The 43,195-nt window shown below is 74.8% G+C and carries 38 protein-coding genes and 1 pseudogene; 23 read left to right on the top strand and 16 right to left on the bottom strand.

Annotation, left to right across the window (positions count from 1 at the left end; genetic code table 11):
• Positions 1-135: 135 nt before the first annotated feature.
• Positions 136-855, bottom strand: coding sequence for a hypothetical protein (locus ACIRS1_RS22285; protein ID WP_402842519.1), 720 nt, complete (start codon positions 853-855; stop codon positions 136-138).
• Positions 852-2,045, bottom strand: coding sequence for a tryptophan 7-halogenase (locus ACIRS1_RS22290; protein ID WP_402842522.1), 1,194 nt, complete (start codon positions 2,043-2,045; stop codon positions 852-854). Before ACIRS1_RS22290 ends, ACIRS1_RS22285 begins: the two co-directional genes overlap by 4 nt.
• A 379-nt stretch (positions 2,046-2,424) precedes the next feature.
• Between ACIRS1_RS22290 and ACIRS1_RS22295 the strand changes: the two genes are divergently transcribed.
• Together ACIRS1_RS22295 and cydB are read left to right on the top strand one after the other, a co-directional pair.
• Positions 2,425-3,807 (top strand): cytochrome ubiquinol oxidase subunit I, encoded by a 1,383-nt coding sequence (locus ACIRS1_RS22295; RefSeq protein ID WP_402842524.1) that lies wholly within the window; start codon positions 2,425-2,427, stop codon positions 3,805-3,807.
• 8 nt (positions 3,808-3,815) lie between these two features.
• The gene (cydB, locus tag ACIRS1_RS22300) at positions 3,816-4,829 is read left to right on the top strand and encodes a cytochrome d ubiquinol oxidase subunit II (protein ID WP_402842527.1); all 1,014 of its coding nucleotides are present in this window, start codon (positions 3,816-3,818) and stop codon (positions 4,827-4,829) included.
• 140 nt (positions 4,830-4,969) lie between these two features.
• Here cydB and ACIRS1_RS22305 read toward each other — a convergent pair whose 3' ends face one another.
• Positions 4,970-5,563: a hypothetical protein gene (locus ACIRS1_RS22305; protein ID WP_402842529.1), complete on the bottom strand. Its 594-nt coding sequence runs from the start codon at positions 5,561-5,563 to the stop codon at positions 4,970-4,972.
• 436 nt (positions 5,564-5,999) lie between these two features.
• Between ACIRS1_RS22305 and ACIRS1_RS22310 the strand changes: the two genes are divergently transcribed.
• The gene (locus ACIRS1_RS22310) at positions 6,000-7,265 is read left to right on the top strand and encodes a threonine/serine exporter family protein (protein WP_402842532.1); all 1,266 of its coding nucleotides are present in this window, start codon (positions 6,000-6,002) and stop codon (positions 7,263-7,265) included.
• A gap of 89 nt (positions 7,266-7,354) precedes the next feature.
• Here ACIRS1_RS22310 and ACIRS1_RS22315 read toward each other — a convergent pair whose 3' ends face one another.
• On the bottom strand, positions 7,355-8,398 hold the full coding sequence (locus ACIRS1_RS22315) for an Lrp/AsnC family transcriptional regulator (protein WP_402842534.1): 1,044 nt from the start codon (positions 8,396-8,398) through the stop codon (positions 7,355-7,357).
• A gap of 293 nt (positions 8,399-8,691) precedes the next feature.
• Between ACIRS1_RS22315 and ACIRS1_RS22320 the strand changes: the two genes are divergently transcribed.
• The 4 genes from ACIRS1_RS22320 (at position 8,692) to ACIRS1_RS22335 (ending at position 12,273) form a co-directional block, all read left to right on the top strand.
• Positions 8,692-9,534 carry an NAD(P)H-binding protein gene (locus tag ACIRS1_RS22320; RefSeq protein WP_402842537.1) on the top strand — a complete coding sequence of 281 codons (843 nt, stop codon included), beginning with the start codon at positions 8,692-8,694 and terminating at the stop codon, positions 9,532-9,534.
• 7 nt (positions 9,535-9,541) lie between these two features.
• A complete protein-coding gene (locus ACIRS1_RS22325; protein WP_360218020.1) occupies positions 9,542-10,459 on the top strand; it encodes an alpha/beta hydrolase in 918 nt (305 codons plus the stop codon).
• A 148-nt stretch (positions 10,460-10,607) separates the two neighbouring features.
• Complete coding sequence (locus ACIRS1_RS22330) at positions 10,608-11,822, top strand: saccharopine dehydrogenase family protein (RefSeq protein WP_402842541.1); 1,215 nt, start codon at positions 10,608-10,610, stop codon at positions 11,820-11,822.
• Between the two features lie 157 nt (positions 11,823-11,979).
• Positions 11,980-12,273, top strand: coding sequence for a hypothetical protein (locus tag ACIRS1_RS22335; RefSeq protein ID WP_402842544.1), 294 nt, complete (start codon positions 11,980-11,982; stop codon positions 12,271-12,273).
• A gap of 44 nt (positions 12,274-12,317) precedes the next feature.
• Here the strand turns inward: ACIRS1_RS22335 and ACIRS1_RS22340 are convergent, their stop codons facing one another.
• Both ACIRS1_RS22340 and ACIRS1_RS22345 read right to left on the bottom strand, forming a co-directional pair.
• Complete coding sequence (locus ACIRS1_RS22340; RefSeq protein WP_402842546.1) at positions 12,318-13,049, bottom strand: hypothetical protein; 732 nt, start codon at positions 13,047-13,049, stop codon at positions 12,318-12,320.
• 72 nt (positions 13,050-13,121) lie between these two features.
• Positions 13,122-13,244, bottom strand: coding sequence for a hypothetical protein (locus tag ACIRS1_RS22345; protein WP_360218012.1), 123 nt, complete (start codon positions 13,242-13,244; stop codon positions 13,122-13,124).
• A gap of 580 nt (positions 13,245-13,824) precedes the next feature.
• Here ACIRS1_RS22345 and ACIRS1_RS22350 point away from each other — a divergent pair.
• A complete protein-coding gene (locus ACIRS1_RS22350) occupies positions 13,825-14,010 on the top strand; it encodes a hypothetical protein (protein ID WP_402842549.1) in 186 nt (61 codons plus the stop codon).
• Between the two features lie 113 nt (positions 14,011-14,123).
• Here ACIRS1_RS22350 and ACIRS1_RS22355 read toward each other — a convergent pair whose 3' ends face one another.
• From ACIRS1_RS22355 to ACIRS1_RS22365, 3 genes are all read right to left on the bottom strand, one after another.
• Positions 14,124-14,675 carry a Dps family protein gene (locus ACIRS1_RS22355; RefSeq protein ID WP_402842552.1) on the bottom strand — a complete coding sequence of 184 codons (552 nt, stop codon included), beginning with the start codon at positions 14,673-14,675 and terminating at the stop codon, positions 14,124-14,126.
• 168 nt (positions 14,676-14,843) lie between these two features.
• Entirely contained in the window at positions 14,844-15,131 is a 288-nt protein-coding gene (locus ACIRS1_RS22360) for a hypothetical protein (RefSeq protein WP_402842554.1), read from the bottom strand.
• Entirely contained in the window at positions 15,128-16,216 is a 1,089-nt protein-coding gene (locus tag ACIRS1_RS22365) for a polyprenyl synthetase family protein (RefSeq protein WP_402842614.1), read from the bottom strand. The genes ACIRS1_RS22360 and ACIRS1_RS22365 overlap by 4 nt, the downstream gene beginning before the upstream one ends.
• Positions 16,217-16,491: 275 nt before the next feature.
• Here ACIRS1_RS22365 and ACIRS1_RS22370 point away from each other — a divergent pair, with 275 nt between their 5' ends.
• From ACIRS1_RS22370 to modA, 7 genes and pseudogenes are all read left to right on the top strand, one after another.
• Entirely contained in the window at positions 16,492-18,453 is a 1,962-nt protein-coding gene (locus tag ACIRS1_RS22370; RefSeq protein ID WP_402842557.1) for an alpha/beta hydrolase family protein, read from the top strand.
• Positions 18,450-18,602 carry a hypothetical protein gene (locus ACIRS1_RS22375; protein ID WP_402842560.1) on the top strand — a complete coding sequence of 51 codons (153 nt, stop codon included), beginning with the start codon at positions 18,450-18,452 and terminating at the stop codon, positions 18,600-18,602. The genes ACIRS1_RS22370 and ACIRS1_RS22375 overlap by 4 nt, the downstream gene beginning before the upstream one ends.
• Positions 18,603-18,683: 81 nt before the next feature.
• Positions 18,684-20,621, top strand: coding sequence for a RiPP maturation radical SAM C-methyltransferase (locus ACIRS1_RS22380; protein ID WP_402842563.1), 1,938 nt, complete (start codon positions 18,684-18,686; stop codon positions 20,619-20,621).
• The gene (locus tag ACIRS1_RS22385; RefSeq protein WP_402842564.1) at positions 20,602-21,276 is read left to right on the top strand and encodes a DUF5825 family protein; all 675 of its coding nucleotides are present in this window, start codon (positions 20,602-20,604) and stop codon (positions 21,274-21,276) included. The genes ACIRS1_RS22380 and ACIRS1_RS22385 overlap by 20 nt, the downstream gene beginning before the upstream one ends.
• A gap of 49 nt (positions 21,277-21,325) precedes the next feature.
• On the top strand, positions 21,326-22,525 hold the full coding sequence (locus ACIRS1_RS22390; RefSeq protein ID WP_402842567.1) for a cytochrome P450: 1,200 nt from the start codon (positions 21,326-21,328) through the stop codon (positions 22,523-22,525).
• On the top strand, positions 22,518-23,912 hold the full coding sequence (locus ACIRS1_RS22395) for an MFS transporter (RefSeq protein ID WP_402842568.1): 1,395 nt from the start codon (positions 22,518-22,520) through the stop codon (positions 23,910-23,912). Before ACIRS1_RS22390 ends, ACIRS1_RS22395 begins: the two co-directional genes overlap by 8 nt.
• A 131-nt stretch (positions 23,913-24,043) precedes the next feature.
• A pseudogene (gene modA, locus ACIRS1_RS22400) lies at positions 24,044-24,609 on the top strand (molybdate ABC transporter substrate-binding protein); the annotation flags it as partial.
• A 118-nt stretch (positions 24,610-24,727) separates the two neighbouring features.
• Here the strand turns inward: modA and ACIRS1_RS22405 are convergent.
• Positions 24,728-25,459: a YcnI family protein gene (locus tag ACIRS1_RS22405; RefSeq protein ID WP_402842570.1), complete on the bottom strand. Its 732-nt coding sequence runs from the start codon at positions 25,457-25,459 to the stop codon at positions 24,728-24,730.
• Between the two features lie 126 nt (positions 25,460-25,585).
• Complete coding sequence (locus tag ACIRS1_RS22410; protein ID WP_402842573.1) at positions 25,586-26,293, bottom strand: hypothetical protein; 708 nt, start codon at positions 26,291-26,293, stop codon at positions 25,586-25,588.
• Between the two features lie 224 nt (positions 26,294-26,517).
• Between ACIRS1_RS22410 and ACIRS1_RS22415 the strand changes: the two genes are divergently transcribed.
• Genes ACIRS1_RS22415 through ACIRS1_RS22425 form a run of 3 tightly spaced genes read left to right on the top strand, consistent with a single transcriptional unit; the run spans position 26,518 to position 29,576 of the window.
• The gene (locus ACIRS1_RS22415) at positions 26,518-27,612 is read left to right on the top strand and encodes an ABC transporter substrate-binding protein (protein WP_402842576.1); all 1,095 of its coding nucleotides are present in this window, start codon (positions 26,518-26,520) and stop codon (positions 27,610-27,612) included.
• Positions 27,613-28,677, top strand: a complete 1,065-nt coding sequence (locus ACIRS1_RS22420; RefSeq protein WP_402842578.1) for a FecCD family ABC transporter permease — start codon at positions 27,613-27,615, stop codon at positions 28,675-28,677. It abuts the gene before it with no gap.
• A complete protein-coding gene (locus ACIRS1_RS22425) occupies positions 28,674-29,576 on the top strand; it encodes an ABC transporter ATP-binding protein (protein ID WP_402842581.1) in 903 nt (300 codons plus the stop codon). Before ACIRS1_RS22420 ends, ACIRS1_RS22425 begins: the two co-directional genes overlap by 4 nt.
• 87 nt (positions 29,577-29,663) lie before the next feature.
• Here the strand turns inward: ACIRS1_RS22425 and ACIRS1_RS22430 are convergent, their stop codons facing one another.
• The 4 genes from ACIRS1_RS22430 to ACIRS1_RS22445 form a co-directional block, all read right to left on the bottom strand.
• Positions 29,664-30,605 (bottom strand): L-tyrosine/L-tryptophan isonitrile synthase family protein, encoded by a 942-nt coding sequence (locus ACIRS1_RS22430; protein WP_402842583.1) that lies wholly within the window; start codon positions 30,603-30,605, stop codon positions 29,664-29,666.
• Between the two features lie 101 nt (positions 30,606-30,706).
• Entirely contained in the window at positions 30,707-32,002 is a 1,296-nt protein-coding gene (locus tag ACIRS1_RS22435) for a cytochrome P450 (protein WP_402842586.1), read from the bottom strand.
• Between the two features lie 70 nt (positions 32,003-32,072).
• Positions 32,073-33,905 (bottom strand): asparagine synthase (glutamine-hydrolyzing), encoded by a 1,833-nt coding sequence (gene asnB, locus ACIRS1_RS22440; protein WP_402842589.1) that lies wholly within the window; start codon positions 33,903-33,905, stop codon positions 32,073-32,075.
• Positions 33,906-33,959: 54 nt separating this feature from the next.
• Complete coding sequence (locus tag ACIRS1_RS22445) at positions 33,960-35,327, bottom strand: MFS transporter (RefSeq protein ID WP_402842592.1); 1,368 nt, start codon at positions 35,325-35,327, stop codon at positions 33,960-33,962.
• A 286-nt stretch (positions 35,328-35,613) separates the two neighbouring features.
• Between ACIRS1_RS22445 and tsaD the strand changes: the two genes are divergently transcribed.
• From tsaD to ACIRS1_RS22470, 5 genes are all read left to right on the top strand, one after another.
• Complete coding sequence (gene tsaD, locus ACIRS1_RS22450; RefSeq protein ID WP_360217951.1) at positions 35,614-36,681, top strand: tRNA (adenosine(37)-N6)-threonylcarbamoyltransferase complex transferase subunit TsaD; 1,068 nt, start codon at positions 35,614-35,616, stop codon at positions 36,679-36,681.
• Between the two features lie 149 nt (positions 36,682-36,830).
• Entirely contained in the window at positions 36,831-39,101 is a 2,271-nt protein-coding gene (locus tag ACIRS1_RS22455) for a WD40 repeat domain-containing serine/threonine protein kinase (RefSeq protein ID WP_402842596.1), read from the top strand.
• A gap of 232 nt (positions 39,102-39,333) precedes the next feature.
• Entirely contained in the window at positions 39,334-40,239 is a 906-nt protein-coding gene (locus tag ACIRS1_RS22460; RefSeq protein WP_402842598.1) for an arginase family protein, read from the top strand.
• Positions 40,240-40,393: 154 nt separating this feature from the next.
• Complete coding sequence (locus ACIRS1_RS22465; protein WP_402842601.1) at positions 40,394-41,383, top strand: aldo/keto reductase; 990 nt, start codon at positions 40,394-40,396, stop codon at positions 41,381-41,383.
• Positions 41,384-41,703: 320 nt separating this feature from the next.
• Entirely contained in the window at positions 41,704-42,186 is a 483-nt protein-coding gene (locus ACIRS1_RS22470; RefSeq protein ID WP_402842603.1) for a hypothetical protein, read from the top strand.
• Between the two features lie 127 nt (positions 42,187-42,313).
• Here the strand turns inward: ACIRS1_RS22470 and ACIRS1_RS22475 are convergent, their stop codons facing one another.
• Positions 42,314-42,910 (bottom strand): RICIN domain-containing protein, encoded by a 597-nt coding sequence (locus tag ACIRS1_RS22475; protein ID WP_402842606.1) that lies wholly within the window; start codon positions 42,908-42,910, stop codon positions 42,314-42,316.
• Between the last annotated feature and the right edge of the window lie 285 nt (positions 42,911-43,195).

Consider the following 43,195-nt stretch of genomic DNA (forward strand, 5'->3'; position numbering starts at 1 on the left):
CCCCGCCTCACCGGCGTGCCGCGGGCCGGGGCGGGCCCCCCCGCCCGGGGGGGCCGGGGGCCCCCCCGCCCCACCGCGCACCCGCGCGGGCCCGGACCTCCCCCACGGCCCGGGCCCGCGCGCGCTGCGGCGACCCTAGTGGTCGTTGAGGCTGGTGTCGTTCCACCACCCCTGGCGTCCGACGGTGAACGTGACGGTCCGGGCGCCGATCTGCCCCTCGTAGCTCTGGCCCTTCGTCAGCAGGCTCCGGTCGATGACGCCCTTGGGGTCCTTGATGCCGAGGAAGGTGACGGCGCCGGCGTGGTCCAGGTTGCTCTGCTGGAAGCCGGAGGGCCGGACGGTGGTGATGACCTCGTCCCAGTTCCTGGGTGCGGCGAGCTGGTGGGCCAGGTGGACCTCGGTGCCCTGGCCGAAGGCGAGGTAGGTGAGGAAGTCGGGGTACTCGGTGGCGTCGAGCGGCCGGTAGTGGACGACGTCCTCCTTCCGGCAGGTGGCGATGGTCGGGTCGAGGATCGTGGTGAAGGTGCGCCGCCCCTCCCCGTCGACCGTCACCCGCTCCAGTTCCACCGGCAGCGAGGTGCGGGTGCCGTCGACGATCTCCGCGAGCGGCCAGTGGCCCTCGGTGAACAGGGAGTAGTAGACCTGCTCGGTCTGGTACCGGGAGAGGTCCTTGAGGTACGTCTGGCGCAGCTGCGCGTCCAGCCCGAACTTGTTGATCATCTGGAAGGCGTGGACGGGCACGAAGTAGAGCGGCAGGTGGTAGGCGAAGATCGTGCCGGTGCCGATCAGCAGGAAGCGGTGGCCGTGCCGCGGGGCGGCGGATCCGTCGGTGGAGGCGGCGTCGGGGGTGGTCATGCGGGTGCTCCTGTGGGTGCGGGGGGAACGGGTCGGGTGCTCCCCCGGCCGGCGGCGGGGCGCGCGGCCCCGGCGACGCGGCGGCGGTGCCAGAAGGGGTGCTCGGGCCACCGGCCTTCGAGGGAGTAGTAGGCGCGCCGGTTGCGCAGGTGGACGGCGCTGATCGTGTCGAGCTCGCTCGCGTACCCGGCGAGGGCCGTCCGGTCGCCACCGAGGTGGCGGTGGACGGCCTGGCCGGCCCGCAGGCCCGTGTACAGGGCGGTGAGGATGCCCTGGGAAGAGAGCGGGTCGAACGCGGCGGCGGCGTCCCCCGCCGCGGTCCAGCCGTCCCCGGTGACGACGTCCAGCCGGGCCGTGTGGGCGGGCGCGCGCCGCACCGGGGCACCGGCCGGCCACGGGTGCGCGGCCGCCCACCGGGCGGCGTGCCGGGTCGCCCCCAGGCCGGGGAGGGGTTCGGCGCCCCCGGTCCGGGCGCTCGGCAGGTCGGCGTCGGTGTAGCGGGCGAGCAGCCGGCGGCCGCCGGGCAGCAGCGCCGTGTACCACCAGCCGTCGGGCACCGCCTCCACCAGGGTCGAGGCGTCGGCCACGGGTTCGGCCGGTGCGGGCAGGGTGAGGTGGAGCGCGACGAGCCGGTCGTCGACCGTGCGGCGGGCCCCCGCGGCCGTGGCCAGGGCGGCCCGGCGGCCGGTGGCATCGACCAGCCAGCGGCAGCGCACGGCAGGGGGCGCGTGCCGGCCGCGCAGCTCGACCGTCCAGCCGCCGTCGCCGTGGCGCTCGGCCGGGCGGACCAGGGTGCGCTCGGCCACCACCGCGCCGCCGCCGCGCGCGCGGTCGCGCAGCCCCCGGTCGAAGCGGGCCCGGTCCAGGTGCCAGCCGTGGCCGTGCGGGTCGTTGATGCTGTCCTGCGCGGCGAGCTCCGCCGAGCCCCAGGCCGACAGGTTGGCGTGGCAGGGCAGGTGGTGGCGTCCGTCGAGCAGGTCCTCGGCACCGAGGTCCCGCAGCAGGACCCGGGCGACGGCCGGGAGCGCCTCGCCGACGGACGGCGCGCCGGTGGCGGCGTCGGCCAGCAGGACGCTGCGGCCGGCCCCGGCGAGCGCCAGCGCGGCCGCCGCGCCGGCCGGGCCGCCGCCCGCGACCACCACGTCGTACCTCGCGGGGTGGATCCCGGCGCGGGCGATGCCGTCGTCCATGGGGTCGCGCACTCCTTCCGAAGGGGGAGCTCGGAGGTCCGTCGGACGGTGGCCGCCGGGTGACCGTGCGCGAGACTGCGGGGACTGCGGGACCGTCGACGGACGGTTCACGGACAGGGTTCGGCCACCGGGGGAACGCCTGACGGTGCGCCCCCAGACTGACAGATCGACCACGATCCACCGGTGGGGCTGCGGGCCGGATCGCGCACTTCACCCGGACGGCTGGACGGGGCGGGCACGCCGACGGGCGCCGGGCGGCCGCCCGGGTGGTTCCGCCGATCGGCCTGCACCCGCCGGAGCGAACCGCGGCGGTGGCACCCCGCCGGCCCCGCGGCCGCGTGGTTGACTGAGGCCGAGCGTCCGGCGATGGGGAACCACATTGAGTCAACTCGACCTGGCCAGGCTGCAGTTCGCCATGACGTCGGTCTACCACTTCCTGTTCGTACCGGTCACCATCGGCCTGGGCTTCCTGACCGCCCTGCTGCAGACCGGCTGGCACCGCACCGGCCGGACCGAGCTGCTGCGGCTCACCCGGTTCTTCGGCGTCCTCCTGGTGATCAACATCGCCGTGGGCGTGGTCACCGGCCTGGTGCAGGAGTTCCAGTTCGGCATGGACTGGTCGGAGTACTCGCGCACCGTCGGCGACGTCTTCGGCGCCCCACTGGCCATGGAGGGGCTGGCCGCGTTCTTCCTGGAGTCGACCTTCCTCGGCCTGTGGCTGTTCGGCTGGGACCGCCTGCCGCCGCGGGTGCACCTGGCGACGATCTGGGCCGTGGCCGTGGGCGGCGCCCTGTCCGCCGCCTTCATCATGATGGCCAACTCCTGGATGCAGCACCCGGTCGGCTACACCGTCGACCCGTCCAGCGGCCGGCCCCGGCTCGACGACGTGTGGGCGCTGTTCACCAACCCGGTGTTCCTCCGCGGGTACCTGCACGCGATCCTCGCCTCGGTGGTCACCGGGTGCGCGGTGATGCTCGCCGTCTCCGCCTGGCAGCTGCGCAAGGGGTCCTCCCCGACCGCCTTCCACGCCACCGCCCGGCTGTCGCTGGTCGTGCTGGTCCCGGTGCTCCTGGTCGCGATGCTGGTCGGCAGCGAACTCGGCGTCACCGAGGGGAAGTACCAGCCGATGAAGATCGCCGGCGCCGAGGCCCAGTGGGACACCTGCCAGCCCTGCTCCTTCTCGCTCTTCCAGGTCGGCGGCGGCAAGAACGACATGACCCCGACCCGGATCATCTCCGTCCCGCACCTGCTCTCGCTGCTCGCCACCAACCACTGGAACGGCCAGGTGCTGGGGCTCAACGCCGTCCAGGCCCAGTACGAGCAGCAGTACGGGCCCGGCGACTACGTCCCGAACATCTTCGTCCAGTACTGGGCGATGCGGGTGATGGCGTACCTCGCCGTCGTCCTGCTGCTGGTCGGGCTGTGGGGCCTGTGGCTGCTATGGCGCAAACGGCTCGGCACCGCGCGCCGGTTCCTGCGGGTGGCGGTCTGGGCCTCGGTGCTGCCGTTCCTGATGAACACGGCGGGCTGGCTGCTCACCGAGAGCGGGCGCCAGCCGTGGATCGTCCAGGGGATCCAGCTCACCCGCAACGGCGTCTCGCCCTCGGTGGGCACCACCACCGTCGCCATCAGCATCCTGGTGTTCTTCCTGCTCTACGCCGCGCTCGCGGTGGTCGAGGTCGTCCTGATCGCCCGGTACGCCCGCAAGGAGCTGTCCCCGCCGCCCGCCGAGGACGCCCCGGTCCCGGCCCTGAGCTACTGAGGCCCCCGATGGCGCTCGCCACCTTCTGGTTCATCGTCACCGCCGTGCTGTGGACGGGCTTCTTCGTCCTGGAGGGCTTCGACCTGGGCGTCGGCATCCTGCACACCGTCGTCGCCCGCGACGAAGCCGGCCGGCGGGCGGCGATCAACACCATCGGCCCGCTCTGGGACGGCAACGAGGTCTGGCTGATCGTCGCCGCCGCGGCGATGTTCGCCGCGTTCCCCGACTGGTACGCCACCGTGTTCTCCGCGCTCTACCTCGCCCTGATCCTGCTGCTGGCCGCACTCATCGTGCGCGGCGTCTCCTTCGAGTTCCGCGGCAAGGGCGAGGGCGCCCACTGGCGCCGCACCTGGGACACCCTGCTCACCGGCGGCAGCCTGCTGGTGCCCCTGCTGATCGGGATCGCGCTCGGCGACCTGCTGCACGGCCTGCCGATCGACGGCGACCGCGAGTTCACCGGCTCCTTCGCCGACCTGTTCTCCTGGTACTCGGTGTTCGCCGGCCTCACCCTCGTCCTGCTCTGCCTGCTGCACGGCGCGACGTTCATCGCCCTCAGGACCACCGGCGCGGTGCGGGCCCGCGCCAAACTGCTGGCCCGCCGCATCGCACCGGCGGCCGTCCTCGCCGTGCTGGCCTTCCTGCCCTGGACCCACTCCACCGCGGGCAAGGGCGTGCTGCCGGACATCCTCGAACTCGTCGCCGTGCTCGCCGTCCTCGCCGCCGGCTGGCTCGTCACCGGGCGGCGCGAAGGCTGGGCGTTCGTGGCCACCGCGGTCACGATCGGGACGACCGTCCTGTCGATGTTCGTCGACCTCTACCCCCGGCTGGTCGTCTCCAGCACCGACCCCGCCTTCGACCTGACCGTCCACAACAGCGCCTCGGGCGGGTACGCGCTGAAGGTCATCAGCGTCGTCGCGGTGGTCTTCCTCCCGCTGGTGCTCGCGTACCAGGGCTGGACGTACCACGTCTTCCGCCTGCGCGTCTCCGCCGAGGACTTCGCGCCGTCCCGCACGGCGGAGTGACGGGCCGAGGGCGTCGCGGGACCGGACGACCGAGGGTCCTCGCCCGGGTGGGGCGAGGACCCTCGGAGTGCGGGGCCTGCTGAGCCGTCAGGCCATCGGGGCGGTCAGGCCCTCGGGGCGGTCGGGGCCGTGCCGGCCGGCTAGGAGGGGAAGGGCCAGACCGGGCACCACGGCCAGACGATCTGGCCGGGGATCGGCGGGCCCCACGGCGGGCAGGACGGGAGGGGCTGCGGGGCGGGCGGGGCGGAGGTCCACAGGACCTTGCCGTCCAGGGCGACCGCGATCGCGCCCTCGTTGTAGATGTCCAGCTCGGCGCCCCAGCGGCCGCCCGTCTGGCTGTTCCACAGCGGCGCGTTGGCGGCCGAGTACACGACGAGGTTGCCGTCGCCCTGCATGGCCAGCACGTTGCCGTTGGGCATGGCGCCGGGCGCCACCCAGACCGGCTTGTTGTCGCGGTAGAGCACGACGTTGCCGTCGCCCTGCATGGCGAGCATCACCCGGCCGTCCGGCGAGTACCAGGCCTGGTTGCGGGAGATCGACGTGTTGCCCGGGATGCGGGTGGGCGTGGACAGCGCCGCGAGCGCGGTCGCGGACGCCTGGACGGGTGCCTGGGCGGACGCCTTCGCGGTCGGGGGCGCCGCCGGGGCGGCGTGGGCGGATCCTGCGGTCAGGGTGGCGAACCCGACGGCGGCGACGGCCGCCAGGGCGGCGGCCCGGGTGCGGAGAGTGGTCATGGCAGGGCTACGGGTCCTTTCGAACGGGGACGGCGGTGGGGCCGCTGGGGCCCGTCCCGCCGACGGCGCGTCAGCTGGGTTCCGCGCGCCGGGCGCTCAGGCTATGGCCGTCACCCGTGGGGGCTGCGGCAGTTGGACCGGCAGCTGACCGGCACCCGCGCGGGCGCAGGCCTGCCCCAGTCGCGGGCGACGAGGTCCGCGAGACGGGTGACCGAGGTCTCGACCACCTCGGTCTGGGTGTCGAGGCGGTGCGCCTCCTGCGGGGGAGCGCGGCCGTTCCGCGGTCGATGAACTCCAGGGCCCGTTCGAAGTCCTCGGCGCAGGCCGCCGCGCAGGCCGCGTTGACCCAGCAGCCGTAGCCGAGGTCCGGGCGGCCGGCGCGGACCCGGCACCCCGTCCGAGCGGGCGATCCGGGCGCTATGGGACCATACGCGCCATGTTCAGCACGTTTCCGCCGGATCGGGGCCCCCACGCCCCGGCCGACCCCCCGACCGACCCCCGCCGCCGCCTCCTGCTCGAACTGGGCGCGGCCCTGCTGAGCGGGGGCCTGCCGGTCCACGACGTGGAGGAGGAGCTGCGCGGGCTCGGGCGGGCGCTGGGTGCGCCCGAGGTGCGGGTCGCGGCCTTCACCACCGGCCTGTTCGTCGCGCTCGGCCCGGACGACGCGACCGTCCTCGAGCCCGTCGGCCCCGCCCTGCGGTTCGAGCAGACGGCCGACCTCCTCGATCTGGTCCACCGGCTGCGCGCGGGCGCGGTCGACGGACACCGGGCGCTGAGCGATCTGGACGCGATCCGCCGGGCACCGGCCCGCTGGCCCACCTGGGTCGCCGACCTCGGGATGCTGCCGGTCGGGGTGGGGCTCTGCCTCTTCCTGCAACCGGTGGCGGTGAACGTCCTCGCCTCGGCGATCGGCTCACTGATCGTCGTGGGCCTCACCATGACGGCCCGCCGGCTGCCGCTGCTGCGGCCCCTGCTGCCCGTCACCGCCGGCTTCCTCGTCTCCGTCCTCGTGCTGGGGGCCGCCCGGGCCGCACTGCTGGACGGGCCGCTGCGCACGATCGTCGCCACCCTGGCGATCCTGCTGCCGGGCGCCCTCCTGGTCACCGGGCTGTCGGAGATCGCCGCGGGTGCGGCCAGTGCGGGGACGGCCAGACTGGTGTCCGGCTCCGTCCAGCTGGCCCTCTTCCTCGCCGGCGTGGTGGCCGCCACCGCCGCCACCGGCGTCCCCGCCTCCGCGCTGGCCGACACCAGGGTGGCGGAGCCGAGCTGGTGGGTGATCTGCCTGGGGCTGGCGCTCGCCGTGGCCGGGCTGGTCGTCAACGTCTACACCCCGCCGCCGGCCATCCCCTGGATCGTCGCGGTGATCGCGGTGACGGCCGCCGTCCAGATCCCGGTCACCTCCGCCAACGGCGCGGCGCTCGGCGGGCTGGCCGGCGCGGTCACCGCCGCCGCCGCGGCCACCGTCGCGCACTGGCTGCCGGGCGGTCCGTCCTGGCAGGTGCTCTACCTCCCCGCGTTCTGGGTCGTGGTGCCCGGCTCCTTCGGCCTGCTCAGCACCGCGCAGATCGAGGTCGGCAACGGGGCGCACGCCGTCCTCGCCGCGGTGTCGGCGCTGTTCGGGGTCAGCGTCGGCACGCTGATCGGCTCGGTCATCAGCCGGATCCCCCGGCCCGCACCCGCCCCGCTGCGGCCGGGCGCCTGAGCGGAGGCACCGCGGCCGGGCCCGCGGGTCGGGGCCGGGTAGGGCCGGGCGGGGCCGGGCGGGCCGCTCCACCTGCCCTCACCCCGCCCTCACCTCGACGGGAGCGACGGGAGCGACGGGACCGGCGGAGCCGGCGGGACCGGCAGCGGAGTGCGCTTGGCGGCGTGACCGACGATGGCCGTCTCGACGTGGGTGATGCCCAGGCCGACCAGGTCACGGGAGAGGAAGCCGTAGAGGGCCGTCAGGTCCGGGAAGTACGCGGCCGCGTGCAGGTTGGAAGGGCCCGAGGTCGCGAACGCCCCGTGCACCGAGGGGTGGTCGGCCAGCGCCTGCCCGGCCGAGGCCAGGTGGTCCGGGGCCACCTGCAGCAGGAACTTGGCCTCGATGGACAGCCCGAGGCGGCGGGGGTCGACCAGCACCTGGGTGACCAGCCGGCCCTGGGCCGCCATGTGGGCGAGGCGCCGGCGCACCGTGCTCTCCGGGTGGCCGGTGCGCGCCGCCAGGGCCACCGCACTCAGCCGTGCGTCCGGCGTGAGGGCGTCGATCAGCGAGCACTCCACGGCGTCCGTCTCGACGCCGTACGGCCCCGGGGCACCGGAGGCGGCCGCCCCGGGGGTCGGCCCGGCCGGGCGCAGGGCCTCCCGTTCGGCCGCGGTCAGCACCTGGTGGCGCCACTCGGAGGTGAGCCGGAAGACGTGCAGGATGGTGGCGCTCTCCAGGGACGTCACCGCCTGGGTCGAGGGCAGTCGGCGGAAGACCAGGTGGTCGCGCGAGCCCGGCTCGGTACGGGCGACCGCGAAGATCTCGTCGCCCGACGTGGTGACGTCGATGAACGGGATGTCCTCGCGCGCCGCGAGCGCCGCCACGATGGTGTCGAGCTTGCCCCGCAGGACCCGGATGCGCAGGAAGAGGGCCCCGGCCGAGCCCCCGTTGCGCGGCCGCGCCACCGGCGAGATCACCACCCGCACGGTGCCGTCGGCGCCGAGCGCCTGCAGACGGCGGCGGACGGCCGCGGCACCGAGCCCCAGCACCTGGGCCGCCCGCTCCGCCGTGAGGCGGCCGTCGCACTGCAACGCGGCCACCAGCCGCTGGTCCGGGAGGCTCAGGACGGAACTCGCCGATTCACGCGCCATGCGTGCGAGTTTCGCCGATTCACGCACCGTGCGTGCGAGTTTCGCCCATTCCGGGGCCTCGCGGCGCATCTTCCGGGGAGCCCGCCCCGAGGATGGAGGTCATCCGCTCCGCCCCGTCCCCGACGCAGGTCGGCGGACCTCCGAGCCCCGGAAAGGAGCGACCAGTGATCCTCGACCCGCGCATCTGGTTCCCCGGCCTCACCCACTGATCGTCGGCACCACCGGCGCCGCGCCGACGGCACGGGGGTCCGCCGGCGCGGCACCCATCGGAAATCCCGGACAGGAGAACGCACATGATCATGGTCACTGGCGCGACCGGGACGGTCGGTCGCGAAGTGGTGGAGCTGCTGGCGGCGCAGGGCCGCGAGACGGCGGCCGTCACCCGCGATCCCGCCGCCGGCGGATTCGCCGACGGCGTCCGGCCGGTCGTCGCCGATCCGTCCCGGCCGCGGTCGCTGGCACCGGCGCTGGACGGCGTGGAAGCCCTCCTGCTCAGTCCGCGCGCCGTCGACGGCGCCGCTGCCGAGCTGCTGGCGCTGGCGGCAGAGCACGGCGTGCGACGCGTCGTGGTGCTGTCGGCGGTCACCGTCGAGTACGGCGGCGGGTACCGGCGCTTCGCCGAGGAGTTCGTGCTGGTGGAGGCTGCGGCCGCGGCCTCCGGGCTCCAGTGGACCTTCCTCCGGTGCGCCGACTTCGCCGCAAACGCGCTCGCCTGGGCGCCGCAGATCCGTGCGACCGGCACCGCCCGGGGCGTGCACGGCGCTGCGGCCACCTCCCCCGTCCACCAGCGGGACGTCGCCGAGATCGCCGTACGGGCACTGCTGGACCCCGCCCACGCGGGCCGCGCCCACCCGATCACCGGGCCGGAGTCGCTCACCCAGCACGACAAGGCCCGGATCATCGGCGAGGCGATCGGCAGGGACCTCTCCTTCGAGGAAGTGCCCCCCGAGCAGCTGCGCCGGGCGATGCTCGCCCAGGGGCTGCCCGAGGACGTGCCCGACCGGCTGATCGGCTACGCGGCCGCGTGCCTGACCGACCCCGGACCGACCACGGACACCGTCGCGCGCCTCCTCGGGCGCCCCGCCCTCACCTTCGCCACCTGGGCCGCCGAACACGCGGCCGCCTTCCGGAACTGAGGCCGCCATGGACGTCACCACCGGGAACGACCGCACCGCGCCCGACCGCAGTGCCGTCATGAAGCGGATCGAGCTGTCGGCCGGGACGATCGAGTACCGGGACACCGGTGGCGACGGCCCCGTCCTGGTCCTGCTGCACGGTCTGCTGATGGACGCCACGCTGTGGGACGACACGATCGCCCGTCTGGCCGCCGACCACCGCTGCCTGGCACCGACCCTGCCGCTCGGGGCGCACCGGCTCCCGATGCGCCCCGACGCCGACCTGTCGCTGCCGGGTGCGGCGCGACTGGTCGCCGAGTTCCTCGACCGTCTCGGGCTGCACGACGCCACACTCGTCGGCAACGACACCGGCGGGGCGCTCCTCCAGCTCCTCATGAGCGACGGCGCCACCCGGATCGGGCGGGCCGTCCTCGTCTCCTGCGACGCCTTCGACAACTTCCCGCCCGGGCTGACCGGCAGGACGCTGCTGCTCACCGGACGGCTCCCGCCCCGGCTGTTCGGGCTGTTCATGCAGCAGATGCGGCTGCGCGCCGTCCGACGGCTGCCGGTCGCGTTCGGGTGGCTGACCAAGCGCGGCGACGCCGCCACCGCCCGGTGGATGACACCGGTCCTGCGGCAGTCCGGCATCCGCCGCGACACCGTACGCCTGCTCCGGGCGGCGGCGGCCGACACCCGCCTCCTGCTCGAAGCGGCCGAGGGCCTGCCGGGCTTCGACCGCCCCACCCTCGTGGTCTGGGCGGCCGAGGACCGCGTGATGCCACCCGAGCACGCCCGCCGCCTCGTCGAGCTCGTCCCCCGTGCACGGCTGGCCGTGGTGGACGACAGCTACACGCTCGTCCCGCTGGACCAGCCCGGACGACTCGCCGACCTCCTCCGCGAGTTCGCCCGTGCACCCGACCCGTCAGGTGCCGGCCGAGCCGGCTGAGCCGGGGGCCTTCGGCCGGTCGTCCGCGCCTGCGAGCGGCACCCGACGCGCCGGGCGCCGGGGGACCGGCGCGCGGGCCGGGACGTTGACAGTGCCGCGACGGGCTCCTAGCGTGGCGCAGCCGACTACCCGCGAGTAGGGACACTTGATGGCCGAGCCCCGCCCGTACGACCTCGTCCTGTTCGGTGCCACCGGGTTCACCGGCGGACTCACCGCCGAGTACCTGGCCCGCACCGTGCCCGAGGGCTGCCGCTGGGCAATCGCCGGACGCGACGAGCGCAGGCTCGCCGCCGTCCGGACCAGGCTGGCGCGGATCGACCCGCGCTGCGCCGACCTCCCCCTGCTGACCGCGGACGCCGCCGACCGCGAGGCGCTGCGCGCCGTGGCCGCCGGGGCCCGGGTGGTGGTCTCCACCGTCGGCCCGTACCTGCAGCACGGCGAACCCCTCGTGGCGGCCTGCGCGGACGCCGGCACCGACTACGTGGACCTCACCGGCGAACCCGAGTTCGTCGACCGGATGTACCTCCGGCACCACGAGCGCGCGGTGGCGACCGGCGCACGGCTGGTGCACGCCTGCGGCTTCGACTCCGTCCCGCACGACCTCGGCGTGCTGTTCACCGTCGAGGAACTGCTGCGCCGCGGCGGCCCGGCGACCGCGCTCAGGGTGGAGGGCTTCGTCCGCGCCGGCGGCACCATCTCCGGCGGCACCTTCGCCTCGGCGATGACGGCCTTCTCCCGACCGCGCGCGATGGCCCGGGCCGCCCGGGCGCGCCGCGCCGTGGAACCCCGGCCGAAGGGACGGCTGGTCCGCACCCCGACCGGCCGTCCGCACCGCTCCCGGGTGGCCCGGGCCTGGGCCGTTCCGATGCCCACGATCGACCCGCAGGTGGTGTCCCGCTCGGCGGCCGCACTGGGCGCGTACGGCCCCGACTTCGGGTACGCGCACTACGCCGCGGTGCGACGGCTGCCGATCGCCCTCGCTGGTGTCGCCGCGGTGGCCTCGATCGCCCTCGCCGCCCAACTGCCGGTACTGCGAAGGGCCCTGGGGCGGCTGCGCAAGCCCGGAGACGGCCCGGGAGAGGACCAGCGGGCCCGCTCCTGGTTCGCCGTCCGGTTCGTGGCCCGGGAGCGTGGCGGACGGACCGTCCTCACCGAGGTGTCCGGGGGCGACCCGGGCTACCAGGAGACCGCGAAGATGCTCGCCGAGGCGGCTCTCTGCCTCGCGTACGACGACCTTCCGCCCGTCGCGGGACAGCTGACCACGGCGGTGGCGATGGGCCGGCCGCTGATCGACCGGCTGATCGCGGCGGGCCTCTCCTTCCGGGTCCTGGACACGCCGCCGACCGCCGCCCCGGGCCGCTGACGGGCGGACGGGTCGGCAGCGGGCGGCCGGCGCCGCGCCGATCAGAGGACTGGTCCCGGTGGCACCCCGGCACGTCGTCGGGCCCGGTCGACGGGGGCGTCCTGCGCCTGCTGCGGAGGTGGTCCGACATCGCCGTTTCGCTGGCATGATGCACACCGTGAATACACGGGTGTGGACCGCAGGGCACACCACCGGAGGCCCGCTGGACGACGTCTTCCGACTCGTCCGTGCACGCGTGGCGGACGTGGTGATCGAGCGCAGGGTGAAGCAGGACGAAGCGGATGACGACGACCTGTTCCTCATCCGCATGGTGACCAACCCCGAGCCGCTCGAACTGGAATGCCGACCGGGCGGCCGACCGCCGTTCATCGTGTCGGACGAGTACTCGTGGATCGACGCACGGGACTCCGCCGAGGCCGCCGAGGCCGTCTACGAGCTCCTCAGCGCGTAGGGCCGGATGCCCCGTCATCGACCCCGGCCTGCGCTGGTCGAAGGTCAGACCGAGCCGGTCGCCCCCTCCACCGTCCACCAGGACCGGGGGTCGTCGCAGCCCTCGACGGCCACCCGCTCGCCGTAGCCGTGCTCGGCGAGGCAGCCGCCCCCGTTGGCGTGGAGCCTCAGCCGGGTGGCGGAGCGCCCGTCCGACGCCTCCCGGCCCGGCGGCCCCAAGGGGGCGTGGGCGTCCACGACGCCCCACCGCTGGCCGCCGTCCTGTTGCCGCTCGTCGGCCAGTTCGTACGCGAGGTAGACCGAACCGTCGGGGTCGGCGGTGAGTACGAGGGGCTGAGGCGCCTCCTCGTCCGTGCTCACCAGCAGCGACTGGAGGACCACCTCGCCGTCGGCCACGGGCCGGACGAGCCATTCCTGGTCCCCGCCCGCGCTCTCCGGCATGGCGATCACGCCGGCCCCGTCGGCCGCGCGGGAGCCGTCGACCCCGGCCGCCGCCATCCTCAGCGCCGCCGGTCGGGCCGTCAGGGTGCCGAGCCCGCCGAGCTGTCGGGGTGCGGCCACCGGCGCGTCGGCCGGCCACGGCGGCGACGTGCCCGTCCGGTCGGTCTGCTCCTGCGGGAGGAGTCCGCCCCGGGCATCCGGCTGGTCCGGTCCGATGACCGCGGCGGGCGGCGGTGCATCCGTCGTCGGCTCCGCCGGTCTCTCCTGACGGACCACCAGGACACAGGTGAGCAGGGTGAGCGCGGTGGTGGTCTGCGCGGCGACGCGCACGGCCATGTGAGGCAACTTGACTTTCCTCCCGAGCGGTTGGGGTGTCGAAGGATGCGGCGGGGGTCCCGGGCCGCCGGGTCAGGAACCGCCCGGCACGGCGGCCGGCGTGACCCGGACCGGGGCCACGACGGTGGCGGCCACTGCCGGCAGGGCGAAACGCCGCTCCTTCTTGCGCAGGTCGGCCGGGCTCTCGTTGCTCAACGAATCCCTCCTCGTGGTGGTGCGGACCCGGCCGGGGCCGGAGTGGCGCGGTGGTTCACGGTGCGGTGCCCGGCGCTTGGGTGGTCTCACGGTTCGGTGTCCGGCGCTTCGGTGGTTCACGGTGCGGTGGTCGACGGGCTTGCGCTCGACGGTTCAACGATTCACCCGGCGAGGGTTGACGGTTCGGCCGCGACGGACGGCGGGCGACCGGTGCACGCGCGCCGCCCGGTCGGCGGAGGCGCCGTCCGGTGCGCGATGCCAGGGCGGTTCACCACCGTCGGAGCGACCGCGCCCTGCCGTTCGGTACCGTGGTCCAGGGTGTCGCGCCGACCCTGCGGCGCACCGGCCCGCCCGCTGGATCGTCAGGACCGGGCAGCGCGGCCTGACCGAATCCGACCGGGCGCCGCTGCTCGGCTGGCGCGACCCGGTCGAGGGTGTCTTCGAGGTCCGGCGCAAGGACGGGGACGCCGTCATCCTGCTGAACCTGGTGGACGACCAGCGACGAGCTGCTCCTCCCCCCTGGCGAAGCGGGGGAACGCCTCGCCGCCTGGCCGTCGCCCATCCGGACACGGTCGACGCGGTGTTCCGGGGGCTGCTGCCGAAACCCGGGTTCACCTGGAGCGAGCACGGCGAGAACCTGCTGCACCGGCGCAAGCCCTGGTACTTCGAGCGGGAGCCCCACCCGGGCGTCTCCGTGGTCGGCGAGCGCCTCGGCGAACTGGCCGCCGGCACCCGACCGCGCTTCACCAGGGCGCGGCGGGCCTGACCGGGCTGCTCCCCCATGAGTGAGGGGAGGCGGCGGACCGGTTCGCCGGCGCGGCGCTGAGCCGGGCCCAGGGCGAGCCGGGCCCGGCAGGGGGCTCAGGCCCGGCGGGGGGCTCAGGCGTCCGTGTCGGGGGTGACGAGGTGCTCGGCCAGGAACCAGACCTGCGTCTCGCCGGTGCGGATGACCTGGGAGACCAGGAGGTCCTGGGTGCCGTCGTCGCCCAGGCCGGCCGTACGGGTCGCCGCGTCGCGGCTGTCGGCGAGGATGCCCTCGTGCGCGTCGAGGAGGCGCGAGAGCATCGACTGCACGTCCTCGATGCCGTCCGGCGGGCGGTGGACGCCCGTGATCAGCGCGGCGTGCCGGGGGTCGCCGACGGCGACGCCGCCGAGGCTCTGCACCCGCTCGGCGAGCGCGTCGACCAGCTCCAGCTGCTCCTGGGCGTGCTTGTCGAAGAGCAGGTGCAGTTGGTAGGCCGTCGGCCCGCGCATGCCCCAGTGGCACTTCTTGTAGAGGGAGTACAGGAACTGGGTGTCCGCGAGGACGCGGTTGAGCCGCTGGCACGAGTACTGCCGGGCGTCGTGGGAGAGGGCGATCGGCAACTGCGTGACGGTGCCGAACTCCTGGATCTCGGGGCGGTGCTGGTGGAGGCGGGGCTGGCTGGGCACGGTGGTCCTGGGCTCCTCGGTGGGGTCGGGTGAAGGGTGCGCATCGAGTCGGCGCGTCCTGCCGGCGGTGGCGCGCCGATCCGGTGGCCGGGCACGCGGCCCGCGGCGGCATCAGACTAGGAGCGCGCGGGCCGCGGACTGTTCCGACGGCGCACCGCTCACCGCCGGTCAGCGCACGGCGTCCACGGACCGGGCCCTCGGGCGGCACCCGCGGCGGGTCCGGTCGAGCATCATCTGCCGAGCGGCTTCGGCGAGCTTCTCCCAGAAGGCGGTGGACACCGGGCGGACGTCCGCGATCTCGATGAGCATGTCGAGCACCGTCTCCCACTCCTGGAGCTCGATGTCCCGGCGGACGTCCGCGATCGTCAGGCCGTTCTCGGCCGTGGCGTTCCCGGGCAGCAGGTCGACGGCCTGCCGGAGGAGGGTGAACGCGTCGTCCGTGCCGTTGATCGTCACCTGGCACCGGCCGCCCGGTCAGGCCCCGGGATCACGCTGGTCGGCGGGAGGCCTTCGAAGAAGGCGACGGCCTCCTCCCGCCAGTGCGGGCGCCAGCCCGCGGCCTCGGCGCGGGCCGCGTCGGCGCAGCGGCGCATGTCCGCGCGGAGCTTGCCGTCCACGCCCAGGTGCCGGGCCAGCCCGCGGACGTGCTCGACGGTGGCGGCCGGGCAGTGCGGGTCGCCGAGCGCGGACTCCACGACGGCCCGCTGCGACGCGTCCGCGCGGGCGAGCAGGGCGCTCACGGCGTAGCTGCGGCGCCCCGCGCGGAGGTCGGCGCCGGTGGACTTGCCGGTGGCGCCCTCGTCGCCGAAGAGGTCGAGGTAGTCGTCGCGCAGCTGGCCGCCGATGCCGACCAGGGTCGCGTACCGGCGCAGCCGTGCGTCGTGGCCGGCCAGGTCCGCGCCGGTGGCCAGCAGGCCCAGGCGCAGCGGGGCGAGCACGGAGTAGCGGGTGGACTTGTACTCGCAGACGGTGTGCAGGAACTCCTCGTCCGGGATCGGGAGGACGTCGCGTTCGAGGTCGACGATCTGGCCGGTGACCGTCTCGGCGGCCGCGTCCAGCTGCACCTCCAGCATGGCCTGGCGCAGCTCGGCGGGGACGTCGGCCTCCAGCAGGACCCGCATCGAGAGGAAGGCGGCGAGGTCCCCGGCCAGGACGGTCAGGCCGAGCGCGGTGCGGTCCGCGTCCGGGAACTCCCGGCGGTAGGCCTCGTGGGTGGAGGGCCCGCCGCGGCGGACGGGCGCATCGTCGATGAGGTCGTCGTGGACGAGCCCGTGCGTCTGGAGCAGTTCGATGCTCAGCGCGGCCTCGGCCAGGCCGGGCACCGGCTCGGTGGTCACCAGCCGGGCGGCCTCGTACAGCAGGGCGACCCGCAGCCGCTTGCCGCCGCGCAGTGAGAGGTCCCGCAGCAGCTCCAGGCAGCGCGGGGTGAAGCGGCTGAGCGGCGGTGTGTCGAGGCGCTCCGGCAGGGCCGCGAAGTAGGCCTCGAAGCGGAGGTCGAACCGGCGGCGGTGTTCGGCGGCTCGTGCGCGGGCGGCTGCCATGATCGTCTCGTTCACGGGGCCCACCCTCGCATCCGCCCGGGTCGGCCTGCGCCTCCGGGGTCGGGGCGGGCGGTTCGCCCGGACGGCCGGGGCAGACCTTTCGGCCAGTCGTGCGAAAGGTCTGTTCATGACCACGACACCCCCCTAGAGTGGCCGCGATCCTCCACAAGTGGCCCTTTCTTCACGTCGGTTCACCGGCTCTTCACGCCCGGTTCGCTGACCTCGGGACGTTCAGCGCAGCCTGTTCCCATCATCGAGCCGGAAGGGCCGGGTCCGTGACGCAGGCGTTCCAGTCCCCCGGCTTCGCCGCGTTGGCGGCCGACCGCGCGGTCGAGACCCGGCTCGTCGACGAGCGCTGGCAGGCGGTGGCCTGGGACCTCCGGACGGGCCGGCGCCGGGTGGTCACCGACCGGCCGGAGGGCGTCCACCTCAGCGAGATCGAACCGGACGGCGACGCCGTGTGGTGGTTCGATGCCGACCACGCGGGGGAAGGGCGGTGGCGGCGCGAGCCCTTCGCCGGCGGTCCGGCCGGCGAGGCGCTGCACGGCGTGCCGCGCGGACGGGCCTACGGCGTCGCCTTCGACCGGACGGGTGCGCTCGCGGCGGTGGCCGTCGGCGTCGACGGCGCCTCGCACTGCTACGTCGGGCCGCCCGCGGGCGAGGCCCGGCTGATCGGCTCGGCGCCGGGGTACCTCGGCCTGGCCGACCTGTCGCCGGACGGCCGGCTGCTCGCGCTCGCCGGGCAGCCCGACGGGGACGACGCGGTGGTCCTGTGGCCGACGGCGGCGCGGGCGGACGACGAGACGGACGGCAGCGCGCACGGACTGCCGGGCGCCCGGCCGGACGGCCCGCTGCGGATCGCCGGGAACCGTGGACTGCGGCTCTGGCCGATCGAGTTCAACCCGCTCGCGGTACCGGAGCCGGAGCTGTTGCTGGTGGTCGAGGAGGAGGAGCGGTACACCCTCGCGACCTGGAGCGCGGACACGGGGCTGCGCCGGCACCCGGGGCTCTCCTTCGACGCGCAGATCACGGCCGGCTGGTACCAGGGGCCGCGCGGAGTGCTGATCCAGCACGAGCGGGCCGGACGGAGCCGCCTGCTGCTCGCCGACCTCGACCCGCCGGACGGACCGGGGGCGACGGCACGGAGGGCGGCCCGGAAGCAGGAGGGAACGCGGCAGGAGACAGCCTGGCAGGGGACGGGGGACCAGGAACCGGAGCCGGCCCGACGGGCCCCGTCCGTCCGGGGGATCAGCACCCCGGGCGGCACGATCCACGACCTCTCCTGCGCCCCCGACGGCACCCTGCACTGCGTCTGGAGCCGGGAGTCGACACCGCCCCGCCCGCTGGTGCTGCGCCCCGGCACGGAGGTCGCCCACCACCCCGGCCCGGACCACGACGGCACCTCCCGCACCCGGCGCTGGACGACCCGGCCGTACGGGCGCATCCACAGCTTCGTCAGCACCCCGGCCGGCCCCGGCCCGTGGCCGACGCTCTTCCTGGTGCACGGCGGCCCCGCCACCCACGACCGGGACTCCTACGACCCGCGGGTGAACGTCCTGGTGGAGCAGGGCTACGCGGTGGTGCGCACCAACTACCGGGGCTCCACCGGCTACGGCGCCCGCTGGCAGCACGAGTACGGCCACCGGGTCGGGCTGGCCCAGATCGAGGACCTGGCCGCCGTCCGCGCGGACCTGGTCGCCGACGGTACGGCGCTCGCGGAGCGCACCGGCCTGTGCGGGTTCTCGTGGGGCGGCTACCTGGCCCTGCTGGCGATGGGCGCGCAGCCGGACCTGTGGTCGCTCGGCATGGCCGCCCAGCCGATCGCGGACTACCCGGCCGCCTACCGCACCACCACCCCCGCCCTGCGCGCGCTGGACCGGCAGCTCTTCGGCGGGACACCGGACGAGGTCCCGGAGCGCTACCGCGCGGCCGACCCGCGGTCGTACGTGCACCAGGTCCGCTCGCCCGTCCTGCTGGTCGCCTCGCGGACCGACGAGCGCTGCCCGCCCGACCAGGTGGCCCGCTACGCCGCCGACCTGGGCCGGCTGGCGGTGCCGCACGAGCTGCTCTGGGTGGACGGCGGCCACTACAGCCGCCGGACCGCCGACCACCGATCGGTGCTGACCGCGATGGTCCGGTTCGCCCGGCGGTCCTGGCCCGCACCACTCCCCCGGCCACCCCGGGGCGATCGCCCCGGGGTCCCCGCCGAGTCGATGGAAGGAGGTGAACAGCCATGAAGCGACGCAGCATCCAGAACGACCCGATCAGCACCCCGGAGCGTGACCGGGGCGCCGTGGTGGTCCAGAACTTCGCGCTCGACATCACCAAGGCCGCGCCGGTCGCGCCTGCCCTCAAGGGGCAGCCGAAGCCGGAAGCGAAGAAGTGACCCTCCGTCGCGGCCGGGGGCCCCCCGGGGCCCCGGCCGCGACACCTCACCGACCGTCTGCGGACAACAGAAGTGGCCACCATGCGTATCGTCCTGCTGCACATGCCCTGGGGCGCGATCGACGTGCCGTCGCTGGCGCTCGGGATCCTGCACACCGCCGCCGTCCGTGCGGGCCACCGGGTCGACGTGCGCTACGCCAACCTGGACTTCGTGGACTGGGCGGCCGGGACCACGGGTTTCGGTGTGGACGACTACCAGTACTTCTCCGAGAAGTCCTACTTCCAGGGCGCGGGGGACTGGGCGTTCGCCGGCGCGCTGTACGGCGACGACGAGCCGGCCCCGGGCCCCGACGGCGACAGTCACGGCGACGGCGACAGTCACAACCACGATTTCGCGGGCTACTTCGAGTACCTCGCCGCCAACGGCGCGAGCGAGCAGGAGGTCGCCCTGACCCGGGCCACCCGCGCGATCGCCCCCGCGTTCATCACCCGCCTGGTCGAGGAACTCGCCGCCGACCCACCGGACCTGGTCGGCTTCACCACCACCTTCCAGCAGAACACGGCGAGCCTGGCCGCCGCGAGGCTGCTCAAGCAGCGCTGCCCGCAGGTGCGGACGGTGTTCGGCGGCGCGAACTGCGACGGTCCGCAGGGCGCCGCGCTGCACCGCAACTTCCCCTTCCTGGACTACGTGGTGCGCGGCGAGGGCGAGGCCGCCTTCCCGGCGCTGCTGGCCGGCGGCGACCTCTCCGCGGTCCCCGGGCTGTGCTGGCGCGACGGCTCCGGGAGGTCGACGGCCAACGCGATGTCGACGCGCCCGCTGCCGCCCGCGGCGATCCTGGCGCCCCGCTACGACGGCTTCTTCGAGCGGCTCGACGCCTCCGTCGCGGCCGGCTGGGTCGACCCCAAGCTGGTCGTCGAGGGCTCCCGGGGCTGCTGGTGGGGCGAGAAGCACCACTGCACCTTCTGCGGGCTCAACGGCTCCTCGATGGAGTTCCGTTCCAAGCCCCCGGCGGACTTCCTCGCCGAGGTGCTCGCGCTCGCCGAACGCCACCAGCTGCTGGACGTCTACGTGGTCGACAACATCCTGGACATGAGCTACTTCGACACCGTCCTGAAGTCGCTGACGGAGCTCCCCGTCGACCTGCGGCTGCACTTCGAGATCAAGGCCAACCTGCGCCGCCACCAGTTCCAGCTGCTCGGCGACTCGGGCGCGGCCCAGGTGCAGCCCGGCATCGAGAACCTGAGCACCCGGGTCCTGCGGATCATGGACAAGGGGGTGACGGGCTGCCAGAACGTCCGTGCGCTGCGGGACGCGCAGAGCGCCGGGGTCTCGGTGACCTGGAACTACCTCTACGGCTTCCCCGGCGAGCAGCCGGACGACTACGAGTCGGTGATCCGCCAGCTGCCCGTGCTGCACCACCTGGACCCGCCGACCGGCGCGGGGCGAATCGCGATCGAGCGGTTCAGCCCGTACTTCGACCGCCCCGAGCTCGGCTTCGCGATCACCCGTCCGGCCTTCCAGTACCGCGCGACCTACCGCCTCCCGGAGAGCGAACTGAACGAACTGGCCTACGTGTTCACCGCGCCGCCGCGCGGGATCGGCGGCGGGCTCGCGGAGCGGCTGGGCGCGGCCGTGGACACCTGGCTCGCCCGGTTCCCCGACAGCCGGCTCACCCACCGGGACGCCGGCGACCGGATCGTGCTCGTCAACACCCGTCCCGGGTTCGACTGGCGGGTGGTCGAGCTGACCGATCCGGTGGAGCTCGCCGTCTTCCGGCTGCTCTCCCAGCCCCGGTCGGCCGCCGCGCTGGCGGCCAAGACCCCCGGCGGCGCAGCGGCGGTCGGGCCGGTGCTGGAGCGCTTCACCGCCCTGGGCCTGCTGTTCCACGACGGGGACAGCTTCCTGCAGGTCGCCGTCGAGTCCGACAACCAGGTGCTGATGCGGATGCAGCACCGGCACGGCCCCGTCGCCGTCCACCCCCACGCCGAGGAGGTGCTCGATGCCGTCGCGATCGGCTGAAGCGGCCGACGCCGCCGCCTGGCGTGCGGCCGACCCCGAGGTCGAGCTGTGGCTCGACTACGACCCCGCCGCACGGGAGTTGCCGGGCTACGCGCTCGGTCGCCGCAGGCTGCGCGGCCCGGTGCAGCAGGAGGTCACCGAGCTGCACCGCGCCGGGGTCCGCTGCCTGCGGCTGACCGGGCCGGTGCACCTGTGCGCGGACGCGCCGGCGGCCTCCGCGCGGGCGCTGACGCTGCTGCGCGAGGCGACCGGGCAGGGGCTGGCCGTGCTCTGGCAGGCGGTCTGCACGGACGGCTGCGCCGCGCGGCGCCGGTTCCACCACCTCTACCCGCCCGAGCGGGTGACCGGGTGCGCACCGGAGGTCGCCGACGGGTGGCGCGCCACGTACTACCCGAGCAAGTGCGTCTTCCGGCGCGGCCCCGGCTTCGTCGAGGTGCGCGACCGCCGGTTCGGGACGCTGGAGCTGTTCACCATCGACGAGCCGGGCCACCTGGCGCAGGTGGAGGCGCTGTCCGAGGGCGTCGACCTCGAGCTGCTGCCGGACGCCGTCCACCGGGACTTCGCCGGCGCCGGTCTGATCGCCGAACAGGCCGGCCGCGCCTGGTTCCTGCCCATGCGGGTGCGGCGCTGGCCCTTCCCGTCGCTGACGGTGTAGCCGCGCACGACCGCCCGTCCGCGAGAGCTTCGATCCCGAGGAGAGATCCATGACCACCGCGGTCGACGACGCCGCCGCGCGGATGTCCGCGTTCATCCGCGACCCCTACCCCACGCTCGCCCGGATCCGCGAGGGCGGCGCGGTCTCCGTCGTGGAGTTCGGCGAGGGCCTGCCGGTCTACCTGGTGACGCGCTACCAGGACGTCCGGGCGGCGCTGATGGACCCGAGCTTCGGGCAGGACGTCCGGCGCAGCCAGGCCATCGCGAGCGGGCGGGGCTCCGGACTGACACTCGGTTCGGAGGTGGTCCACATGCTCAACAGCGACCCGCCGGACCACACCCGGCTGCGCCGGCTGATCCAGGGCGTCTTCACCCGCCGGCGGGTGGACCTGATGCGACCGCTGGTCGAGCGCATCGCCGGCGGCCTGCTGGACGGGCTGCGCGGCCGGGAGACCGCCGACCTGGTGACGGACTTCGCCTTCCCGCTGCCGATCATGGTCATCTGCGATCTGCTGGGCTTCCCCCCGGAGGACATGCAGGCCTTCCGCACCTGGTCGACGGCGATCCTCACCCAGGGCGGCGACCTGACCTTCGCCCAGGCGACCACCGAACTGAACGAATACCTCCGGGAGTTGATGACCGCCCGACGATCCTCGCCGAGCACGGACATCCTCACCGACCTGGTGCAGGCCTGCGACGCCGGCGAACTCACCGAACAGGAGGTGTTCTCGATGGTCTTCCTGCTGCTGATCGGCGGCCACGAGACCACCGTCAACCTGCTCGGCACCGCCACCCTCGCCCTGCTCCACCACCCCGACCAGCTCGCCTGGCTGCGCGCCAACCCGGCGGCGATGCCGGTCGCGATCGACGAGTTCCTGCGCTACGAGTCCCCGGTGAGCATGGCCACGCTGCGGTTCACCAACGCCGACGTGACGGTCGACGACGTGGAGATCCCCGCGGACGAGCTGGTGCTGCTCTCGCTCGGCGCGGCCAACCGGGACCCGGCCCGCTTCACCGACCCGGACCGGCTGATCCTGGACCGCGGCGATCCGGGCCACCTGGCCTTCGGGCAGGGCCTGCACCGGTGCCTCGGCTCCTTCCTCGGCAAACTGGAGAGCGAGGTGGCGCTGACCGGCCTGCTGGAGCGCTTCACGCGGATCGAACTGGCCGCCGCGGAGGAGACGCTGCCCTGGCGCAACACGATCATGCTGCGCGGCCTCGAGTCGCTGCCGGTCTCGCTCGATGGCTAGCCGCTCGGGAGCGGGCGACGCACCGGCGGGCGGCACCGCAGCGGGCGACGCACCGGCGGGCGGCGCGCCGGCGGACAGTGCAGCAGCGGACGGCGCACCGGCGGACGACACCGCCCGGACGGACGCCGCCCGGACGGGAGGCCCGGGAGCGCGCACCGCGACGGGCCCGGCGCGGTTCCGCCCCCGGATCGGCGTCGCGCCCCTGCGGGCACGCGGCTACCGGCTGCTGGTGATCGGGCAGGGCACCTCGGAGTTCGGCAACGCGTTCCAGCTGGTCGCCCTGCCGCTGCTGGTGTACTCCCTCGCCGGGGGCGCCCGCCAGTTGAGCCTGGTAGTCGCCGCCTACGGTGCGGGGCGACTGGCCGCCACCCCGATCGGCGGGATCCTCGCCGACCGGTTCGGGGCCCGGCGGGTGATGCTGACCGCCGACCTCGGCCGGCTGCTCGCCACCGCCGGACTGTGCGGGATCGCCGCGGCCGGGGTGGCCCGGTTCTGGCTGATCGGCGGACTCGCCCTGCTGGTCGGCCTCGGGGCGGGGGTGTTCCTGCCGGCCGCCTGGGCGATCACGCCGACCCTGCTGCCCGCCGAGGACCTGCACGCGGGCAATGCGCTGACCAGCACGGTCACCTTCGGGGCCGGACTGCTCGGTCCAGCGCTGGCCGGCCCGTTGGTCGCCTGGCTGGACCCGGCCGCCGCCCTGGGCGTGGACGCGGCGACCTTCGCCGTGTCGGCGGTGACGCTGCTGCTGATCGGCCGCGGCACCCCCGTCGCACCGCCCGGCCCGGTGTCCGAACGGGCCTCCGTGCCGCGGAACTTCCGCGGCCTGCTGCGGGAGTCCCCGTTGCTGCGGGCGGTGCTGACGGTGACGGTGATCGCCAACCTGACGGTGGGCGGTGCCACCCGGGTCGCCCTGCCGACCCTGGCCACCCACGGCTTCGGCGCCGGTGCCGTCGGGCTGGGCCTGCTGCTGGCCGCGTTCACCGGCGGCGCGCTGGTCGGCGGCCTGTTCGCGGCCGGGCTCACCGAGGTGCGCTCGCGGGGCCGTACGGCGATGCGCTCCGGTCTGGTGATGGGTGCGGCGATCGGCCTGGTGCCGTTCACCGGCCTGGTCGGCGCCGTGCTGCTGCTCTGCCTGGCCGGCGGCGCCAGCACGGTGACCAACGTCCTGGTCGTCACCGGCGTGCAGAGGAGCACTCCGCCCGCGCTGCTGGCCCGGGTCATGGCGGCCGTCACCTTCTGCGCGCTGGGGGTCTTCCCGCTCTCGGTGATCGCGGCCGGCGCGGCGGTGGACGCGTTCGGGAGCCGGAGCGTGTTCGCGGCCACGGGGCTCTGCCTCCTGGGCGCCTTCGGATACGCGTTGACCAGGCCCGCGATCCGCGGGCTGTGAGGGCACCGCCCGCCCGGTGGCGGGGGTGGCAGATGCCAGATCGGACGGCCGTTCGGTCGGGCTCATGCGATCGGAACGTCCCCTCTATCCTGGTATCGGCCGTTCTATGCTCGCGGGACCGCCCCACGGCCCTGGGAGACCCCGTGCACCGCTCCGTCACCGCCGGCGCCGTCACCGCCGCCCTGCCGGCACTCAGCGCCTGCTCGTCGAGCAGTTCGAGCAGTTCGAGCAGCTCCGCCAGCCCCTCCGCGTCCTCCTCCGTCACCGGTACGGTGACCGTCTTCGCCGCCGCCTCGCTGAAGAACACCTTCACCCGACTCGGCAGGATGTTCGAGGACGCGCACCCCGGCACCAAGGTCGTCTTCGACTTCGGCGGCAGCGACACCCTGGCCGCCAGCATCGTCAACGGCGCGCCGGCGGACGTGTTCGCCTCCGCCAGCCCGGCCACCATGAAGACCGTCACCGACAAGGGCGACGCCGCCGGAACCCCCACCGTCCTCGTCAGCAACGCGATGGAGATCGCCGTCCCACCGGCAACCCCCAGCACATCACTGCCCTCCAGGGCCTCGCCGCCCCCGCGGTCAAGGTGGTGCTGTGCGCCAGGACCGTCCCCTGCGGCGCAGCGGCGCAGACCGCGCTCGCGGCCGGCGACGTCACCGTCACACCCGTCGGTTACGAACAGGACGTCAAGGGCAGCTACTTCTACGCGCTCGACGAGCTCGAGCACTGCCTGACCCACGGCTGACGCCCGCCCGCCGCGGGCGGCGGGCGGCGGGCCCGGGCGGGCGCCTGGTGGGCGCCCACCCGGGGCGGGGTCAGGACCGGCGGCCGTCGCGCCGGCGCAGGCCGAGGACGCCGAAGGCCGCCCCGGCGACGCCGACGAGGATGCCGACGACGCCGAGGGCGCGGGCCGTGGTGTCGGAGGAGGACGAGGACGACGCGGCGGCCGCGGGTGCCGCCTGCGGGGCGGCCGCCGGGTGGTCGGCGTCGCCGTCGGCGGCGGCCTTGGTGAGGGTGAGGGTCGGCGCCGGGTGCTGGGGCTCGGGCTGGCCGGCCGCGCTCTCGTCGATCCAGCGGACCACGGTGCCGTCGTCGTAGGTCTGCAGGGCCTTGAAGACCACCTTGTCGGTGTCGGTGGGCAGCGCGCCGAGGGAGATCCGGAAGTCCTGGAACTGGCCGGGGGCGATCTTGGTCCCGGCGGCCGCGGTCCAGGTGACCTTCGAGACGGCCTCGGTGATCTCGTCGCCGTCGTCGGTCTTGATCGGGGTGGACAGCTTGGTCTTCTCGGTCGTGGCGGTCCAGCCGGGCAGCGGCTCGGTGGCGACCGAGGCGATCGGGTGGTCGGCCGGCAGGGTGACCTCCAGCTTGGTCGTAGCGGCGGTGTCGCTCTCGTCCGGGACGCGGAAGGCGATGGCGGTGTAACCGCCCTGGGAGGCGGTGCCGGGCTGGACGGTCACGTGCGCGAACGCGGGGGCGGCGGTGGCGAGCACGGCGGCGGTGGCCAGCGCGGCCGCGGTGGCGACGCGTCGGGAAGCGGTGGAGCGCATGGGGCGGGGTTCTCCGTCCGGGAGATGGGCACGGCGTGCACCGGCGCGGCGGAAGCCGGGCCGGTGCCGTGCGGGGAGGGGGATCGTGACGGTCGGTGCGGCGCACTGGGCCATGAGCCGGCGGCCCTAGACGCCGACCGTCCGTGGAGGCCCCCGGAGGACCAGACTGTGCCGCAGGACCGCCGGCCTCGGGAGCACCTCGTCGGCGCGGCCGACCGGAGCGGCGCGGGGCACGGTCCGCGGGCGGGCGGGAGCGGCCCGACCGGCCAGCCGGGCCACGGTGTCGGAGAACCGTCGGCGCCAGCCGCGGGCCGACTCCGGCAGGGCCCGCGCCAGGTCCATCAGCCGCCACAGGAGGACTTCGACCCGGTGCAGCAGCCAGCCCGTGGCGAGCGCCGCACCGGCGTGGGCGGCGAGCATGGCCGGCGAGTGCCCGAGCATCCCGGAATGGGCCGCCGCGTGCGCGGCGCCGCCGCCGGTCACCGCGGCCGGGTGGTGGACGTGCACGTGCCCGCCCGGAGCGGCGACCCTCCTGGTCCGGGCGGGCAGGGGCGCTTCCGGGGCCGCCTGCAGCCACAGGTGCAGGCCCAGCTGGCCGACCGAGAAGGCGCCCGTGATCGTGGGCAACGACCGTCGCCGCCCCGACCCGGCGGCACCGGCGAGGGCCGTGACCAGCCAGCCGAGGAGCAGCGGGCCCGGCGCCACCCGGCCACCGGCCGCGGTGTGGGCGGCCGCGGCCAGCGCGACGCTCACCGAGGCCAGCACGACCGCCCGCACCAGCCGCACATCGGCGGCGGCGGTGCGGGAACGCGGGAGGGACGGCGGCGCGGGCATGGCCGCCCCATCATGGCAGCCCGACCCGGGCCGGGCGGCCGTCCGCCCGAAACCCACCCGGGGCCCCCGCAACGGCGTGCGGCATCACCACGCGGCATGGCGCCGGGGAGCGGCCCGGGAAAATCCCGGACGCACCCGGGAACTACTCCGGCGCCGGGCCCGACTACCAGAGCCGGGCCCGCAACCGTCGGCCCACTGCACCCGGATGTTCCCAGGAGAGTTCCATGCGTTCTCGTGTGTTGTGCGGCATGGCCGCCGCCGTCGCCGTCCTCGTGACGGGATGCAGCAGTGACGGAGGTGCCGGGGCCGGCGACGCGGGAGCGGCGACGTCCGCACCTGCCTCCGGGGCCCCGTCGGCGGCGGCGTTCCCGGTCACGGCCACGGACTGTGCCGGCAAGGAGACGGTGTTCGACGCGGCACCGAAGAGGATCGTCACCAGCAACGCCTCCAGCCTGGAGATGCTGCTGCAGCTCGGTGCGGGCGACCGGGTGATCGGCACGGGCTTCCCTCCCGGCAAGGGCACCCTGCCGGCCGGGATCGCCGACGCCGGCGCCAGGGTGCCGGTGCTCGGGGACATGGTGATCCCCAAGGAGAAGCTGCTCGGCTCCGGCGCCGACCTGTACGTGGAGACCTTCGCCGACATGGGTGCCATGGGCGGCGGGATGGGCACCACGCCGACCGACCAGGAGTACCGGGCCGCCGGGATCAAGCGGGTCTTCCTGCACTCCACCTCCTGTGCGGCCACGGCCCCGGCCGCCGTGCAGGACCTCGCCGGCGTCGAGACCGACATCAGGAGCCTCGGCAAGGTCACCGGCACCTCGGCGAAGGCCGAAGCCCTGGCCGCGGACATGGAGAAGAAGGTCGCTACGGTGCGGACCGCGCTGGCCGGGGTGCCGGCGGACAAGCGTCCCGGCTACTTCTTCTTCGACTTCGACGCCGGCACCAAGCAGCCGATGGCGGTGGGCAACCGGCAGGTCGGCAACGCCGTGATCGGCCTCGCCGGTGCCCGCAACGTGTTCGGCGACCTCGACGGCGACTTCAAGCCCGTCTCCTGGGAGGACGTCGTCGCGAAGAACCCCGACTGGATCCAGCTCGGCGTGCGCAACCGCGGCAGCGAGGCCGAGAACAGGAAGGCGTTCGACGAGGCGGAGAAGTTCCTGCGCGAGTTCCCCGCCACCAAGGGGCTCAAGGCCGTCCAGGAGGGCCGCTTCGTACGGATCGGCTCCGAGGTGACCACCATCGCCGGCACCCGCAACGCCGACACCGTCGAGCAGATCGCACACGCCCTCTTCCCCGACCTGGTCAAGGACGCCCGGTAGATGACGGCCGCACCCGCTGCGGCGCCCGTCCATCGGCCCGCGCGCACCGCGCGGGTCGGCGCCGTCGCGTCCGCCCTCGTCGCCGCACTGGTCCTCGCGCTCACCCTGGCGGTCTCGTTCGGTTCCGTGGACATCCCGGTCCACGAGGTGTGGACGGTGGTGGCGCACCGGATCACCGGGACGGCGCCCGAGGCCGGCACCCGGGACCTGATCGTCTGGCAGCTGCGCGTCCCCCGCGCCCTGCTCGCGGCACTCGTCGGTGCCGGACTGGGCCTGGTCGGCACCGCCGTCCAGGCCCTGGTGCGCAATCCGCTGGCCGACCCCTATCTGCTGGGCATCTCCTCCGGTGCGTCGCTGGGCGCCGTCGCCGTCATCGTCCTCGGTGCCGGCACCGGCTTCGCGTTCGGCTTCGGCGTCTCCGCCGCCGCGTTCGCGGGGGCCCTGGGCTCCTTCGCCCTGGTGTGGGCGATCGCCCGGCGCGGCGGCGGCTTCGCCCCGATGCGCCTGGTGCTGGCCGGGGTGGCCATCGGGCAGTTCCTCTCCGGGTTCACCAGCTTCCTCGTCCTCCAGGCCGGGGACGACCAGCAGACCCGGGGCGTACTGTTCTGGCTCATGGGCAGTCTCGGCGCGGCGACCTGGGACCAGCTCGCCGCCCCGGCCGCCGCCGTCGCCCTGGGCTGGCTGGCCCTCCAGGCCCGGGCCCGGCACCTCAACGCCCTGCTGATGGGCGACGAGACCGCCGCCGGACTCGGCGTCGACACCGCCCGGCTGCGCCGCGAGCTGTTCGCCGTCACCAGCCTGCTGACCGGGGTGCTGGTCGCGGTCTCGGGCGCGATCGGCTTCGTCGGCCTGCTGGTCCCGCACGTGTGCCGGCTCGTCGTGGGCGGCGACCACCGCCGGCTGCTGCCGCTGTCCGCGCTGACCGGTGCCGTCCTGCTGGTCGCGGTGGACACCGTCGCCCGCAACGCCCTGGACACCCAGGAGCTGCCGATCGGCGTCGTCACCGCGGTCGTCGGCGCGCCCGTCCTGCTGTACCTGCTCGACCGACGGCTGGAGCGCGGATGAGGATCACCATCGAGCAGGTCACCGTCGCCCTCGGGGGCCGGGACGTGCTCTCCGACGTCGGACTGATCGCCGCCGAGGGCGAGATCGCGGGGCTGGTCGGGCCGAACGGCAGCGGCAAGTCCACCCTGCTGCGCACCGTCTACCGGCACCTGCGTCCGCGGGCCGGCCGGGTGCTGCTGGCCTCGCGCGACGTGCGCTCACTGGCCCCGGCCGAGGCCGCCCGGCACGTCGCGGCGCTGCCCCAGGAGCGCGGCTCGGACTTCGAGTTCAGCGTCCGCGAGGTCGTGGCGATGGGCCGGACCCCGTACAAGCGGGCCTTCGCCGGGGATGACGAGCGGGACCGGGCCGCGGTCGCCGAGGCACTGGAGCAGGTCGGCCTCGGGGCGTGCGCGGACCGCCGGTTCGCGCAGCTGTCCGGCGGGGAGCGGCAGCGGGTGCTGCTGGCGCGGGCGTTCGCGCAGCAGCCGGACGTGCTGGTGCTGGACGAACCGACCAACCACCTCGACGTCCGGCACCAGGTGGAGCTGCTGGCCGTGCTGCGCGCGCAGCGCCGCACCACGCTGATCTCGCTGCACGACCTGAACGCCGCGGCCTCGCTCTGCGACCGGCTGCACGTCCTGCACCGGGGTGCGCTGGTGGCCTCCGGCACGCCGCGGGAGGTGCTGACGCCCGAACTGCTGGCGGAGGTGTTCGGCGTGCGGGCGGCCGTGGTGGAGCATCCGCTGACCGGTGATCCGCTGATCGCCTTCGACCACCGGCAGCCCGCCCCGGCGACGCGCGCGGAGGCGTCCACCGGTGGGACCGCCGGGGAGGCGTCCACCGGTGGGACCGCCGGGGAGGCGTCCACCGGTGGGACCGCCGGGGAGGCCTCCGCCGGGGAGCGGACCGTCCCGGCGTAGTGCCGCCGGACCGCCGCCCCCGGTCTCCCGTCGGGAGCCCGGGGGCGGTCGTGCGTCGGGCGCAGGCCGCGCCCGGCCGACGGACGGTCAGGACTCCTCGAAGTGGCTGGGCCGCCCGGCCCGCAGCACCAGGCTGCCCTGCTGCTCGGCGTCGGCCCGGCGCATCAACCGCCAGCTGCCGTCCGCGCGGTGCAGGACGGTGGAGTGCCACGGGGTGGTCCAGGCGTCCGGGGCGTCGAGCAGCCGGATGCCGAACTTGGCGGCACCGCGCGGCTGCGGGTGGATGGACAGGCGGACGGTGCGGGGGTGGTGCTCGGCGATGAGGTCGCCCCAGGCGCGGCTGCGCTGGATGACCCCGTACGCGCGGCGGCGGCACTCCCGTTGGAGGGCCGACCTGGTGCCGGTGAAGTCCACGGTGTCCTCGGTGAGGAAGCGGGTGATGCCCCGGTAGAGGGCGAGGGTGTGGGCGTCGCGCTTCACCTCGGCGCGCAGGTCCTCGACGGTGGGCGCGTACGCGGCGTGCACCCGGGCGCGCTTCTCGTCGTACGGGAGGTCGCCGAGCACGTCGCGCAGGTCGAAGACGGAGAGGCTGGTCAGGCCCTCGCGGCGGATCATGGCGGCGAGTTCGTCGGAGTAGGCGTCGATGTGCGGATCGGGGACGCGGATCAGGTCGCCGAAGATGTGCCCGTCGGAGCAGACCTCCATCCGGGCGCCGGGCTCGTACACCTCGCCGACCGCCCGGCAGAGGTCGTCGAGGAAGGTGAGCGAGAGCCGCTCGCCCTCGTCGGGGAGGTGTCCGAGGACCTTGGCGGGGCTGGGCGACTTGCAGGGGAAGCCGGGCAGGGTGAAGACGATCCGGTCCCCCGCCTCGACGAACTCGGCCAGTTGCCGGAGCTGTTCGGGGAAGTCGTCGGCTCCGGCCGCAGCGGCGGTGTCGGTGGCTCGGCGGTGGGGCAGCAGCAGGTCCAGGACGGCGGCGCAGGTCTGCCGGACGGATCTGGAGGTACCCAGAACGGACGGGGTGGGCATGCGTCTCCTCCGTGAGGGCATGGTGGGGCGGCGGCCCGGCGCCCGTTCCCCCGGAGGGGCGGGTGCCGGGCCGCCCTGGCGGGCGGGGCGGAAGCGGGGTGTCAGGTGGTCGGGCGGGTGTGGAGCGGGGCGCGCCGGTCGTAGGCGACCGGGAGCCGGTTGACGCCGCGGGCGAGGACGGCCGGGATCCAGGTGAGGTCGTCGAGGGGTTCGGCGGGCCGCAGTCCGGGCAGCCGGGCGAGCAGGGTGGCGAGGGCGGTCTGCAGTTCGGCCCGGGCCAGCGCGGCACCGGGGCAGAAGTGGACGCCGTGGCCGAAGGCGAGGTGGGAGTTCGGGCTGCGTTCGAGGTCGAGCGTGTCGGCGTCGGGGAACTGCCCGCCGTCCCGGTTGGCCGCGCAGAGCGAGACGATCACCGAGTCGCCGGCCGGGATGCGGGTGCCGTGCAGGTCGCTGTCCTCGGCGAAGAACCGCCAGGTGGTGAGCTCGAAGGCGCTGTCGTAGCGCAGCAGTTCCTCGACCGCGCGGGGCACCAGGGCGGGGTCGTCGCGCAGCCGCTCCAGCTGGTCGGGGTGGCGGAGCAGGGTGATCAGCATGGTGGTGATCTGGTTGGTGACGGGCTCCTGACCGGCGACCAGGAGCTGGAAGATCATCGAGTCCAGTTCCTCCCGGGTGAGCTCCCCCTCGTCCCGGGCGGTGACCAGGCGGGAGAGCAGGTCCTCCTCCCGGTGCGCGCGCTTGTGGGCGACGACCTCGGCGATGTACGTCTGCAGGCCGAGCAGCCGCGCCTCGTAGGCGGGCCGGCCCGGGTCCTGGGGCCCGACGGGCTGGACGACCTTGCCCCAGTCCCGGTCGAAGCGGGCGGCCAGCTCCGGCGGGAGGCCGATGACCTCCGCCAGGACCCGGAAGGGGTAGTGGGCCGCGAAGCCGGCCACCAGGTCCGCGCCGCCCTCGGCGGGCAGCCCGTCCACGAGGGCGTCGGCGAGCTCCTGGAACCGCGGGCGCAGCGACTCCACCCGGCGCGGCGCGAAGGCGTCCAGGACGAGGCGGCGCATCCGGGTGTGCTCCGGCGGGTCCTGGTGCAGCAGGTGGGCCTGGAGCTGGGAGTGCTGGGGCTCGGGCATGATCGAGGCGAGGGCGCGCCAGTCGTCGTTGCCGAGCGCGTGGTTCTTGCCCAGGCGCGGGTCGTTGAGCGCCTGGTGGGCGGCCTCGTAGCCGGTGACCAGCCAGGCGGCGATGCCGGAGGGGAAGCGGACCCGGTGGACGGGGGCGGCGTCGCGCATCCGGCGGTAGAGGTCGTACGGGTCGGTCTTGTAGGCGGAGCCGTACAGCGGGATCGGCTCGCCGGCGGTGGCTCCGGTGACGGGGCAGCGGGCCCCGGTGCGGTCGGGGGTGGTCATGTCCGGTTCCTTCGGGCACATGGCGGTCGGGGTGGGGCGGCGGGGGTGCGGCGGAGGTGGGGCCGCCGGGTCAGAGGGCCAGGGCGGGGCGGTGGTGGTCGAGCCAGAGCGCGAGGTCCACGACCCGTTCCAGCCGGAGTCGGTGGCCCCACTGCAGGCGGTCGGCCGGGGTGTCGAGGGTGGCCTTGACGACCGTCTCGTCCGCGATCTCCCGCACGTGGGGTGCGTCCAGCGCCTCCAGGGCGAGCCGCTGGAGGCCGGCGTTGTAGTCGGCGTGGTGGGTGGCCGGGTAGTGGTTCTTGGGCCGCCACAGCACGGAGTCCGGGGCGATGCCCCGGCCGGCGTCGCGCAGCAGGCTCTTCTCGCGCCCGTCGTGGTTCTTCATCGCCCAGGGGGTGTTGAAGGCGTACTCGACGAGGCGGTGGTCGCAGTACGGCACCCGGACCTCCAGGCCCCGGGCCATCGAGAGGCGGTCCTTGCGGTGCAGCAGCTGGCGCAGCCACCGGGTGAGCGAGAGGTGCTGCATCTCGCGCTGCCGGTGCTCGACGGGCGTCTCGTCGTCGAGGTGCGGGACGCCCGCCAGGGCGGTGCGGTAGGTGTCCTCGCGGAAGTCGCGGATGCGCAGGTCGGCGGCGAGCTCGGGGTGGAGCGGCATGGCGGCCTCGTCGCCGGTGACGAGCAGCCAGGGGAAGGTACGCGCGGCGAGGGCCTTCGGGTCGTGGAACCACGGGTAGCCGCCGAAGACCTCGTCCGCGGCCTCACCGGACAGGGCGACGGTGGAGTGCCTGCGGATCTCGCCGAACAGCAGGTGGAGCGAGGTGTCCATGTCGCCGACGCCGATCGGCGAGTCCCGGGCGACGACGACGGCCCGCCGGTTCTCCGGGTCGAGCAGGGTCCGCGGGTCGAGGACCACGGTGGAGTGGTCCGTGCCGATGAAGGCGCCGGCCTCGGTGGCGAAGGGCGTGTCGTGGCCGGTGCGCAGCACGTCGCCGGTGAACCGCTCGGCCTGGTCGCTGTAGTCGACGGCGTAGGAGCGGAGCCTCGCCCCGGGGCCGTCGGTGCGGCGGAGTTCGTCGGCGATCAGGGCGGTGACGACGGTGGAGTCCAGGCCGCCGGAGAGCAGGCTGCAGAGCGGGACGTCCGCCTCCAGCTGGGTGCGGGCGGCGCGGTCGACCAGCTCGCCGACGCGCTCCTGCGTGGCGGCCAGGTCGTCGGTGTGCGGGCGTGCGGTCAGCTGCCAGTAGCGGCGCTCGCGGACGCCGTCCCGGTCGAGGACGAGCAGTCCGCCGGGCTCCACCTCCCGGACCCCGGCCCAGACGGTGGGGCCGGTGTTGAACAGCAGGCTGTACGCCTCGCGCAGGCCGTCGGCGTCCACGGTGGGGGTGAGCTCGGGATGGGCGAACAGGGCCTTGGGCTCCGAGCCGAAGGCCAGCCCGCCGTCGACGGCCGACCAGAACAGCGGCTTCACGCCGAGCCGGTCACGGACCAGCAGCAGGCGCTGTTCGCGTTCGTCCCAGACGGCGAAGGCGTACATGCCCTCCAGGTGGTCGACCAGGGCGTCGCCCCACTCCAGGTAGGCGCGCAGCACCACCTCGGTGTCGCTGCGCGTCCCGAAGCGGTGGCCCCTGCTTCTGAGCCGCTCGCGCAGCTCGTGGTGGTTGTAGACCTCGCCGCTGTAGGTGAGCACCACCCGCGGCCGGTCGGGCCGGTCCGCCATCGGCTGGGCGCCGCCCTCGGGGTCGAGCACGGCCAGGCGCCGGTGGCCGAGCGCGGCGTGGGCGCCGAGCCAGACACCCCCGGCGTCCGGCCCGCGCAGGGCCATGGTCTCGGTCATCGCCTCGATGACGGGGGCACTGTGCCGGACGTCCTGGTGGAAGGACGCCCAGCCGGTGATTCCGCACATGCGCATGCTCCAGTGGTGTGAACGGTGGTGGCGGGAGGGGGAGGTGGGGCGGGATCAGGCCGCCTGCGCGACGGCGGGGCGGCCGTGCCGCGCCAGCAGCGGCACCGCGAGGCAGCTGCCGGCGGCGGCGAGGCCGAGGCCGAGGTGCAGGCCGCCCGCACCGGAGCCGCCGAGGCTCCAGGCGGCGGTGGCCAGGGCCGGGCCGAGGGTGAAGCCGAGGCTGCGGGCGAGCTGCACGGTGGAGGCGGCGGTGGCCACCGTCGCCGGGGTGGCGGAGGTCATCACCATGGCCTGGGTCGGGCCGCCGTACAGGCCCATGCCGGTTCCGGCGAGGGCGAGGCGCCAGGCGACGTCCGGCAGGGTCCAGGTGTCACCGAGCGGGGCGAGCAGCAGGAAGCCGAGCGCGGTGAGCGCGGCGCCGGCGGTCGCGGTGGGCCGGGCGCCGTAGCGGTCGGCGAGCCGGCCGCCGAGCGGTCCGGCGATCCCCATGGCGAGGGGGAAGCACAGGATGGTCAGGCCGGTGGCGGTGGCGCCGGCGGCCTCGTCGCGCTGCAGGTGCAGGGCGAGCAGGTAGTGCACGGCGGCGAAGGCCCCGGCGACGGCCAGCACCGCGGCGTTGAGGCCGGCCGTCCGGTTCTCCCGCAGCACCGACCTGACGGGCTGTCCGCCGGCCCGCCGCAGCCACAGCGCGGTCAGCGGGACGGCCGGGGCGGCCAGCAGCAGCCAGCCGGGGGCGTCCGCGGTCAGGGTGAGCCCGAGGAGGACGGCGCAGACGGCGCCGCCGATGAGCGCCGCGTCGGTGACCTCCGTCCGGGCCGGCCGCGCCAGGGCGCCTCCCCGGGGCAGGTGCCGGCAGGCGACGAGCCAGGCGGCCAGGCAGACCGGCAGCTTCACCAGGAAGACCGCCCGCCAGCCCAGGTGGTCGACGACCAGCCCGCCCAGGGCCGGGCCGGTGACCGCACCGAGCGGCCCCAGTGTGGCCGGCAGGCTCATCGCACGGCCCCGCAGCTCGGGCCGCACCGACCGCATCGCCAGCACCGGCATCAGGACGAACAGCACCGCGCCGAAGGCCCCCTGGACCATCCGGGCCGCGATCAGCGCACCCGCCCACGGCGCGGCCGCGGCCGCGGCGCTGCCCAGCGCGAACCCGCCGACGGCGGTCAGCAGCGCCGGGCGGGTGCCGACCGCGTCCAGCCACCGACCGGCCGGCAGGAGCAGCGCCACCAGGGGGAGCTGGTACCCGAGGGCGGCCCACTGGGCGGTCTGCGCGGACACCCGCAAGCCCCCGGCGATGTCCGCGAGGGCGATGTTGACGATGTTCATGTCGAGCATCGCCACGAACGACAGCATCCCCGCGACCGCCACCAGGCTCCAGCGGTCCGTGACCGCCGCCGGCGCCTCCCGGCCCGTCACCGCGCTCACAGCGCGCACCCCCGGCCGACGCGTCCCGGCCGACGCGACGAGCAGCTCCTGGGCCGCATGCTCCGCCCTCCTCCCGTAGCAGGCACCGTCGGCGACGGCACCCGGCACAGGAGTCGGGCCGGAACCCCGGGAAGTTCCGAACACCTGGATGAATCTTCGCCGGGCGGGCGCACGGCCCCCGAGCTGCGGGTCCCACCCCGGCACGGCGGTCCCGGGCGGGCGCTCGCCTATCCTTGTTGCCAGCTCATCGCAAGTACTGGGTCTATGCAACAAGGAGTCGTGGGTGATGGCGGGATCGCCGGTGGTGCTCGGGATCGAATCGTCGTGCGACGAGACCGGCGCCGGACTGGTGCGCGACGGCGTCCTGCTGGGGCACGCGGTGGCGTCCAGCATGGACGAACACGCGCGCTTCGGCGGCGTGGTGCCCGAGATCGCCGCCCGGGCCCACGTCCACGCCATGGCCCCGGTCGTCGACGAGGCCCTGACCCGGGCCGGACTCACCCTGGCCGACGTCGGCGCCGTCGCCGTGACCGCCGGCCCGGGCCTGTCCGGCGCCCTGCAGGTCGGCGTCGCCGCCGCCAAGGGCTACGCCTTCTCGCTCGGCGTCCCGCTGTACGGCGTCCACCACCTCGCCGGCCACGTCGCCGCCGCCACCCTCGACGGCGGGCCGCTGCCCGACCCGTGCATCGTCCTGATCGTCTCCGGCGGGCACACCTCGCTGCTGCTGGTGCGCGACCTGGCGCGCGACCCGATCGTCCACCTCGGCGACACCCTGGACGACGCCGCCGGCGAATGCTTCGACAAGGTCGCCCGCATCCTCCACCTGCCCTACCCCGGCGGGCCCGCCATCGACCGGGCCGCCCGCGACGGCGACCCGAAGGCCGTCCGCCTGCCCCGCCCGCTGAGCGGGCCGAACGACCCCCCGTACGCGTTCTCCTTCTCCGGCCTCAAGACCGCCGCCGCCCGCTGGGTGGAGGCCCAGCGCGCCGCCGGCACCGAGCCGCACGTCCCCGACGCCGCCGCCGCACTGCAGGAGGCGATCGCCGACACCCTCACCCGCAAGGCCGTCCGGGCCTGCACCGACCACGGCATCGACACCCTGGTCGTGGTCGGCGGGGTCGCCGCCAACTCCCGCATCCGCGCCCTGACCGAACGGCGCTGCGCCTCCGCCGGCATCACGCTGCGCGTCCCGGCGCTGCGGCTCTGCACCGACAACGGCGCCATGATCGCCGCCATCGGCGACCTGCTCGTCCGCGCGGGTGCCGCACCCGCCCCGATGAACCTCTCCGTCGACCCCTCGGCTCCGCTGGAGTACGCCGCCCTCACCCCCGTCGCCGCCACCCGCGCGGCCTGAGGGGCGCCGAGGCCCGCATCGACGACGCTGGAGGCCGCAGGAGCACGCACTGCGACCTGCGCCGCCGCGCCAGGATGTGAGATGCTCGCGCCAAGGCAGGCAACAGGGGCGCGTACGCCCGGAGTTGCCACATGCGTCGGAGGGGGCCGATGGAGCCGTTGGGGGACGCGGACCGGCTCGCCGTCGGTCCGTACCGGGTCGTGGCAGAGTTGGGGCGCGGCGGCATGGGGCGCGTGCTGCTGGGCGTCGCACCGGACGGGCGCCTGGTCGCGGTCAAGGTCGTGCGCTCACAGTTCGTGGAGGACGGCGGATTCCGTGCGCGCTTCCGCCGCGAGGTGGAGACGTCCCGGCGGGTGTCCGGCGCGTACACGGCGGCCGTGCTCGATGCCGACGCGGACGCGCCGCTGCCGTGGCTGGCCTCGGTCTTCGTGCCCGGCCCGGCCCTGAGCGACTCCGTGGAGCGGGCCGGTCCGCTGCCGGCCGAGGCGGTGGTGCGCCTGGCCGCCGGGCTGGCCGCCGCGCTGGGCGGGATCCACCGGGCCGGGCTCATCCACCGCGACCTCAAGCCGTCCAACGTCCTGCTCGCCGCCGACGGGCCCCGGGTCATCGACTTCGGGATCGCCCGGGCCACCGACAGCGAGGGCGGCACCGAGATCACCCACACCGGCTGGCTCGTCGGTTCCCCCGCCTTCATGTCCCCCGAGCAGGCCGAAGGTGGTGAACTCACCCCGGCCAGCGACGTGTTCTCGCTCGGTGCGGTGCTGGTCCAGGCGTGCACCGGCCGCAGCCCGTTCAGCGGCACCTCCGCACCGCAGACGCTCTACAACGTGGTCCACACCCGACCCGACCTCTCCGCCGTCCCGGAGGAGCTGCGCGAGCTCGTCGCGCGGTGCCTGTCCAAGGACCCGAAGCTGCGGCCCACGCCCGCGGGGATCGCGCACGAACTCGGGCCGCTGGCCCCGGCCGTACGGCCGTGGCCGGCCGCCGTGCACGCCCTGATCGACGAGCAGCAGGCCGCCGTCACCCGCCTCCTCGGCCTGACCGAGGGCGCCGGCCGGCTGGTGGCGTCCGACACCGGGACGATCGTCCTGACCGGACACGTCGCGAACGAGGACCTGCCGACCAGGACCGCGCTCCCGGTGCCGACCGGGCCCGCCGGGCCGGAACGACCGGTCCCGACGCCCGGTGCGGCGGATCCACCGGCGGCCGAGGGATCCGACGTGGATCCGGCGCGGCGCCGGCGCCCGAGTCGGCGAACGGTGCTGTTCGCCGTGCTCGGCGCGGGTGCCGCCGCGGCGACGGCCGTGCCGCTCGCACTCGACCGGACCTCGGGCTCCCCGACCGCGGGCGGTCCGCAGACGCTCCCGCCGCCGAGGACCTCGCCGAGCACGTCGTCGGCGGCCCCGGTCGGACCGAGCCCGTCGCCCACGCCCGCGGCCACCCCGACATCTCCCGGTACTCCGTCGGAACCCGCCTTCAGGGTCTCCCCCAAGTGGCGCACCCGGCAGACCGCCCTGGACTACAGCCCGGACGGCAAGCTCCTCGCGGTGGGCGACCGCGGCAGCGGCCTGACGTTGTGGAACAGCCCCGGCCTGGACGTCGCGGCCGACCTCGGCACCTCGGCCGTGCCGGGCATCGACGGCAACCTCACCTTCGCCGTGAGGTTCAGCCCGGACGGCTCGCTGCTCGCCAGCGTCGACGACTTCGCGACGATCACGCTGTGGGACACGGCGTCCCGGAAGAAGGCGGCCACCCTCCAGGGCGACCGGAACCAGAAGAAGGCCGGATACGCGAACCTCGCGTACAGCCCGGACGGCAGGACCCTGGCCTACAGCGCCAACCGCGTGATCACCGTGTGGGACGTCGGGAGCCGCACCCTGGTCACCACCATCACCAATCCGATCGAGCACCCGGCGTTCGAGGCGGACGGGGAAGTGTTGAGCATGGCCTTCGCCCGGGACGGCCGCACCGTCGTCGCCACGACCGGCCAGGACCGGCAGAGCCTGCTGCGCTTCTGGGACGCCCGCCAGGGAAGGCTCCTCGCAACGGTGGAGAACGCGGGGGACGGTGCGATCGCCCTCGCGGTCAGTCCGGACGGCAAGGTCCTCGCCACCGCCTCCCGGGGAGAGGTGAAGGTGTGGGACATCACCACCCGCGCCGTGGTCGAGACGCTCCCCTTCCCCTCCAACCCGGTGTCCGCCCTGGCGTTCAGCCCGGACGGCGGCCTGCTCGCGGGCGCCGAGCAGGACGGACGGGTACGGGTCTGGTCCACGGCCACCTGGAACCCCGTCCGCGGACTCGACGAGGCGAACGCCCTCACCCCCAGGCCCTTCATGCCGGAGCACCTCGTCTTCAGCCCCGACAGCAGGTTCCTGGTGGGATGCTTCGACGCCTACCTGGCGCTCTGGAAGGTCGGTTGAGCCTGCGGGCCCCGGTACCCGCGGGCCCCGGTACCCGCGGGCCCGGTACCCGCGGGACGCCCTACCGGTGCGGGTGGCCGAGCCAGCGGGCCGCGGCCCGCTCCACAGCTGCCGCGCCCCCGACGGCGCGGCGGACCGCGCAGGCGCCCTTCTCCGCGGGCGACATCGCCGCTCCCCCGTGGCCGGGAGCAGCCCGCTCGCGCCCGTCCGGACGGACGGCGATGATGGGTGGATGCGACGGGATCTCGTCGTGGTCGGCGCACCGACCAGTGCGGGCAGCTACGCGCCCGGCCAGGAGGCCGCACCACGGGTGTTGCGCGAGCTCGGCCTGGTCGAACGCCTGAGCGCGGCGGGCCGCCGGGTGCGGGACGCCGGGGACGGGCCGCTGCACGTGTGGGCCCCGGACCGGCAGCACCCGCGGGCCCAGAACCTCGCGGCGGTGGTCCGGGCCGTCGAGGCCGTCGCCGACCACGTCGCCGCGGCGCTGGACGAGGACGCGGACGTCCTGGTCATCGGCGGCAACTGCACCGTCGCCCTGGGCGTGATGGCCGCTCTCACGGCACGCGACCCGGACGCCGGCCTGCTCTACATCGACCGGCACTTCGACCTCAACACCCCGGCGAGCACCCGCGAGGGCGCCCTCGACTGGATGGGGCTCGCCCACGGGCTGGACCTGCCCGGAGCCGCGGAGCCGCTGGCGGCCGCGTTCGCCCGTCGCCCCCTGCTCACCCCGGACCGGCTCCACCTCCTCGGCATCGACCCCCAGGCCGCGACCTCCTGGGAACGCGAGCAGGCACGGGCCCTGGGCCTGCGCTGGGGCTCGCACACCGACCTCGCCACCGCGCCGGGCACCGAGGTGACCCGGGCCCTCGGTACGCTCCCCGCCGGCCCCCTGGCCGTGCACGTCGACGTCGACGTCCTGGACTTCACCGACGCTCCGCTCGCCGAGAGCACCGACGGCCGCAACAGCGGCTCGACGCTCGACGCCCTGTCCGAAGCACTGGACACCGCCTGCCGGGACCCGCGCTTCCGGGCGCTGTCGATCTGCGAGCTCAACCCCTCCCGCGCCGCCGGAGACCCCGCCGTCCTCGACCGGTTCACGGAGTGCCTCCAACGCGCCCTGCGCGCGACCCCGTGAACCGCGGCCGGGACATCGGGTACCGCCTCCGGGCCCTCGCAGCCCCGGCACCGTAGGGTCCTCTCCGAGGAGACGGGCCCGACCGGTCACCCGGACCGGGGCGCCGGAAGGCGCCGGGCCTCGGGACGATCGAGACGAAGGGCTGGCACGCCACATGCAACAGCGCAGTCTGCGGGACCTCCAGGTATCGGCCATCGGCCTCGGCTGCATGGGGATGTCCGCCTTCTACGGCACCGCCGACCAGGCCGAGGGCGTCGCGACCATCCGGCACGCCCTGGACCTGGGCATCACGTTCCTCGACACGGCGCAGGTCTACGGGCCGCTCACCAACGAGTCCCTGGTCGGCGAGGCCGTCCGGGGGCACCGCGACGAGTACGTGATCGCCACGAAGTTCAACTACCGCATGGACGGCGCCGTTCCCGGCGACATGTCGACCGTGGGCCGCCAGGACGGCTCGGCCGAGCACGTCCGCGGTTCCGTGCACGGCTCGCTGAAGCGGCTCGGCACCGACCGCATCGACCTGTACTACCAGCACCGGGTCGACCCGACCGTGCCCATCGAGGAGACCGTCGGCGCGCTCGGCGAACTCGTCGCCGAGGGGAAGGTGCGGCACATCGGGCTGAGCGAGGCGAGCGGCGACACCATCCGCCGCGCCCACGCCGTCCACCCGATCACCGCCGTCCAGAGCGAGTACTCGCTCTGGACCCGGGACGTGGAGGCCGAGGTGCTCCCCACCTGCCGGGAGCTGGGAATCGGCTTCGTGCCGTACTCCCCGCTCGGCCGCGGCTTCCTCGCGGGCCGCTTCAGCTCCCCGGACGAACTCGACGAGGGCGACTTCCGCCGCACCAACCCGCGCTTCACGGAGGCCAATCTGGCGGCCAACCTCCGGCTCGCCGGGAAGGTGAAGGAGATCGCCGCGGAGAAGGACGTGACACCGGCCCAGCTGGCGATCGCCTGGGTGCTGGCCCGCGGCGAGCACCTCGTGCCGATCCCGGGCACCAAGCGCCGCACCTACCTGGAGCAGAACGCGGGCGCCGTCGACGTCGAGTTGACCGATCAGGACCTGGCCCGCATCGAGGCCGAACTGCCCGAGGTGTCCGGCGAGCGCTACGACGAGGACGGGATGCGGGCGGTGAACCGCTGAACGACCCCCGCCGACCGAGCGCGGACGACCCGCGGGACGGCGTTTCGACGCGCTGAGGGCCGCTGCCCGTCACGCGAAATTCACAGGCGGGGGTCTACTCGCATAGACACCGGTCGGGCATCCTGGGGCGGTGCCGGCGCCCGGCGGCGCCGCGCTGATCGGCCGGCCCTCGCGCCGGAGCACCGCCGCGTCACAGCACTGCGTACGACCCACTCGTCCGGGCCGGTTTCCGCGGGCCCGGCACCGGCTTCCCGTCCTGCCGCCGAGGCCTGACGGCACGGCGGGGAGCCGAGTCCGAGGCACACCATCCTCACCGGGAGATGCAGTTGAAGCCACGCACCGCAGCCACCCTCGTCGCCCTGACCGTGGCCGGCCTCGCCGTCTCGGCCCCCACGGCCGGTGCCAGCGGCACCAAGCTGTCCCAGTCGGCGGCCGCCGCCCAGCTCAGCGGCGCCGGTGTCACGTGGAGCTCCAGCGGGGGCTGCACCACCAGGTCCAACTCCACCTGCACCTCGTTCGAGCAGATCAACTCGGGCACGGTGAGCGCCGTCATCACCCTCAAGCGGGCCAGCGGCTGCGCCATCAACATCACCGGCGGGACTGAGGTGGGCCACGCCTCCGGCACCTACAGCCACTACAACGGCTACAAGGTCGACATCGCCCGCAACTCCTGCATCGACGGCTACGTCCAGAACAGCTTCACCTACATCGGCCTCCGGGGCGACGGCTACCCGCAGTGGCAGGCCGCATCCGGCAACCTGTACTGCAACGAGGGCACCCATTGGGACGTCCTCGTCTACTGACGCCCGCCGGGTGCCGGCTCCCCGACGGGGCGCCGGCACCGGGGCAGCCGAGCCGGCTCGCGAACCGCACGGAGCGGCGGCCCCGCACCCCCGACGAGGGTCCGGGGCCGCACAACATGACGCACGATCAGCCGTAGAACCGCCAGATGTGGTCGTCGTAGCCCTCGTACACGCCACCGTGCCACGAGCTGTCGTAGCAGGGGTACGCCGTCAGGGGCAGGTCGTCGGCCCGGTCGCTCCCGTCTCCGGCCCAGCCGGCGACGTCCAGGCAGAGGCCGCTCTTGTAGTTGACGATCTCGTAGCCCCCGTTGCCGACGACGTCGACGAGGTACCACTCCTGGTTGTCGGTCGCGGGGTCGGAGGCGCAGGTGTAGACGGTCACCGGGGCACCGGCCGGGGCCGCGCCGTAGTCGGGCAGGTCGAGGCAGTAGCCGCTCTTGTCGTTGGCGAACTGGTACAGGGCCCGGCCGTCGACGGTCCGGGTCCGCTCCAGCCGCCACATCTGGTTGTCGTCGCGGCCGGGCCGGCAGGGGTACTGACTGACGCGGGTGTCCACCGGGTTCCAGCCGTAACCCGGCAGGTCGGCACACTTCATGGTGGTGACGTTCATGAGCGAGATCGTCTGCAGGTACGTGGCCGCGTGTGCGTCGGCTGCGAAGGACAGCGGGAGCAGCGCCGCGACACCGGCGGCGGCCAGGAAGCGGGCGATTCTGGGCCTGGGCATGAGGACTCCCCCATCGTGGGTGGTTCGGGCGGGAATTCCGTGCGTGTGTCGCCCGGCTCCGACGGAGCCGCGATCGGGCACGAGAATAGGGGGACCGGATCCCGTGCGAACCGTCGATGGTCCGACTACGGCCGAAAATGACCGCGCGGCCGAAATGCGTCCAATGGTCCAGACCACCCGGGTCGGGGGGGGGGGGTGCGGGGGGGGGCGGGCGACGAAGAGGGGTGGGGGCCCACCGCGCGCCCGGGGGGCGAGGGAGCCACCGCCAAAGAGTGATTTGAGTGC

Origin of the sequence: Kitasatospora sp. NPDC101176, from assembly GCF_044768035.1 — a bacterium.
Classification (GTDB): Bacteria; Actinomycetota; Actinomycetes; order Streptomycetales; family Streptomycetaceae; genus Kitasatospora.

What these genes read in the sequence shown, in the direction of transcription:
- ACIRS1_RS22320 (WP_402842537.1), top strand. Translation starts at nt 8,692, where the DNA reads ATGATCATGGTCACTGGCGCGACCGGGACGGTCGGTCGCGAAGTGGTG.
- ACIRS1_RS22285 (WP_402842519.1), bottom strand. Translation starts at nt 855, where the DNA reads ATGACCACCCCCGACGCCGCCTCCACCGACGGATCCGCCGCCCCGCGG.
- ACIRS1_RS22410 (WP_402842573.1), bottom strand. Translation starts at nt 26,293, where the DNA reads ATGCCCGCGCCGCCGTCCCTCCCGCGTTCCCGCACCGCCGCCGCCGAT.
- ACIRS1_RS22365 (WP_402842614.1), bottom strand. Translation starts at nt 16,216, where the DNA reads ATGGCAGCCGCCCGCGCACGAGCCGCCGAACACCGCCGCCGGTTCGAC.
- ACIRS1_RS22425 (WP_402842581.1), top strand. Translation starts at nt 28,674, where the DNA reads ATGAGGATCACCATCGAGCAGGTCACCGTCGCCCTCGGGGGCCGGGAC.
- ACIRS1_RS22395 (WP_402842568.1), top strand. Translation starts at nt 22,518, where the DNA reads ATGGCTAGCCGCTCGGGAGCGGGCGACGCACCGGCGGGCGGCACCGCA.
- ACIRS1_RS22375 (WP_402842560.1), top strand. Translation starts at nt 18,450, where the DNA reads ATGAAGCGACGCAGCATCCAGAACGACCCGATCAGCACCCCGGAGCGT.
- ACIRS1_RS22415 (WP_402842576.1), top strand. Translation starts at nt 26,518, where the DNA reads ATGCGTTCTCGTGTGTTGTGCGGCATGGCCGCCGCCGTCGCCGTCCTC.
- ACIRS1_RS22340 (WP_402842546.1), bottom strand. Translation starts at nt 13,049, where the DNA reads ATGGCCGTGCGCGTCGCCGCGCAGACCACCACCGCGCTCACCCTGCTC.
- ACIRS1_RS22465 (WP_402842601.1), top strand. Translation starts at nt 40,394, where the DNA reads ATGCAACAGCGCAGTCTGCGGGACCTCCAGGTATCGGCCATCGGCCTC.
- ACIRS1_RS22330 (WP_402842541.1), top strand. Translation starts at nt 10,608, where the DNA reads ATGGCCGAGCCCCGCCCGTACGACCTCGTCCTGTTCGGTGCCACCGGG.
- ACIRS1_RS22470 (WP_402842603.1), top strand. Translation starts at nt 41,704, where the DNA reads ATGCAGTTGAAGCCACGCACCGCAGCCACCCTCGTCGCCCTGACCGTG.
- tsaD (WP_360217951.1), top strand. Translation starts at nt 35,614, where the DNA reads ATGGCGGGATCGCCGGTGGTGCTCGGGATCGAATCGTCGTGCGACGAG.
- ACIRS1_RS22315 (WP_402842534.1), bottom strand. Translation starts at nt 8,398, where the DNA reads ATGGCGCGTGAATCGGCGAGTTCCGTCCTGAGCCTCCCGGACCAGCGG.
- ACIRS1_RS22460 (WP_402842598.1), top strand. Translation starts at nt 39,334, where the DNA reads ATGCGACGGGATCTCGTCGTGGTCGGCGCACCGACCAGTGCGGGCAGC.
- ACIRS1_RS22455 (WP_402842596.1), top strand. Translation starts at nt 36,831, where the DNA reads ATGGAGCCGTTGGGGGACGCGGACCGGCTCGCCGTCGGTCCGTACCGG.
- ACIRS1_RS22325 (WP_360218020.1), top strand. Translation starts at nt 9,542, where the DNA reads ATGGACGTCACCACCGGGAACGACCGCACCGCGCCCGACCGCAGTGCC.
- cydB (WP_402842527.1), top strand. Translation starts at nt 3,816, where the DNA reads ATGGCGCTCGCCACCTTCTGGTTCATCGTCACCGCCGTGCTGTGGACG.
- ACIRS1_RS22380 (WP_402842563.1), top strand. Translation starts at nt 18,684, where the DNA reads ATGCGTATCGTCCTGCTGCACATGCCCTGGGGCGCGATCGACGTGCCG.
- asnB (WP_402842589.1), bottom strand. Translation starts at nt 33,905, where the DNA reads ATGTGCGGAATCACCGGCTGGGCGTCCTTCCACCAGGACGTCCGGCAC.
- ACIRS1_RS22420 (WP_402842578.1), top strand. Translation starts at nt 27,613, where the DNA reads ATGACGGCCGCACCCGCTGCGGCGCCCGTCCATCGGCCCGCGCGCACC.
- ACIRS1_RS22305 (WP_402842529.1), bottom strand. Translation starts at nt 5,563, where the DNA reads ATGACCACTCTCCGCACCCGGGCCGCCGCCCTGGCGGCCGTCGCCGCC.
- ACIRS1_RS22430 (WP_402842583.1), bottom strand. Translation starts at nt 30,605, where the DNA reads ATGCCCACCCCGTCCGTTCTGGGTACCTCCAGATCCGTCCGGCAGACC.
- ACIRS1_RS22310 (WP_402842532.1), top strand. Translation starts at nt 6,000, where the DNA reads ATGTTCAGCACGTTTCCGCCGGATCGGGGCCCCCACGCCCCGGCCGAC.
- ACIRS1_RS22475 (WP_402842606.1), bottom strand. Translation starts at nt 42,910, where the DNA reads ATGCCCAGGCCCAGAATCGCCCGCTTCCTGGCCGCCGCCGGTGTCGCG.
- ACIRS1_RS22390 (WP_402842567.1), top strand. Translation starts at nt 21,326, where the DNA reads ATGACCACCGCGGTCGACGACGCCGCCGCGCGGATGTCCGCGTTCATC.
- ACIRS1_RS22385 (WP_402842564.1), top strand. Translation starts at nt 20,602, where the DNA reads ATGCCGTCGCGATCGGCTGAAGCGGCCGACGCCGCCGCCTGGCGTGCG.
- ACIRS1_RS22290 (WP_402842522.1), bottom strand. Translation starts at nt 2,045, where the DNA reads ATGGACGACGGCATCGCCCGCGCCGGGATCCACCCCGCGAGGTACGAC.
- ACIRS1_RS22435 (WP_402842586.1), bottom strand. Translation starts at nt 32,002, where the DNA reads ATGACCACCCCCGACCGCACCGGGGCCCGCTGCCCCGTCACCGGAGCC.
- ACIRS1_RS22405 (WP_402842570.1), bottom strand. Translation starts at nt 25,459, where the DNA reads ATGCGCTCCACCGCTTCCCGACGCGTCGCCACCGCGGCCGCGCTGGCC.